68 protein-coding genes and 2 other annotated features are annotated in these 53,583 nt (G+C 49.2%); all 68 genes read left to right on the forward strand.

The annotated features are described in order from the left end of the window. The first annotated feature begins 197 nt into the window (after positions 1-197). The 68 genes from KNP67_RS13540 (at position 198) to KNP67_RS13875 (ending at position 53,191) form a co-directional block, all read left to right on the forward strand. Positions 198-665 carry a CtsR family transcriptional regulator gene (locus tag KNP67_RS13540; protein ID WP_021066575.1) on the forward strand — a complete coding sequence of 156 codons (468 nt, stop codon included), beginning with the start codon at positions 198-200 and terminating at the stop codon, positions 663-665. Between the two features lie 19 nt (positions 666-684). Beyond that, positions 685-1,119, forward strand: a complete 435-nt coding sequence (locus KNP67_RS13545; RefSeq protein ID WP_214756834.1) for a UvrB/UvrC motif-containing protein — start codon at positions 685-687, stop codon at positions 1,117-1,119. Beyond that, positions 1,119-2,162, forward strand: coding sequence for a protein arginine kinase (locus KNP67_RS13550; protein ID WP_021066577.1), 1,044 nt, complete (start codon positions 1,119-1,121; stop codon positions 2,160-2,162). Before KNP67_RS13545 ends, KNP67_RS13550 begins: the two co-directional genes overlap by 1 nt. A gap of 24 nt (positions 2,163-2,186) precedes the next feature. Next, complete coding sequence (gene clpC, locus KNP67_RS13555) at positions 2,187-4,622, forward strand: ATP-dependent protease ATP-binding subunit ClpC (RefSeq protein ID WP_029594418.1); 2,436 nt, start codon at positions 2,187-2,189, stop codon at positions 4,620-4,622. Positions 4,623-4,676: 54 nt separating this feature from the next. Further along, positions 4,677-6,053, forward strand: a complete 1,377-nt coding sequence (gene radA, locus KNP67_RS13560) for a DNA repair protein RadA (protein ID WP_021066579.1) — start codon at positions 4,677-4,679, stop codon at positions 6,051-6,053. A 115-nt stretch (positions 6,054-6,168) separates the two neighbouring features. Continuing rightward, positions 6,169-7,233, forward strand: a complete 1,065-nt coding sequence (locus KNP67_RS13565) for a PIN/TRAM domain-containing protein (protein ID WP_021066580.1) — start codon at positions 6,169-6,171, stop codon at positions 7,231-7,233. A gap of 58 nt (positions 7,234-7,291) precedes the next feature. Next, the gene (gene ispD / locus KNP67_RS13570) at positions 7,292-7,972 is read left to right on the forward strand and encodes a 2-C-methyl-D-erythritol 4-phosphate cytidylyltransferase (protein WP_214756835.1); all 681 of its coding nucleotides are present in this window, start codon (positions 7,292-7,294) and stop codon (positions 7,970-7,972) included. Then, entirely contained in the window at positions 7,969-8,442 is a 474-nt protein-coding gene (gene ispF, locus KNP67_RS13575) for a 2-C-methyl-D-erythritol 2,4-cyclodiphosphate synthase (RefSeq protein ID WP_021066582.1), read from the forward strand. Before ispD ends, ispF begins: the two co-directional genes overlap by 4 nt. 45 nt (positions 8,443-8,487) lie before the next feature. After that, complete coding sequence (gene gltX / locus KNP67_RS13580; RefSeq protein ID WP_198922703.1) at positions 8,488-9,945, forward strand: glutamate--tRNA ligase; 1,458 nt, start codon at positions 8,488-8,490, stop codon at positions 9,943-9,945. Beyond that, positions 9,942-10,145 (forward strand) — a binding site (T-box leader). (Overlaps the previous gene by 4 nt.) 49 nt (positions 10,146-10,194) lie before the next feature. Continuing rightward, a complete protein-coding gene (gene cysE, locus KNP67_RS13585) occupies positions 10,195-10,884 on the forward strand; it encodes a serine O-acetyltransferase (protein ID WP_021066584.1) in 690 nt (229 codons plus the stop codon). Further along, complete coding sequence (cysS, locus tag KNP67_RS13590; RefSeq protein WP_021066585.1) at positions 10,853-12,250, forward strand: cysteine--tRNA ligase; 1,398 nt, start codon at positions 10,853-10,855, stop codon at positions 12,248-12,250. Before cysE ends, cysS begins: the two co-directional genes overlap by 32 nt. Then, positions 12,247-12,654, forward strand: coding sequence for a Mini-ribonuclease 3 (locus tag KNP67_RS13595; protein ID WP_021066586.1), 408 nt, complete (start codon positions 12,247-12,249; stop codon positions 12,652-12,654). Before cysS ends, KNP67_RS13595 begins: the two co-directional genes overlap by 4 nt. Before the next feature lie 127 nt (positions 12,655-12,781). Continuing rightward, the gene (rlmB, locus tag KNP67_RS13600; protein WP_029594424.1) at positions 12,782-13,531 is read left to right on the forward strand and encodes a 23S rRNA (guanosine(2251)-2'-O)-methyltransferase RlmB; all 750 of its coding nucleotides are present in this window, start codon (positions 12,782-12,784) and stop codon (positions 13,529-13,531) included. Further along, a complete protein-coding gene (locus tag KNP67_RS13605; RefSeq protein WP_029594425.1) occupies positions 13,528-14,055 on the forward strand; it encodes an NYN domain-containing protein in 528 nt (175 codons plus the stop codon). The genes rlmB and KNP67_RS13605 overlap by 4 nt, the downstream gene beginning before the upstream one ends. A gap of 220 nt (positions 14,056-14,275) precedes the next feature. Further along, on the forward strand, positions 14,276-14,917 hold the full coding sequence (sigH, locus tag KNP67_RS13610) for an RNA polymerase sporulation sigma factor SigH (RefSeq protein WP_021066589.1): 642 nt from the start codon (positions 14,276-14,278) through the stop codon (positions 14,915-14,917). Between the two features lie 128 nt (positions 14,918-15,045). Then, complete coding sequence (rpmG, locus tag KNP67_RS13615) at positions 15,046-15,192, forward strand: 50S ribosomal protein L33 (protein ID WP_021066590.1); 147 nt, start codon at positions 15,046-15,048, stop codon at positions 15,190-15,192. 34 nt (positions 15,193-15,226) lie between these two features. Continuing rightward, positions 15,227-15,397, forward strand: a complete 171-nt coding sequence (secE, locus tag KNP67_RS13620; RefSeq protein WP_021066591.1) for a preprotein translocase subunit SecE — start codon at positions 15,227-15,229, stop codon at positions 15,395-15,397. Between the two features lie 17 nt (positions 15,398-15,414). After that, on the forward strand, positions 15,415-15,966 hold the full coding sequence (nusG, locus tag KNP67_RS13625) for a transcription termination/antitermination protein NusG (RefSeq protein WP_021066592.1): 552 nt from the start codon (positions 15,415-15,417) through the stop codon (positions 15,964-15,966). Between the two features lie 147 nt (positions 15,967-16,113). After that, positions 16,114-16,539: a 50S ribosomal protein L11 gene (gene rplK / locus KNP67_RS13630; protein ID WP_021066593.1), complete on the forward strand. Its 426-nt coding sequence runs from the start codon at positions 16,114-16,116 to the stop codon at positions 16,537-16,539. A gap of 98 nt (positions 16,540-16,637) precedes the next feature. Beyond that, positions 16,638-17,324 carry a 50S ribosomal protein L1 gene (gene rplA, locus KNP67_RS13635; protein WP_214756836.1) on the forward strand — a complete coding sequence of 229 codons (687 nt, stop codon included), beginning with the start codon at positions 16,638-16,640 and terminating at the stop codon, positions 17,322-17,324. A 59-nt stretch (positions 17,325-17,383) separates the two neighbouring features. Next, positions 17,384-17,537 (forward strand) — a sequence feature (ribosomal protein L10 leader region). A 45-nt stretch (positions 17,538-17,582) separates the two neighbouring features. Beyond that, the gene (gene rplJ, locus KNP67_RS13640) at positions 17,583-18,089 is read left to right on the forward strand and encodes a 50S ribosomal protein L10 (protein WP_021066595.1); all 507 of its coding nucleotides are present in this window, start codon (positions 17,583-17,585) and stop codon (positions 18,087-18,089) included. Positions 18,090-18,148: 59 nt separating this feature from the next. After that, the gene (gene rplL / locus KNP67_RS13645; RefSeq protein ID WP_021066596.1) at positions 18,149-18,514 is read left to right on the forward strand and encodes a 50S ribosomal protein L7/L12; all 366 of its coding nucleotides are present in this window, start codon (positions 18,149-18,151) and stop codon (positions 18,512-18,514) included. Positions 18,515-18,600: 86 nt separating this feature from the next. After that, entirely contained in the window at positions 18,601-19,197 is a 597-nt protein-coding gene (locus tag KNP67_RS13650) for a class I SAM-dependent methyltransferase (protein WP_029594426.1), read from the forward strand. Between the two features lie 193 nt (positions 19,198-19,390). Continuing rightward, positions 19,391-22,939 carry a DNA-directed RNA polymerase subunit beta gene (rpoB, locus tag KNP67_RS13655; RefSeq protein ID WP_029594427.1) on the forward strand — a complete coding sequence of 1,183 codons (3,549 nt, stop codon included), beginning with the start codon at positions 19,391-19,393 and terminating at the stop codon, positions 22,937-22,939. Positions 22,940-22,961: 22 nt separating this feature from the next. Next, on the forward strand, positions 22,962-26,561 hold the full coding sequence (gene rpoC, locus KNP67_RS13660) for a DNA-directed RNA polymerase subunit beta' (RefSeq protein ID WP_021066599.1): 3,600 nt from the start codon (positions 22,962-22,964) through the stop codon (positions 26,559-26,561). A gap of 288 nt (positions 26,562-26,849) precedes the next feature. Then, on the forward strand, positions 26,850-27,272 hold the full coding sequence (gene rpsL / locus KNP67_RS13665) for a 30S ribosomal protein S12 (RefSeq protein WP_012727683.1): 423 nt from the start codon (positions 26,850-26,852) through the stop codon (positions 27,270-27,272). Positions 27,273-27,320: 48 nt separating this feature from the next. Beyond that, positions 27,321-27,788 (forward strand): 30S ribosomal protein S7, encoded by a 468-nt coding sequence (gene rpsG / locus KNP67_RS13670; RefSeq protein ID WP_021066600.1) that lies wholly within the window; start codon positions 27,321-27,323, stop codon positions 27,786-27,788. Positions 27,789-27,904: 116 nt separating this feature from the next. Next, complete coding sequence (gene fusA / locus KNP67_RS13675; protein WP_029594429.1) at positions 27,905-29,983, forward strand: elongation factor G; 2,079 nt, start codon at positions 27,905-27,907, stop codon at positions 29,981-29,983. Positions 29,984-30,098: 115 nt separating this feature from the next. Continuing rightward, positions 30,099-31,286: an elongation factor Tu gene (gene tuf, locus KNP67_RS13680; protein ID WP_021066602.1), complete on the forward strand. Its 1,188-nt coding sequence runs from the start codon at positions 30,099-30,101 to the stop codon at positions 31,284-31,286. A 109-nt stretch (positions 31,287-31,395) separates the two neighbouring features. Then, positions 31,396-31,905: a hypothetical protein gene (locus tag KNP67_RS13685; RefSeq protein ID WP_029594430.1), complete on the forward strand. Its 510-nt coding sequence runs from the start codon at positions 31,396-31,398 to the stop codon at positions 31,903-31,905. 378 nt (positions 31,906-32,283) lie between these two features. Next, positions 32,284-32,592 (forward strand): 30S ribosomal protein S10, encoded by a 309-nt coding sequence (rpsJ, locus tag KNP67_RS13690; protein WP_021066604.1) that lies wholly within the window; start codon positions 32,284-32,286, stop codon positions 32,590-32,592. A 61-nt stretch (positions 32,593-32,653) separates the two neighbouring features. Further along, positions 32,654-33,280 (forward strand): 50S ribosomal protein L3, encoded by a 627-nt coding sequence (gene rplC / locus KNP67_RS13695; RefSeq protein WP_021066605.1) that lies wholly within the window; start codon positions 32,654-32,656, stop codon positions 33,278-33,280. Between the two features lie 28 nt (positions 33,281-33,308). Then, on the forward strand, positions 33,309-33,932 hold the full coding sequence (gene rplD, locus KNP67_RS13700) for a 50S ribosomal protein L4 (RefSeq protein ID WP_021066606.1): 624 nt from the start codon (positions 33,309-33,311) through the stop codon (positions 33,930-33,932). Then, entirely contained in the window at positions 33,932-34,213 is a 282-nt protein-coding gene (rplW, locus tag KNP67_RS13705; RefSeq protein ID WP_021066607.1) for a 50S ribosomal protein L23, read from the forward strand. Before rplD ends, rplW begins: the two co-directional genes overlap by 1 nt. A gap of 34 nt (positions 34,214-34,247) precedes the next feature. Beyond that, on the forward strand, positions 34,248-35,078 hold the full coding sequence (gene rplB, locus KNP67_RS13710; RefSeq protein ID WP_021066608.1) for a 50S ribosomal protein L2: 831 nt from the start codon (positions 34,248-34,250) through the stop codon (positions 35,076-35,078). A 66-nt stretch (positions 35,079-35,144) separates the two neighbouring features. After that, positions 35,145-35,420, forward strand: coding sequence for a 30S ribosomal protein S19 (gene rpsS, locus KNP67_RS13715; protein ID WP_012727673.1), 276 nt, complete (start codon positions 35,145-35,147; stop codon positions 35,418-35,420). Positions 35,421-35,440: 20 nt separating this feature from the next. After that, entirely contained in the window at positions 35,441-35,773 is a 333-nt protein-coding gene (gene rplV, locus KNP67_RS13720; protein ID WP_021066609.1) for a 50S ribosomal protein L22, read from the forward strand. Between the two features lie 13 nt (positions 35,774-35,786). Further along, a complete protein-coding gene (gene rpsC, locus KNP67_RS13725) occupies positions 35,787-36,446 on the forward strand; it encodes a 30S ribosomal protein S3 (RefSeq protein ID WP_021066610.1) in 660 nt (219 codons plus the stop codon). 32 nt (positions 36,447-36,478) lie between these two features. Continuing rightward, positions 36,479-36,916 (forward strand): 50S ribosomal protein L16, encoded by a 438-nt coding sequence (gene rplP, locus KNP67_RS13730; protein WP_016508922.1) that lies wholly within the window; start codon positions 36,479-36,481, stop codon positions 36,914-36,916. Continuing rightward, entirely contained in the window at positions 36,903-37,106 is a 204-nt protein-coding gene (gene rpmC / locus KNP67_RS13735; RefSeq protein WP_012727669.1) for a 50S ribosomal protein L29, read from the forward strand. The genes rplP and rpmC overlap by 14 nt, the downstream gene beginning before the upstream one ends. 33 nt (positions 37,107-37,139) lie before the next feature. After that, positions 37,140-37,400 (forward strand): 30S ribosomal protein S17, encoded by a 261-nt coding sequence (gene rpsQ / locus KNP67_RS13740; protein WP_021066611.1) that lies wholly within the window; start codon positions 37,140-37,142, stop codon positions 37,398-37,400. A 43-nt stretch (positions 37,401-37,443) separates the two neighbouring features. Continuing rightward, entirely contained in the window at positions 37,444-37,812 is a 369-nt protein-coding gene (rplN, locus tag KNP67_RS13745; protein WP_012727667.1) for a 50S ribosomal protein L14, read from the forward strand. A 37-nt stretch (positions 37,813-37,849) separates the two neighbouring features. Beyond that, positions 37,850-38,158, forward strand: a complete 309-nt coding sequence (rplX, locus tag KNP67_RS13750; protein WP_021066612.1) for a 50S ribosomal protein L24 — start codon at positions 37,850-37,852, stop codon at positions 38,156-38,158. 32 nt (positions 38,159-38,190) lie between these two features. Beyond that, positions 38,191-38,730 (forward strand): 50S ribosomal protein L5, encoded by a 540-nt coding sequence (gene rplE, locus KNP67_RS13755; protein WP_016508927.1) that lies wholly within the window; start codon positions 38,191-38,193, stop codon positions 38,728-38,730. A 20-nt stretch (positions 38,731-38,750) separates the two neighbouring features. Then, complete coding sequence (gene rpsN / locus KNP67_RS13760; protein ID WP_021066613.1) at positions 38,751-39,020, forward strand: 30S ribosomal protein S14; 270 nt, start codon at positions 38,751-38,753, stop codon at positions 39,018-39,020. A gap of 31 nt (positions 39,021-39,051) precedes the next feature. Beyond that, positions 39,052-39,450, forward strand: a complete 399-nt coding sequence (gene rpsH / locus KNP67_RS13765; protein ID WP_021066614.1) for a 30S ribosomal protein S8 — start codon at positions 39,052-39,054, stop codon at positions 39,448-39,450. Positions 39,451-39,483: 33 nt separating this feature from the next. Continuing rightward, positions 39,484-40,023 carry a 50S ribosomal protein L6 gene (rplF, locus tag KNP67_RS13770; protein WP_021066615.1) on the forward strand — a complete coding sequence of 180 codons (540 nt, stop codon included), beginning with the start codon at positions 39,484-39,486 and terminating at the stop codon, positions 40,021-40,023. A gap of 34 nt (positions 40,024-40,057) precedes the next feature. Beyond that, entirely contained in the window at positions 40,058-40,420 is a 363-nt protein-coding gene (gene rplR, locus KNP67_RS13775) for a 50S ribosomal protein L18 (RefSeq protein ID WP_012727661.1), read from the forward strand. A gap of 20 nt (positions 40,421-40,440) precedes the next feature. After that, positions 40,441-40,941 (forward strand): 30S ribosomal protein S5, encoded by a 501-nt coding sequence (rpsE, locus tag KNP67_RS13780; protein WP_021066616.1) that lies wholly within the window; start codon positions 40,441-40,443, stop codon positions 40,939-40,941. Positions 40,942-40,956: 15 nt separating this feature from the next. Beyond that, entirely contained in the window at positions 40,957-41,142 is a 186-nt protein-coding gene (rpmD, locus tag KNP67_RS13785; protein ID WP_021066617.1) for a 50S ribosomal protein L30, read from the forward strand. A gap of 31 nt (positions 41,143-41,173) precedes the next feature. Continuing rightward, positions 41,174-41,614, forward strand: a complete 441-nt coding sequence (gene rplO / locus KNP67_RS13790; RefSeq protein ID WP_021066618.1) for a 50S ribosomal protein L15 — start codon at positions 41,174-41,176, stop codon at positions 41,612-41,614. Next, the gene (gene secY / locus KNP67_RS13795) at positions 41,614-42,903 is read left to right on the forward strand and encodes a preprotein translocase subunit SecY (protein WP_021066619.1); all 1,290 of its coding nucleotides are present in this window, start codon (positions 41,614-41,616) and stop codon (positions 42,901-42,903) included. The genes rplO and secY overlap by 1 nt, the downstream gene beginning before the upstream one ends. 78 nt (positions 42,904-42,981) lie before the next feature. Continuing rightward, complete coding sequence (locus tag KNP67_RS13800; protein WP_029594431.1) at positions 42,982-43,632, forward strand: adenylate kinase; 651 nt, start codon at positions 42,982-42,984, stop codon at positions 43,630-43,632. Beyond that, positions 43,629-44,387, forward strand: coding sequence for a type I methionyl aminopeptidase (gene map / locus KNP67_RS13805; protein WP_021066621.1), 759 nt, complete (start codon positions 43,629-43,631; stop codon positions 44,385-44,387). Before KNP67_RS13800 ends, map begins: the two co-directional genes overlap by 4 nt. 105 nt (positions 44,388-44,492) lie before the next feature. Then, complete coding sequence (gene infA, locus KNP67_RS13810; protein WP_021066622.1) at positions 44,493-44,711, forward strand: translation initiation factor IF-1; 219 nt, start codon at positions 44,493-44,495, stop codon at positions 44,709-44,711. Between the two features lie 30 nt (positions 44,712-44,741). Beyond that, positions 44,742-44,855: a 50S ribosomal protein L36 gene (rpmJ, locus tag KNP67_RS13815; RefSeq protein ID WP_003156543.1), complete on the forward strand. Its 114-nt coding sequence runs from the start codon at positions 44,742-44,744 to the stop codon at positions 44,853-44,855. Between the two features lie 19 nt (positions 44,856-44,874). Next, positions 44,875-45,240 (forward strand): 30S ribosomal protein S13, encoded by a 366-nt coding sequence (rpsM, locus tag KNP67_RS13820; RefSeq protein WP_021066623.1) that lies wholly within the window; start codon positions 44,875-44,877, stop codon positions 45,238-45,240. Positions 45,241-45,256: 16 nt separating this feature from the next. Beyond that, the gene (gene rpsK, locus KNP67_RS13825) at positions 45,257-45,652 is read left to right on the forward strand and encodes a 30S ribosomal protein S11 (RefSeq protein ID WP_021066624.1); all 396 of its coding nucleotides are present in this window, start codon (positions 45,257-45,259) and stop codon (positions 45,650-45,652) included. 92 nt (positions 45,653-45,744) lie between these two features. Beyond that, entirely contained in the window at positions 45,745-46,689 is a 945-nt protein-coding gene (locus tag KNP67_RS13830) for a DNA-directed RNA polymerase subunit alpha (RefSeq protein WP_021066625.1), read from the forward strand. A gap of 24 nt (positions 46,690-46,713) precedes the next feature. Further along, a complete protein-coding gene (gene rplQ / locus KNP67_RS13835) occupies positions 46,714-47,067 on the forward strand; it encodes a 50S ribosomal protein L17 (RefSeq protein WP_012727650.1) in 354 nt (117 codons plus the stop codon). 69 nt (positions 47,068-47,136) lie between these two features. After that, a complete protein-coding gene (locus KNP67_RS13840; protein WP_021066626.1) occupies positions 47,137-47,973 on the forward strand; it encodes an energy-coupling factor transporter ATPase in 837 nt (278 codons plus the stop codon). Continuing rightward, positions 47,949-48,827, forward strand: a complete 879-nt coding sequence (locus tag KNP67_RS13845) for an energy-coupling factor transporter ATPase (protein ID WP_021066627.1) — start codon at positions 47,949-47,951, stop codon at positions 48,825-48,827. Before KNP67_RS13840 ends, KNP67_RS13845 begins: the two co-directional genes overlap by 25 nt. Next, positions 48,824-49,615 carry an energy-coupling factor transporter transmembrane component T family protein gene (locus KNP67_RS13850; protein WP_021066628.1) on the forward strand — a complete coding sequence of 264 codons (792 nt, stop codon included), beginning with the start codon at positions 48,824-48,826 and terminating at the stop codon, positions 49,613-49,615. Before KNP67_RS13845 ends, KNP67_RS13850 begins: the two co-directional genes overlap by 4 nt. After that, complete coding sequence (truA, locus tag KNP67_RS13855) at positions 49,612-50,352, forward strand: tRNA pseudouridine(38-40) synthase TruA (RefSeq protein WP_214756837.1); 741 nt, start codon at positions 49,612-49,614, stop codon at positions 50,350-50,352. The genes KNP67_RS13850 and truA overlap by 4 nt, the downstream gene beginning before the upstream one ends. Before the next feature lie 154 nt (positions 50,353-50,506). Next, positions 50,507-50,944 (forward strand): 50S ribosomal protein L13, encoded by a 438-nt coding sequence (rplM, locus tag KNP67_RS13860; RefSeq protein ID WP_021066630.1) that lies wholly within the window; start codon positions 50,507-50,509, stop codon positions 50,942-50,944. Between the two features lie 25 nt (positions 50,945-50,969). Next, on the forward strand, positions 50,970-51,362 hold the full coding sequence (rpsI, locus tag KNP67_RS13865) for a 30S ribosomal protein S9 (RefSeq protein WP_021066631.1): 393 nt from the start codon (positions 50,970-50,972) through the stop codon (positions 51,360-51,362). A gap of 142 nt (positions 51,363-51,504) precedes the next feature. Beyond that, positions 51,505-52,536 carry an Mrp/NBP35 family ATP-binding protein gene (locus KNP67_RS13870; protein ID WP_021066632.1) on the forward strand — a complete coding sequence of 344 codons (1,032 nt, stop codon included), beginning with the start codon at positions 51,505-51,507 and terminating at the stop codon, positions 52,534-52,536. Positions 52,537-52,570: 34 nt separating this feature from the next. After that, entirely contained in the window at positions 52,571-53,191 is a 621-nt protein-coding gene (locus KNP67_RS13875; RefSeq protein ID WP_251130882.1) for a KinB-signaling pathway activation protein, read from the forward strand. Positions 53,192-53,583: the final 392 nt, after the last annotated feature.

A 53,583-nucleotide genomic window follows, 5' to 3' on the forward strand; every position in this document is an offset into this window, starting at 1 on the left:
GCCGAAAGTAGTTGGGGGTCTCCCCCTGTGAGGATAGGACGTTGCCAGGCCAACGCGAAAGACGATCGAGCATCCGCTCGGTCGTCTTTTTTCTGTTTAAAGCGGTGTCGCAGTTGCGACATCGCTTTTCGTTTGCCTTTTTTTGAATCAATGATAGAATATAGTCAAAAGTCAAAGATGGTCAGAGGGTGGTGGAGATGAGAAACATATCGGATGTAATCGAACAGTATTTAAAACAAGTGCTGAAGGAGAGCCAGGCCGAAGCAATCGAGATTAAACGGCAAGATATTGCCAAGCGTTTCGAATGTGTTCCGTCTCAAATCAACTACGTCATCAATACGCGCTTTACGGTCGAGAAGGGCTATCTTGTCGAAAGTAAGCGTGGAGGCGGGGGATATATTCGCATTCGCCGCGTGATTTTACATGAAAAGCAAGACGTGTTGGTCAGCTTGATGGATATTTTACAAGACCATCCTCGTCTTTCCGAACAGCTTGTCGAGAACATCTTGATTCGCTTATTTGAAGAAGGGATGTTGAGTGAGCGGGAAGTGCGCTTGTTGTATCATTTATTGTCTGATGAAGCGCTTGGGTTACACGCTGACGATCGTCACTTGATTCGAAGACAACAGTTACTCGCATTAATGAAGTTACTTAGTTACCATTGACCGATGGAGGCATAAAGAGATGTTATGCGAACGATGCAAACGGCGACCTGCCATCAATGAGATCCAAGTAGTCGAGAACGGGATACCGGTGACGAGACGACTATGTCGTCAATGTACAGTCGAACTGATGGCAGGTTACGTACCAGCCGTGAAACGGTGCCCGGGCTGTCAATTGACACAAACTGAATTAGCTCATCTTCGAAAAGCGGGCTGTACCACTTGTTATACCGTCTTTCGCGAAGAATTGATTAAAATCACACGTCAGTATCAACAAGGCCATGATGAACATGTAGGTTCGATGCCAGATGCGTTACGGACTCCCGACAAGCGAATCGAAGAGCGACTTGCAAAGTTAGCAGGGGAGTTGGAACGAGCCGTCGAACAAGAAGATTATGAACGCGCAGCCAGGCTGAAAAAAGAAATCAATCAATTGAAAGGGCGAGGTGAGGCGTGATGGAGTCTTATCTTAAACATCCACTTGGTCCTAAAATGAGAGAGCGAGCCAAGTTAGATGATTTGGTCATCTCGACTCGCATTCGTCTAGCGCGCAATTTAAAAGACACCGTCTTTTCTCCTGTATTATCGGAGGAAGGACAGCAACAACTTTGTGAACGGATTGAAGCGTCACTTGGAGGATTGCAAGGTTTTGAGTATTTGCATATGGGTGCTTATGATCAGGTGACCCGACAAGCGCTCGTTGAAAAGCATTTGATTAGCCCTACGATTGCCGCGAAAGAACAAAGTGCCGTCTTTTTAAGTGATGATGAGACGATCAGCGTACTCATCAATGAAGAAGACCATTTACGAATTCAAACTCTACTCCCAGGTTATCAAGTAGAAGAGGCTTTCGAACTGGCAAGACGTGTCGATGCTCTCTGTGGGGAGTCCCTTCCTTACGCATTTGATGAACAGCTAGGTTATTTGACAACATGTCCGAGTAATATCGGGACGGGTCTACGAGCCTCGGTGATGCTTCATCTACCAGGACTGACGTTGACCGGACGGATAACTCCTATTCTAAAAGAACTTCGGAAGCTCGGATATACGATTCGGGGACGTTACGGGGAAGGCAGTGATGCGGCGGGGCGACTGTTCCAATTATCGAACCAACGCACGTTAGGGAGCCATGAAACCCAACTGTTAACCGACTTCATGGAGATTACGGAACAAGTCATTCAGGCAGAGCGACAAGCCCGCGAAGAGTTATTGGCTCGCAACCAGGACGAGTTAGAAGATCAGTTTTATCGCTCGTATGGGATTTTACGTTATGCAAAACTGCTATCGTCAACAGAAGCTGTCGAACGCCTATCCGATCTTCACTTGGCGAGTGACCTGGGTATTTTATCGGATTGGAGTCCACCTCAGTTTCACGAATTGATTGTAAAGCTTCAATCAGGTTTCCTACAAAAGCATTTCGGGAAAACATTATCTACGAAAGAACGAGATCGCGAACGTGCGACGCTCGTTCGTCGAACGTTAGATCATGGGTTAGTTTGATCCAACTTTAAGGAGGTTTTGTCAATGATGTTTGGTCGATTTACAGAACGAGCTCAGCGCGTATTAGCTTTAGCACAAGAGGAAGCAGTACGGCTTGGCCATCATAATATCGGTACGGAGCACATTTTACTCGGACTTGTTCGCGAGGGAGAAGGGATTGCCGCTAAGGCACTGTTCGCTCTCGGACTTACGTCTGAAAAGATTCAGCAAGAAGTGGAGGCACTCATCGGACGAGGTTCAGAAAACGGATCGACGATTCACTATACGCCACGTGCGAAAAAAGTGATTGAGCTATCGATGGATGAAGCACGGAAACTTGGTCACTCTTATGTCGGGACTGAACACATTCTCCTCGGCGTCATTCGCGAAGGAGAAGGGGTAGCAGCTCGAGTCTTGAACAACCTTGGGATCAGCTTGACGAAGGCGCGTCAGCAAGTGCTCCAGCTCTTAGGAAACACTGAGTCGTCAGCTAATGCATCACAACCAGGTACAAGTGCTGCTACACCGACGCTTGACGGCTTAGCTCGTGACTTGACACAGCAAGCGCGAGAATCCCGTCTTGATCCCGTCATCGGTCGCTCAGGCGAAATTCAACGTGTCATCGAAGTGTTATCACGCCGGACGAAAAACAACCCGGTCCTCATCGGGGAACCAGGGGTCGGGAAGACGGCAGTCGTCGAAGGGCTCGCCCAACAGATCATCAACAATGAAGTACCGGAAACACTTCGGAATAAGCGCGTCATGGTGCTCGATATGGGTACACTCGTCGCTGGAACGAAGTACCGCGGTGAATTTGAAGATCGTTTGAAAAAAGTGATGGATGAGATTCGCCAAGCTGGGAACGTCATTCTTTTCATTGACGAGTTGCATACGTTAATTGGTGCTGGGGGTGCAGAAGGCGCCATCGATGCATCGAATATCTTGAAACCGTCACTCGCACGTGGCGAACTTCAATGTATCGGTGCGACGACACTCGATGAGTATCGTAAATATATCGAGAAGGATGCCGCGCTCGAACGTCGCTTCCAACCAATTCAAGTCAATGAACCGACGACGGATGAGGCAGAACAAATTCTCTTCGGGTTACGTGACCGTTACGAAGCGCACCATCGCGTCACAATCACAGATGAAGCGATTCATGAGGCCGTTGTTCTCTCGGACCGCTACATCTCGGACCGCTTCCTTCCAGATAAAGCGATCGACCTCGTCGATGAGGCTGCTTCGAAAGTAAGACTTCGCTCATTCACGGCACCGCCGAACTTGAAAGAACTCGAGGCTCGTCTTGAGTCGATTCGCAAAGAAAAAGATTCGGCTGTACAGAGTCAAGAGTTCGAGAAGGCTGCCTCACTACGCGATACCGAACAGAAACTTCGAGATGAACTCGAACAGCTCAAATCGGAATGGCAGAATAAGCAAGGGAACGAAAAACTCGAAGTAACGAAAGAAGACATCGCGCAAGTCGTCGCCAACTGGACAGGAGTACCTGTGACGAAGATTGCTGAAGAAGAGACAGACCGTCTCCTCAAACTCGAATCAATTCTCCACGGCCGAGTCATCGGTCAAGATGAAGCCGTTAAATCGATTTCGCGGGCGATTCGCCGAGCACGTGCTGGATTGAAAGATCCGAAACGTCCGATTGGTTCGTTCGTCTTCCTCGGACCAACTGGTGTCGGGAAAACCGAGCTGGCTCGTGCTGTAGCTGAAGCGTTGTTCGGTGACGAAGACGCCATCATCCGAATCGACATGTCGGAGTACATGGAGAAACACGCGACGAGTCGTCTCGTTGGATCGCCTCCAGGTTACGTCGGTTATGAAGAGGGCGGTCAATTGACAGAGAAAGTTCGCCGCAAACCATATTCGGTCATCTTGCTTGATGAGATTGAAAAGGCTCACCCTGAAGTGTTCAACATCTTGCTCCAAGTGCTCGATGACGGTCGCTTGACCGACTCGAAAGGGCGTACGGTCGACTTCCGGAACACGGTCATCATCATGACGTCAAACGTCGGTGCGGCAGCGCTCAAACGGAACAAGTACGTCGGGTTCACCGTTGAAGATGACGTGAAGCGTGAATATACGGAAATGAAAGATAAAGTTATGGAAGAGTTGAAGAAGGCGTTCCGTCCTGAGTTCTTGAACCGGATTGACGAAATCACCGTCTTCCACTCGCTCCAAAAAGAACACATCCAAGAAATCGTCAAACTTATGGCCGAGACACTTACAAAACGTCTCGGGGAACAAGGGATTGATTTCAGCTTGACGGAATCGGCGCTCGAGAAAATCGCCGAAGTCGGGTACGATCCGGAATACGGGGCTCGTCCACTCCGCCGTGCGCTCCAGCGTGAGGTTGAGGACCGACTCTCAGAAGCGATGCTCAGTGGCAGCATCACAAAAGGCAGCAAAGTGGCGCTCGATGTACAAGATGGCGAATTCGTCGTCCGTAATGAAGGTGTCGTTCAGTAACTACAAGGCTCCCTCTCTCGTGTGAGGGGGCTTTTTTAGACGGAAAGGAACATCATGGCAAAAATTAAAACGAAGTACGTATGTCAGTCATGCGGATACGAATCCGCAAAATGGATGGGACGTTGCCCAGGTTGTAACGAGTGGAATACGCTCGTCGAAGAATTTGTCGAAGAGAAAAAGGCGAAGCGGGGGGCCGCATTCGTCCATAGCTCCTCGAGACAGTTGAAGCCAGAACGTCTGTCGGACGTCGTGTCGCAAGAAGAGACGCGCGTCCATACGAATAGTCAAGAGTTTGACCGTGTGCTTGGGGGCGGGATTGTCCCGGGCTCGCTCGTCCTCGTCGGTGGGGACCCGGGAATCGGGAAGTCGACGATTCTGCTTCAAGTGAGTGCCCATTTGGCACATAGTGGACGGAAAGTGCTCTATATTTCCGGGGAAGAATCGCTCAAACAGACGAAACTCCGAGCCGAACGGCTCGGTCTGCCGACTGAAGACTTATATGTCCTCGCAGAGACGGACATGTTGATGATTGAACGAGTCATCGATGAAGAAGAACCGGGGTTCGTCATCATCGACTCGATTCAAACCGTTTATATGGATGAAATTCAATCAGCGCCAGGTAGTGTCGCTCAAGTCCGAGAATGTACAGCGGCGCTCATGAAAATCGCTAAAACGCGAGGAGTGGCCGTCTTTATCGTCGGTCACGTGACGAAACAAGGTTCGATTGCCGGTCCTCGTCTGCTCGAGCACATGGTGGATGCGGTCCTTTACTTCGAAGGGGAGCGTCACCATACATTCCGAATTTTACGGGCCGTCAAAAATCGGTTCGGTTCGACGAACGAGATTGGCATCTTTGAAATGAAAGAAGGCGGGCTCGAAGAAGTGCTCAATCCGTCTGAAATCTTCCTGGAAGAACGAACTGCTGGCGTCTCGGGCTCCACCGTCGTCGCATCGATGGAAGGGACGCGGACCGTGCTCGTCGAGTTACAGGCGCTCATCTCGCCGACCTCGTTCGGGAACCCGCGCCGGATGGCGACCGGGATTGACCAGAACCGGGTCGCCCTTCTCATGGCTGTGCTCGAGAAGCGTTCGGGTCTCTTGCTCCAAACGCAAGACGCTTATTTGAAGGCGGCCGGGGGCGTTAAATTGGACGAACCGGCCATCGACTTGGCCATTTGTATTTCGATCGCATCAAGCTTCCGGGACCGTCCGACCCGTCCGACGGATGTATGTATCGGCGAAGTCGGATTGACCGGTGAGGTACGGCGGGTGTCACGGATTGAGCAACGTGTCGCTGAAGCGGCCAAGCTTGGATTCACCCGGGCCATCATTCCGAAAAACAACCTCGGGGGCTGGACAGCCCCGCCTGGTATCGATGTCGTCGGTGTCAGTACTGTCGATGAAGCGCTCCAACTCGCTATCCCGTTCTGACGGGGCGCTTCCGGCAGTTTTTAACGCTTTGTAACGAACGCTTTCAAAAGAACCGTGTTACAATGAAAGTGTTAATTTCTTGAAATTTTAATTCATAATGAAGGAGGTGGAATGAGTGAAGATTGCTGTACGAATCGGATTTATATTGATCGGACTCGTCGTCGGTTGGTTTGGAATTATCGAAGCGATGTTGCTATTAGGCGACCTTGGTGTGAGTGTACCGGCTTGGTTGACGATTCCTTACGTTGCTAGTTTGATTGGTGGACTTATCTTCTTCATTCTTAGTTTGTTCTTGACCGATGGGGTCGTTAAATTTATCCGTTTTATCGAAGAACGGCTTGTCCGTTTGCCGGTCGGCGATATTTTGTTTGGCTCAATCGGATTGATTATTGGTTTGTTGATCGCCTTTTTGATCAGCGTCTCGTTAGAAGTGACGAATATCTTCTTGCTCAGCAAGATTGTACCGATTTTTGTGACCGCTCTGTTCGGTTACTTCGGCTTTGCCGTCGGTTACCGGAAGCGGAATGAATGGATTAAACTGTTCGTCAAAAGTGAACGAGAGAAGCCGGCCGCGGAACCATTGCGCCGCTCTAACGATAAAATTTTGGATACGAGCGTCATCATCGATGGTCGAATCGCTGATATCTCGAAGACCGGTTTCATCGAAGGGACACTCATCGTGCCGCAGTTCGTCATCGGTGAGCTTCAATATATTGCGGACTCGTCGGATACGCTGAAGCGTAACCGGGGCCGTCGCGGTCTTGATATTTTAAAAGAGTTACAAGACAACGACCGGATCGAAGTGGAAATCTACGATGGGGACTTTGAAGACGTCGCCGAAGTAGATATCAAATTGATCAAGTTGGCCGAATTGAAAAAAGGCATCGTCGTCACGAACGACTACAACTTGAACAAAGTGTGTGAAGTTCGGAACGTCCCAGTATTGAACATTAACGATTTGGCCAACTCGGTCAAACAGATCGTCATTCCAGGAGAAGAGATGGTCGTGACGGTCATTAAAGAAGGAAAAGAACAAAATCAAGGTGTCGCCTATCTCGAAGATGGCACGATGGTCGTCGTTGAAGGTGGGCGCAAGCTGATCTCGAAGACGTTACCTGTTGTCGTCACGAGCGTGCTTCAGACGTCGGCTGGCCGCATGATTTTTGCTCGTCCTGAATAAATAAGTGGAAAAAGAGACGCATCGGCGCTCTCTTTTTTCGCGAAAAGGGGTGAATGGAATGGTACGCTATACGGTTGTCATTCCGGCCGCAGGAAAAGGAAAGCGGATGGGAGCCGATGAGAATAAGTTGATGCTGACGCTGCAAGGAAAACCGATTATCGTGTGGACCGTGGCAGCGTTCGCGAGAGATGCATGGTGCTCGCGCATCGTGCTCGCGGTGCGTCCTGAGGAGCAAGCGTGGTTCGAGCAGCAGTTGCGTCATGTCCAAACCCCGATTACATATGTGACGGGTGGGGAAGAACGACAACAGAGCGTTCGAGCCGGATTGCAAGTCGTCAATCCCGAAGATGTCGTCTTGATTCATGACGGGGCACGGCCATTTGTGCGCCTTGACCAACTTCATGCCATCGCCGAAGCGGCCAAGACGGCAGGGGCGATTCTCGCTGTTCCGGTCAAAGATACGGTGAAACAAGTGATGGACGGACACATCACGCAGACGGTGCCGCGTGAGGCACTATGGTTGGCGCAGACGCCCCAAGCGTTTCCGGCAGGCGCCATTCAAGCCGCCCATGAGCGGGCAGAAGCTGCTCGTTTTATCGGGACGGATGATGCCAGTCTATTCGAATGGACCGGGCAACGGGTGATGATTATCCCGGGGGATTACCACAACATTAAAATGACGACCCCGGAAGATTTATTATTTGGTGAAGCGATTTTAACGAAGGAGGACTATCGATGAGAATCGGACAAGGATTTGATGTACATGCGTTCGCCGAAGGGCGTCCGCTCATTTTAGGGGGAATCGAGATTCCACACGACCGCGGCCTGCTTGGCCACTCGGATGCGGACGTCTTGTTGCATACGATTGCCGATGCAGCGCTCGGAGCGATTGCGGCGGGGGATATCGGCAAGCATTTCCCGGATACGGACCCGGAATTTAAGGACGCGGACTCGAAAGTGTTGTTGCAGCACGTCTGGCAACTCGTCAAAGCGGAAGGCTATGTGCTCGGCAACGTCGATGCGACAGTGATGGCGGAGCGGCCAAAGCTTCGCACGTACATCGACGATATGCGAGCGGTCATCGCCGAGTTGCTCGAGGCAGACATCAGCCAAGTGAACGTCAAAGCGACGACGACTGAAAAGCTAGGCTTCACCGGACGTGAAGAAGGAATTGCCGCCCAGGCGGTCATCCTGCTCAACCGCGCTTGACAAAAGTGGTATACTATTTGGGCAGAAGAGAAGAAAGGTGGAAATATTATGAGTGAAGTGCGCGTACGCTATGCGCCGAGTCCGACGGGTCACCTTCATATTGGGAACGCCCGGACCGCGCTATTTAACTATTTGTATGCTCGCCATGCCGGCGGGAAGATGATTCTCCGAATCGAGGACACGGACCAAAAGCGGAACGTGGAAAACGGTGTCGAGAGTCAGATGAAGTATTTGGAATGGCTCGGAATCGATTGGGATGAAGGTCCAGGTCGCGGCGGCGATCATGGTCCTTACTTCCAAATGGAACGACTCGACCTTTACAATAAATACGTGAACGAGTTGATGGACAACGGACTCGCCTATAAATGCTATATGACGTCTGAAGAACTCGAGGCGGAGCGTGAGGCTCAAATCGCACGCGGCGAGGCACCGCGGTATTCGGGTGCACATCGTAACTTGAGCGACGAAGAGCAAGCTGCGTTCGAAGCCGAAGGACGTAAACCGTCGATTCGGATTCGTGTACCAGAGTCGGTCACATACAAGTGGACCGATGTCGTCAAAGGCGACGTCTCGTTCGAGTCGAAAGACTTCGGAGACTGGGTCATCGTCAAACAGGACGGCATCCCGACGTATAACTTCGCTGTCGTCGTCGACGATCACTTGATGAAAATCAGCCACGTGTTGCGCGGGGATGATCATATCGCTAACACACCGAAACAGATGATGGTCTATGACGCTCTCGGTTGGGACTATCCGGCGTTTGGTCATATGACATTGATTTATAACGAGAACCATAAGAAGTTATCGAAGCGTGATGAGTCGATTATTCAGTTTATCGAACAATACGCTGATCTCGGATACCTTCCAGGGGCACTCTTTAACTTCATCTCGCTCCTCGGTTGGTCGCCGGTCGGAGAAGAGGAGATCTTCACGAAAGAAGCGTTCATCGAGATGTTTGATGCGAGTCGTTTGTCGAAGAGCCCGGCCGTCTTTGACCAACAGAAGCTTGCTTGGATCAACAGCGTCTATATGAAACAGGCTTCGCTTGACGAAGTGGTGGCACTCAGTTTACCATTCTTACAAGAAGCAGGACGTTTACCGAACGCCTTGTCGATAGAACAAGCCGATTGGGCGACAGCGTTGATCGCCCTCTATAAAGAACAAATGACACACGGTGCTGAAATCGTGACGTTGACGGACCTGTTCTTTAAAGACGAGGTCGAATACGACGAAGAGGCCAATGCGGTCCTCGCTGGAGAAACGGTACCGGCTGTCCTCGCCGAATTCAAGGCTCAACTTGAAGCAATCGAAGACTTCACACCGGAAGCCGTCAAAGCAGCGACGAAAGCGACACAAAAGGCGACTGGCCAAAAAGGAAAGAACTTGTTCATGCCGATCCGGGTCGCGACGACCGGGCAGACGCACGGACCAGAGCTTCCGAACGCCATTTCACTAATTGGCAAAGAGCGTGTCTTGGCACGTCTCACAACATTATTAGCTTAAAGGCAACGATGAGGAAAGTAAGCGGTATGACACTTAACAGAGACTAGAACCTAGGCTGGAAGTTCTAGAAGCGTCCCCCGTCGAAGTGCACCTCGGAGCCGTTCCGGCGATACGTAGTCGGGACCGCGACTCGGCGTTAACGAGACATGAGAGGGGAACTTTCCCAAACAGAGTGGAACCGCGCTTACGGCGTCTCTGTGCCTTGGCACAGGGGCGTCTTTGTTTTTGATATGGAAAAGGAGAACAATTATGGGATTTTGGAAAAGTGTGAGCGCCGATATACGAAACGTGCTCGAACTCGACCCGGCCGCAAGATCAAAAATAGAGGTCGTCTTGACCTATCCAGGGTTACACGCCCTGTGGGCACATCGAATCGCGCACGGTCTATGGACGCGCAAAGTCAAGTTAATGGCGAAGTTAATCGCGCAGACGAGCCGTTGGTTGACGGGAATTGAGATTCATCCCGGTGCGGTCATCGGTGAACGTCTCTTTATCGATCACGGGTTTGGCATCGTCATTGGTGAGACGGCGATTATCGGTAACAATGTAACGATTTATCAGGGCGTGACGCTCGGCGGAACGGGAAAAGAGAAAGGGAAACGTCACCCGACGATCGGGAATGATGTCCTCATCTCTGCCGGGGCGAAAGTGCTCGGCAATATCACGATTGGCGATTGCGTCAAAATCGGGGCGAGTTCTGTCGTTTTAAAAGACGTCCCATCCGACTCGACGGTCGTCGGGATTCCAGGCCGGGTCGTCATCCGGAACGGCGAACGGGTTAAGCAGCATGATCTCGATCACCGCTTCCCCGACCCGGACCGCGAGTGCCAAGAGCGGCTGGAACGTGCCGTCGCTCAGCTAGAAGACAAACTTGCTTCATTAGAGAAACGGATGGAGGAGAATACACATGATTCAGTTTTACAACAGCCTCACGAATAAAAAAGAGCCGTTTGTACCAATCGTACCTGGGAAAGTGTCGATGTATGTATGTGGACCGACCGTTTACAATTACATTCACGTCGGCAATGCTCGTCCAGCGATTGCCTTTGATACGGTCCGCCGCTACTTGACGTATCGAGGCTATGACGTCAAATACGTCCTCAACTTTACAGATGTCGACGATAAAATCATTCGGACCGCCAATGAGCTCGGAGAAGACGTCGGTACGTTGACGAATCGGTATATCGACGCGTATTTGGCAGACACGGGTGCTTTGAACGTATTGCCGGCGGACGTCCATCCACGTGTCACGGACACGATGGAAGAGATTATCACATTCATCCGCGAACTCGAGACGCAGGACTTTGCGTATGAAGCAGGCGGGGACGTCTATTTCCGGACGCGTAAGTTTGAGACGTATGGCAAATTGAGCCAGCAGTCGATTGAAGACTTACGCGCGGGATCACGTGTCGACGTCGGGGAAAAGAAAGAAGACCCGCTCGATTTCGTCTTGTGGAAAGCCGCGAAACCAGGTGAGCCGGCATGGGAGAGTCCATGGGGACAAGGTCGTCCAGGCTGGCACATCGAGTGTTCAGCGATGGCGAAAAAACACCTTGGCACGACGATCGACATTCACGCCGGGGGCCATGACTTGAAGTTCCCGCACCACGAGAACGAGATTGCCCAATCGGAGGCGTGCAACCATACGAAGTTCGCCAACTATTGGCTGCATAACGGATTCATCAATATCGAGAACGAGAAGATGTCCAAATCGCTCGGCAACTTCCTACTCGTCCATGAGGCGTTGAAAGAAGTCGATGCGATGGTGCTCCGCTTCTTCATGTTGTCGGTCCATTATCGCCATCCGATCAACTACAGTCGTGAGTTGATTGAACAAGCGGCGAACGGATGGGATCGCATCAAGGAAGCATACCAAAACGTCGCGTACCGCCTGTCGGTCACAGCTGGTCTTGAAGAACCGAGTGAAGCGATGGAACGCAAGCTCGCGACAATTAAAACCACGTTCATCGAAGCGATGGATGATGATATCAATACGGCGAACGCGGTGACGGTCTTATTCGACTTGGCGCGTGAAGCCAATATCTACGCAAAGGCGGACCACGTCTCGAAAACGACGTTGGAACACGTGATCGCCCTGTTCGAAGAGTTGACGGGCGTGCTCGGTTTAACGATTGCGAACGAAGTGGAACTGCTTGACGCGGAAATCGATCAATTGATTCAAGAGCGGAACACGGCCCGGGCGGAGCGAAACTTCGCGCGTGCCGATGAGATTCGTGACCTCTTGAAAGACCAGAACATTCAACTCGAAGATACGGCCCAAGGGGTGCGGTGGAAGCGGTTATGAAGCAACAGGCTCCTCAACTGAACGCTCTCGCCCTCGCCTATATGGGGGACGCCGTCTATGAGATGGCGGTACGCAAACGACTGCTCGGACAAGGGATGACGAAGCCGAACGATCTCCACCGCGGCGCCATCCGCTACGTAAATGCGGCCGCCCAGGCTGGGGTCGTGACCCACTGGCTCGAGACAGGCATCTTGAGCGAAGATGAAACGGCCGTTGTCCGCCGCGGGAAGAACGCGAAATCTGGTTCAATCCCAAAGCGGACAGATGTTCATACGTATCGCTACTCGACCGCGTTCGAAGCATTGATTGGTTACACATATCTAATGGAAAGAAGGGATCGTCTTGAAGAACTCATCGAACAAGCGTTCGCATGGCTCGAAACCGAGTCATTCGAAACGACATGACGGAGCAAGGGAGCAACGCTCATTCGATCGTCCACGCGGCGAACGGAATGACCGCCCACGTGGTGAACGGAACGACCGTCCGCAACGTCAGAAACTAGAACGGCCGGACTACCAAGAAGTCGATGTGATGGAAGAAGGAATCGACTTTTTATACGGGCGCAACCCGGTCATGGAAGCACTCCGGAGCGGGCGTGACATGAACAAGGTCTTCATTATGGAAGGCCAACAGAAAGGACCACTCGCCCAAATCATCGGGATGGCCAACGAGGCGTCGGTCCAAATCTCATTCGTCCCGAAGACGAAACTCGAGAAGATGGCCGGCAGTGAACATCACCAAGGCGTTGTCGCTGCGGTCGCCGCTTACGAATATAAGTCGGTTGAAGACATGTTCGCACTCGCTGAGTCGAAAGGGGAAACGCCGCTCTTCATCTTGCTCGATGAGCTCGAAGACCCGCACAACCTCGGTTCGATTCTTCGGACGGCGGATGCGGTCGGAGCCCACGGAATCATCATTCCGAAGCGCCGCTCGGTTGGATTGACGCAGACGGTGGCGAAAGCCTCGACGGGTGCGATTGAGTATATCCCGGTCGCACGCGTCACGAACTTGACGCGGACGCTTGAAGAGTTGAAAGAGAAAGGACTATGGGTCGTCGGGACGGACGCGAGCGAGAGCCAAGATTATCGCCGCCTCGATGGGAACATGCCGCTCGTCGTTGTCATCGGTAGTGAGGGCAAAGGGATGAGCCGCCTCGTGCGGGAGTCGTGTGACTTCCTCGTCCATATGCCGATGGTTGGTCATGTCACATCGCTGAACGCCTCGGTCGCGGCCGCGCTTCTATTGTATGAAGTGCACCGCTCACGTAACCCATTGTCATGAGTATCAAGAAACGGGAACTGCTCCTCGTGGATGGGTATAACATCATTGGCGCTTGGCCACACCTTCGCAAACTGCGCGACATCGATTTTGAGAAGGCACGTACCGACTTGATTGAAGCGATGGCCGAGTATCAGGCGGTCACAGGTCGTGAAGTGACGATTGTCTTCGATGCGCATATGCGTTATGGACGAGAGTCGAAAGCGAAACAGAGTCGGATCGCGGTCATCTACACGAAAGAGAACGAGACCGCGGACGAATGGATTGAGCGGCGGGCCCATGAACTCGTCGATGATCGTCTCGTCACGTTATTCGTCGCGACGAACGATTTCACCGAGCAATGGGTCATCTTCGGTCAAGGCGCCCTCCGCGTGCCCGCGGCCGAACTGCTCAAAGATTGGAAACAAGCGCAGCAGTTAATCGCCCAAGAGCGGTCGGCGCTTGAGCAGGACCGATCCAACCGAAAAACAATCGACCTCACGCCAGATGTGCGGGCCCGATTGGAAGAAATTCGTCGTCGTAAATGAAGCGGTGACGAAACTCACGGACGAGTTCATGAAATGGACTCGTCTTTGTTTTTAATTTGACATTTTTTTGGAAAGAAATGTTGTATACTATTACATGTATGAGTTACACGAATTGTAATTGACGGAATTTTTAGAATTTTATTTGACGGTCGTTTTAAACGGCGCCTATAATGAGAGCACAAACTTACATAAGTTCATCAATCGCCGGGGGGTAGGAAACATGAACGGATGGCCATACGAGCAGTTTGAAAACATGTCCGACGAAGAGCTCGTCTTTCTTGCGCGTAACGAAGGGGATAGCGACGCTCTTGAGTTTTTGATTGAACGTTACCGATATTTCGTTCGGGCGAAGGCGCGGTCTTACTTTTTGATTGGTGCCGACCACGAGGATATCGTCCAAGAAGGGATGATCGGTCTGTATAAAGGGGTTCGGGACTATCGGGACGAACGGCTCGCTTCGTTCAAAAGTTTTGCTGAGATGTGCATCACGCGTCAAATGATCACCGCCATTAAAACGGCGACGCGTCAAAAACATATTCCGCTCAACTCTTACGTCTCGCTCGATAAGCCGATTTTTGACGACGAGTCGGATCGGACGCTTCTTGATGTGATTTTGCCGCCGCATCCGACAGACCCGCAAGATTTGCTCGTCACGCGTGAAGAGCAACTGTTCATGGAAGAAAAGATGGAAGAGCTCCTGAGTGACTTGGAACGAAAAGTGTTACGTCTTTATTTGGACGGCCGTTCGTATCAAGAAATCTCAGACGACCTCGACCGTCACGTGAAGTCGATTGATAACGCGTTACAGCGCGTGAAGAAAAAGTTTGAGCGGCATGTCGACGTCAAAACGCTGACGAGCTAACCGATATTGACCGCAAGCCTCCTATGTGATACTTTTAAGGCAGCGCCTTGTCCGTAGACGCCATTTACAGGAGGCGTTTTTTTTTCGCTCTTTTTTAGTGGGAGAGCTGTCGAAAGGGGCGCTTATGAATGGCAAAGAAAGTAAGTCTCGCGTGTTCGGATTGCGGGTCGAACGGTTATTCGACCGTTAAGCAAGACGACGTGACGACGCGGCTCGAACTGAAAAAGTTCTGTCGTCGTTGCAATGCACATACGACACATCGAGAATCAAAGTAACGTAGATTGGCATTCAACGTAGGAGGAAGCTATCATGAACTTTTTGCGCGATGTATGGAAAGAGTTAAAGAAAACGAGTTGGCCGACTCGTAAAGAGCTCACAAAATATACCATCACGGTCATCGCGACGGTCGTCGTGGTCGGCCTGTTCGTGTTCGGCGTAGATACTGGTGTCAGTTATCTCGTCAACCTATTGATTAACTAAGGAAAGAGGTGAAAGCCGTGGAGAAACAATGGTTTGTTGTCCAGACGTATTCTGGATTTGAAAACAACGTCAAAGAAAACCTAGAACGTCGAATCGGTTCGATGAACATGGAAGATAAAATTTTCCGCGTCCTCGTTCCGACTGAAACAACGCAAGAAGAAGTCACTCTCAAGAGTGGCGAGAAGAAGATTAAAGAAAAAGAAGTGAAAAGCTTCCCAGGTTACGTCTTCGTCGAAATGATCATGACGGATGATTCATGGTATGTCGTTCGGAACACACCGAACGTCACCGGCTTCCTCGGTTCGACGGGCGGCGGCGCTAAGCCGATTCCGCTTCAACCGGACGAAGTGACGAACGTATTGTCACAGATGGGTCTCATCGAGAAGAAAGATCGTTACAACTACGAACTCGGCGACCTCGTCCGTGTCAAAGAAGGCGCATTTGAGAACTTTGAAGGTACGATTGATGAAATCGAAACCGAGAAAGAGAAGCTCAAAGTTGTCGTTGACATGTTCGGCCGTGAAACAAAAATTGAACTTGATTTCGAACAAGTTCAGAAAATTAACTAAACCCACTTGCCATTCTCGGGAACGGATGGTACAATCGGAAATGTTTGATGTTGTGCTTTATTTCGGTACAAACTCGACCTAATAGATTGAGTGGGAGGGCGCACAACGTCCAAGAAACCACATTTTAGACTTAAGGAGGTGTGTCTCGTGGCGAAAAAAGTTACTAAACTCGTTAAACTTCAAATCCCAGCTGGTAAAGCTAACCCAGCACCACCAGTAGGACCAGCACTTGGTCAAGCAGGTGTTAACATCATGGGATTCTGTAAAGAGTTCAACGCTCGTACACAAGACCAAGCCGGATTGATTATTCCTGTAGTCATTACGGTATACGAAGATCGTTCGTTTACATTCATTACGAAAACTCCACCAGCTGCAGTTCTTTTGAAGAAAGCTGCTGGTATCGAGAGCGGTTCTGGTGAACCAAACCGTAAGAAGGTAGCAACGGTTAAGCGTGATAAAGTTCGCGAAATCGCTGAACTTAAAATGCCTGACCTTAACGCGTCGTCTGTTGAAACAGCGATGCTTATGGTTGAAGGTACTGCGCGTAGTATGGGTATTGTAATCGAAGACTAATTTATTAGTCTCTGGGATTGTCGGTGAATATTATGCTCACCTTCAATCCCTTCATTATGTGGGAGGAAATTCCGCTAACCACAAGGAGGAAAAGAATCATGGGTAAAAAACACCAAGAAGCAGCTAAGCTTGTTGATCGCATGAAGTCATACGAACTCACTGAGGCCGTTGAACTCGTTCAAAAAACAGCTACTGCTAAATTCGATGAAACAATCGAAGTTGCTGTCCGTCTCGGCGTAGATCCGAAGAAAGCGGACCAACAAATCCGCGGTGCCGTCGTACTTCCACACGGTACTGGTAAAACACAAAAAGTTCTCGTCTTCGCAAAAGGCGAAAAAGTTAAAGAAGCTGAAGCGGCTGGCGCTGACTATGTCGGTGACTCTGAGTTCATCACTAAAATCCAACAAGGATGGTTAGACTTCGATGTTATCGTTGCGACACCTGACATGATGGGCGAAGTTGGTAAACTTGGTCGCGTTCTCGGACCAAAAGGCCTCATGCCTAACCCGAAAACAGGCACAGTGACGTTCGACGTGACGAAAGCAATCGCGGACATCAAAGCTGGTAAAGTAGAGTACCGCGTTGACAAAGCCGGTAACATCCACGTACCAGTTGGTAAGAAATCGTTTGAAGCAACTAAACTTACTGAGAACATCGAGACAATCATCGAGACGCTCATGAAAGTGAAGCCTGCTACTGCAAAAGGAACTTACCTTAAAAACATCGCGCTTTCTTCGACAATGGGTCCTGGGATCCGTGTCGCGACTGCCGACTTCATCAAGTAATCTACTTGAAATAAACTGTTGACAACGTGTGATACCGCTGTTAAAGTAATACACGTTCAACCGAATATGTTGGATTACCGTAGACAGAAGGTGGACATCGGTCCGTAAACCCTTCCGAGGTGTCTTTGCTCGAACTTGAGCCTGTTGTCACAGGTTTACTTTCAAACAATTACGCCCTCGTATGTCTTCATACGAGGGATTTCTTTTTGAAGAGCAGCCTCTCGTCCGGTATAAGAATTGACTAGGAGGTGCAAACACATGGCAAGCGAAAAAATCGTATCTCAGAAATCGGCACTCGTCGATGAAATCGCTGAGAAAATGCAAGCAAGCGTTGGGACAATCGTTGTTGACTACCGTGGACTTACAGTTGAAGAAGTGACTACACTCCGTAAATCACTCCGTGACGCTGGAATCGAGTTCAAAGTATACAAAAACGGTCTTCTTCGCCGCGCAGCAGTTCAGTCGAACTTCGAAGGTCTTGACGAAGTCTTCACTGGCCCTACAGCAATCGCGTTCTCGAACGAAGACGTTGTAGCTCCAGCGAAGATCTTGAACGACTTCTCGAAAGAGCACAAAGCGCTCGAATTGAAAGGCGGAATCATCGAAGGCAAAGTTTCTTCACTTGAAGAAGTTAAAGCCCTTGCAGAACTTCCATCACGCGAAGGTCTTCTCTCGATGCTTCTCAGCGTACTTCAAGCTCCAATCCGTGGGCTCGCAGTCGCAACAAACGCAATCGCAGAACAAAAAGAAGAGCAAACTGCTTAATTTTTGTCTCGTAGCGTAACAAAAACCAATCTTTACAACATCAAAGGAGGAAAACCATAATGGCTTTCAACAAAGAGCAATTCATCGAAGACCTCAAATCAATGACGGTTCTCGAACTTAACGAACTCGTAAAAACAATCGAAGAAGAATTCGGCGTATCAGCAGCAGCTCCAGTAGCAGTTGCAGGTGCAGGCGCAGCAGTAGCTGAAGAGCAAACTGAATTCGACGTAATCCTCACAAACGCTGGCGCTGGTAAAATCAACGTCATCAAAGCGGTACGTGAACTTACAGGCCTCGGTCTTAAAGAAGCGAAAGCACTCGTTGACGGAACTCCAGCTCCAGTCAAAGAAGGCGTTTCTAAAGAAGATGCAGACGCAGTCAAAGCTAAGCTTGAAGAAGCTGGCGCAACTGTCGAAGTTAAGTAATCTAACTTTTACTTCTACAACCTATAGAAGCTCGCTATGGCGAGCTTCTTTTATTTCCTTGAAGAGTGGGTTAGGAGGTTCAATGCATGGGAGATCATTACTATACGAACGACCCTAGTTCGAAAAGTGCCCCTGAGACATGGACGTTTGAGTTGCGAGGGAAGACATATCGCTTCACCTCGGACCGCGGCGTGTTCTCGAAAGGATCGGTCGATTTTGGGTCACGTCTCTTAATCGAATCATTTGAAGTGCCTGATGTTGAAGGACGCATTTTAGATGTGGGCTGCGGCTACGGTCCGATGGGGATCTCGCTTGCCGACGCCTCTGGGCGTGAAGCACTCCTCGTCGACGTGAACGAGCGAGCGCTTGCCTTGTCAGAGCAAAACGCCGCCCAAAATGGGGTGACGATTGAGACGCGACTCAGCCACGCTTATGACGGAGTCGGTGATGAACAGTTCGCCGCAATCGTGACCAATCCGCCGATTCGGGCCGGGAAGCAAGTGGTCCACACGATTTTGCGCGATGCGTATACACACCTTGTCGTAGGTGGAGCGCTCTACGTCGTTATTCAAAAGAAACAAGGAGCGCCTTCTGCCAAGAAGTTGCTTGAAGATGTGTTCGGTCAAGTCGAGACGGTTGCGAAAGAAAAGGGCTATTTCATTTTCCGGGCAATTCGCTCTTGACAAACGGTGAAGTCTTGTTGACTCGCTATAACGTATATGCTAACATTATAAAATGCCATTGGAATGGAATTCGCTTTGAACTGCCGCGTTTGCCGCTTTTTAGACGCGGAAAAGAGGCGACATTCAATGACAATGTTCGATTATTACGCCCGAAAAATTCGATAGAGAATTGGGGGTCTGAGAGGTGAATCAGTTGACTGGTCAACTTGTTCAGTACGGTCGTCACCGTCAGAGAAGAAGCTTTGCCCGTATCAGTGAGGTATTAGAGCTTCCGAATTTGATTGAAATTCAAACTGCTTCTTACGAGTGGTTCTTGCGTGAAGGATTGAAAGAGATGTTTACGGACATTTCGCCAATCTCCGACTTCACCGGAAACCTCGTGCTCGAGTTCATCGACTATTCGCTCAGTGAGCCGAAGTATTCGATCGATGAGTCGAAGGAGCGAGACGTAACTTACTCTGCGCCATTGCGCGTAAAAGTACGTTTGCAAAACAAAGAGACAGGTGAGCTCAAAGAACAAGAAGTGTTCATGGGGGATTTCCCGCTCATGACAGAATCGGGAACGTTTATCATTAACGGTGCAGAACGCGTTATCGTTTCCCAGCTCGTTCGTTCACCAAGCGTTTATTACAACGCGAAACTCGATAAAAACGGTAAGCGTGGCTTCGGAGCGACTGTTATTCCGAACCGTGGTGCATGGCTCGAACTTGAGACAGATGCCAAAGATATCGTTTACGTTCGTATTGACCGTACCCGCAAAATCCCGGTAACGGTGTTGTTGCGTGCCCTCGGTTTCGGTACGGACCAAGAGATTATCGACCTTCTCGGGGATGACGAGTATCTTCGTAACACCCTTGAAAAAGATAATACAGAATCAACAGAAAAAGCGTTAATCGAAATTTACGAGCGTCTCCGCCCTGGTGAACCACCAACGGTTGAGAACGCGAAGTCACTTCTCGTTTCTCGTTTCTTCGACCCAAAACGTTACGACCTTGCAAACGTCGGTCGCTATAAGATGAACAAAAAACTTCATCTTAAAAACCGTCTCTTCGGTCAAAAATTGGCCGAGACGCTCGTTGACCCAGAAACAGGTGAAGTCATCGCCGAAGCTGGAACTGTCCTCGATCGTCGCAACCTTGACCGCGTTCTTCCACACTTGGAGAACGGCCTTGGTTATATGGATGCTGAGCCGACAGGCGGCGTCGCTGAAGGTGAACCGTTCGGTCTTCAATCGATCAAAGTAATCTCACCAGATGACCCAGATGGAGAGCGTATCTTGAACATTATCGGTAACGGCAATATCGACCGCAGCGTGAAACACATCACACCGGCTGATATCATCGCATCGATCAACTACTTCTTTAACTTATTACACGAAGTCGGAACAACAGATGACATTGACCACTTAGGAAACCGTCGTCTTCGTTCAGTCGGAGAACTTCTCCAAAACCAATTCCGGATCGGGCTTTCTCGTATGGAACGTGTCGTTAAAGAACGGATGTCGATTCAAGATCAAAACGCGATCACACCACAGGCGTTAATCAACATTCGCCCAGTTATTGCGTCGCTTAAAGAGTTCTTCGGTAGTTCGCAGTTGTCACAGTTCATGGACCAAACAAACCCGCTCGCAGAGCTCACGCACAAGCGTCGTCTCTCTGCACTTGGACCGGGTGGTTTGACACGTGAGCGTGCCGGCTTCGAAGTTCGAGACGTTCACTATTCGCACTACGGTCGGATGTGTCCAATCGAAACGCCGGAGGGACCAAACATCGGTCTCATCAACTCGCTTTCGTCTTATGCGAAAGTAAACGAGTACGGCTTCATTGAAGCTCCGTACCGTCGAGTCGACCCTGAAACAGGTCTCGTCACGAGCGAGATTCAATATATGACGGCGGATGAAGAAGATCTCTACGTCGTCGCTCAGGCGAACATGCCGCTCACAGAAGAAGGTGGATTCGCCAACGAACAAGTCCTTTGCCGTTTCCGCGGACAAAACTTGTCAGTTGAGCCGAACCGAGTCGATTACATGGACGTCTCGCCGAAACAGGTTGTTTCTGCTGCGACGGCATGTATCCCGTTCCTTGAGAACGATGACTCGAACCGTGCCCTCATGGGAGCGAACATGCAACGTCAAGCTGTACCACTTCTTCAACCAGATTCACCGATTATCGGTACTGGGATGGAGTACGTGTCAGCGAAAGACTCTGGGGCCGCGATTATCGCGAAATTCCCAGGTGTCGTCGAGCGTGTCACAGCACGCGAAATCTTAGTCCGCCGCACGTCTGACGTGAACGGTTCTGAGGTATCAGGTGACCTTGACCGCTACAAACTTCAAAAGTATGTCCGTTCGAACCAAGGGACATGCTACAACCAGAAGCCGATCATCGCTGCTGGTGACCGTGTCGAAAAAGGAGAAATCCTTGCTGACGGACCGTCGATGGATATGGGTGAGCTCGCGCTCGGTCGTAACGTCGTCGTCGCCTTCATGACATGGGACGGTTACAACTATGAGGATGCGATCATCATGAGTGAACGCCTCGTGAAAGATGATGTGTACACGTCGATTCATATCGAAGAGTACGAATCAGAGTCACGCGACACGAAACTCGGACCTGAGGAAATCACACGTGATATTCCAAACGTCGGTGATGACGCACTTCGCAACTTGGACGACCGTGGGATTATCCGCATCGGTGCGGAAGTCAAGGATGGCGATATCCTCGTCGGTAAAGTTACGCCTAAAGGTGTGACTGAATTGACGGCGGAAGAGCGTCTCTTGCACGCAATCTTCGGTGAGAAGGCACGTGAAGTCCGTGATACGTCACTCCGTGTACCAAACGGCGGCGACGGCATCATCTTGGACGTCAAAGTGTTCGATCGTGAAAACGGTGACGAACTCTCACCAGGCGTGAACCAAATGGTTCGTGTCTACATCGTTCAAAAACGTAAGATTCACGAAGGGGATAAGATGGCGGGACGTCACGGTAACAAAGGTGTTATCTCGCGCATTCTCCCTGAAGAAGACATGCCATACATGCCGGACGGCACACCGATTGACATCATGCTTAACCCACTAGGTGTACCATCACGGATGAACATCGGTCAGGTACTCGAACTCCACCTTGGAATGGCGGCTAAAAAGCTCGGCATCAAAGTGGCGACACCTGTATTCGATGGTGCGCGTGAGGAAGACGTATGGGCAACGATTGAAGAAGCTGGAATGGACAAAGACGCCAAGACTCGTCTCTATGACGGTCGTACTGGTGAAGCGTTCGATAACCGCGTCTCGGTCGGTGTCATGTATATGATCAAACTCGCGCACATGGTTGATGATAAACTTCACGCTCGTTCGACAGGACCATACTCGCTCGTCACGCAACAACCGCTCGGTGGTAAAGCACAGTTCGGTGGACAGCGTTTCGGTGAGATGGAAGTATGGGCACTTGAAGCGTACGGCGCAGCCTACACGCTCCAAGAGATCCTTACAATCAAGTCGGATGACACGGTTGGCCGTGTGAAAGCATACGAGGCCATCGTGAAAGGTGAGAGCGTTCCGAAAGCGGGCGTTCCTGAGTCGTTCCGCGTCTTGATCAAAGAGCTCCAAGCGCTCGGTATGGAAGTCAAGATGATGTCTGCGGACGATGAAGAAGTTGAAATGAAAGATGAAGATGACGACAACATCCCGAACGCAACATCGGCGTTAGAACAAGTCGTTCAACCGACTGTTACGGAAGAGGAATAAGGCGAAAAGGGAGGTCGGCCCCTTGGTAGATGTTAATCGATTTGAATATATGAAAATCGGCTTGGCTTCACCCGAGAAGATCCGTTCGTGGTCTTACGGGGAAGTCAAAAAGCCGGAAACGATCAACTATCGTACACTTAAACCAGAGAAGGACGGATTGTTCTGTGAACGAATCTTCGGTCCTACGAAAGACTGGGAATGTTACTGCGGGAAATACAAACGAATCCGTTATAAAGGAGTCATTTGTGACCGTTGTGGCGTTGAAGTGACGAAAGCGAAAGTGCGTCGCGAGCGTATGGGCCATATCGAGCTCGCGGCACCAGTTTCGCACATCTGGTACTTCAAAGGGATTCCAAGCCGAATGGGGCTTGTTCTCGATATGTCACCACGTGCGCTCGAAGAAGTAATCTACTTCGCGTCGTACGTTGTGACGGAGCCAGGTGACACTCCGCTTGAGAAGAAACAACTTCTCTCGGAAAAAGAATACCGTCTCTACCGTGAAAAATACGGCAGTGACTTCAGAGCAGACATGGGTGCAGAAGCCATCCGCACACTCCTTCAAGACGTTCAACTCGAGAAGGAAGTCGGAGAACTCCGCGAAGAATTGAAGACGGTTCAAGGCCAACGTCGTACACGTGCGATTAAACGTCTTGAAGTGCTCGATGCGTTCTTCACGTCAGGTAATGATCCAGATTGGATGATTCTTGAAGTACTTCCTGTCATTCCGCCAGAGCTTCGCCCGATGGTGCAGCTCGACGGTGGACGCTTTGCGACATCTGACTTGAACGATTTGTATCGTCGAGTCATCAACCGAAACAACCGTCTTAAACGTTTGCTCGATCTCGGCGCGCCGAACATCATCGTGCAAAACGAGAAGCGTATGCTTCAAGAAGCGGTTGACGCCCTCATCGACAACGGTCGTCGTGGTCGTCCGGTCACAGGACCAGGTAACCGTCCCCTTAAATCACTTTCACACATGTTGAAAGGGAAACAAGGTCGTTTCCGTCAAAACCTTCTTGGTAAACGGGTCGACTATTCAGGACGTTCGGTTATCGTCGTTGGTCCAAACTTGAAGATGTACCAATGTGGTCTCCCGAAAGAGATGGCCCTTGAACTCTTCAAACCGTTCGTGATGAAAGAACTTGTCGGTCGCGGCATCGCGTCGAACATCAAGAACGCCAAACGTAAGATTGAGAAGATGCAACCAGAAATCTGGGGCGTCCTCGAAGAAGTCATTCGTGAGCATCCGGTTCTCTTGAACCGTGCCCCAACGCTTCACCGCCTAGGGATTCAAGCTTTCGAACCGATTCTCGTCGAAGGTCGCGCGATTCGCCTTCACCCGCTCGTATGTACGGCTTATAACGCCGACTTTGATGGTGACCAAATGGCGGTTCACGTACCACTTTCTGCTGAAGCGCAAGCTGAAGCTCGTCTTCTCATGCTCGCAGCGCAAAACATCTTGAACCCGAAAGACGGAAAACCAGTTGTTACACCATCGCAGGATATGGTCCTCGGCAACTACTACATCTCGCTTGAACGCGACGATGCCGTCGGACAAGGGAAAATTTTGTCGAACGTGAACGAAGCGCTCATCGCGTATCAAAATGGCTATGTCCACTTGCATACACGTGTCGCTCTTCCAGCACGTACGCTCAACAACCCGACGTTCACAGATGAGCAAAACGAGAAAATGTTGATCACAACGGTCGGTAAGATGATCTTTAACGAGATCTTGCCGAACACGTTCCCATACTTGAACGAGCCGACGATGGAAAACTTACAGGAAGCAACGCCTGACAAGTACTTCATCGACAAAGGTGCCAACGTGGCAGAAGAAATCGCCTCACGTCCTTTGGTCGAGCCGTTCAAAAAAGGATTCCTTGGAAAAGTCATCGCGGAAGTGTTCCAGAAGTTCGAAACGACTGAAACAAGCCGCATGCTTGACCGGATGAAAGATCTTGGCTTCAAACACTCGACGAAAGCCGGTGTGACGGTTGGAATCGCTGATATCATCGTTCTTCCGGACAAACAAGAAATCCTTGATGAAGCGCAAACTCAAGTCGATCAAATCATGAAGTCATTCCGTCGCGGTCTCATCACTGAAGATGAGCGTTACGAGCGCGTTGTACGCTCTTGGAACGAAGCGAAGGATGAGATTCAATCACGATTGATGAAATCCCTCAATCGCTTGAATCCAATCTTCATGATGTCTGACTCAGGTGCCCGTGGTAACGCGTCCAACTTCACGCAGCTCGCAGGGATGCGTGGTTTGATGGCCGCTCCATCTGGCCGCATCATCGAACTTCCGATCAAATCTTCATTCCGTGAAGGTCTGACGGTACAAGAGTACTTCATCTCGACGCACGGTGCGCGTAAAGGTCTTGCCGATACAGCCCTTAAGACGGCTGACTCAGGTTACTTGACGCGTCGTCTTGTTGACGTAGCCCAAGATGTCATCATCCGTGAAGAAGATTGTGGAACGGACCGCGGAATCCGCGTTGCCGCTCTCCGCGAAGGCACGGAAGAAATCGAAAACTTGTATGACCGCCTCGTCGGCCGTACAGCGTTCGAGACAGTGGCACATCCGGAAACGGGTGAAGTCATGGTCGAGAAGAACCAATTGATTACCGAAGATCTCGCTCGCGACATCGTCGACGCTGGAATCGAACGAGTTGAAATCCGTACAGCCTTTACATGTAACACGTCACACGGCGTATGTAAGAAATGTTACGGCCGCAACTTGGCGACTGGCTCGAACGTTGAAGTCGGCGAAGCTGTCGGAATCATCGCCGCGCAATCAATCGGTGAGCCAGGAACGCAGCTTACAATGCGTACCTTCCACACAGGTGGGGTAGCCGGAGATGATATCACACAAGGTCTTCCACGTATCCAAGAGGTATTCGAGGCTCGTAACCCGAAAGGGCAAGCGGTCATCTCGGAAATCCCTGGTACGGTCATCGACTTCACAGAATCGCGTGACAAGCGTGAACTCACCGTCGAAGGACTCAGTGAGACACGTACGTACACGATTCCGTTCGGAGCACGTCTTCGTGTTCAAATCGGAGATACAGTAGAAGCCGGAGAAGTCTTCACGGAAGGTTCGATCGATCCGAAAGAATTGCTCGCCGTCCGTGGTGTATCTGGTGTTCAAAACTACTTGCTCCAAGAAGTACAAAAAGTTTACCGCATGCAAGGGGTAGAAATCGGCGACAAACACGTCGAAGTCATGGTTCGCCAAATGCTTCGCCGCGTCAAAGTCATCGAGTCTGGTGACACGCCACTTCTCCCTGGTTCGCTCGTCGATATCAGCGTCTTCAAAGAAGCGTGTAAAGATACGCTTCGCGAAGGCAAGAGCCCGGCAACAGCGAAACCGGTCCTTCTCGGAATCACAAAAGCGTCGCTTGAGACAGATTCGTTCCTCTCGGCCGCTTCGTTCCAAGAAACGACTCGTGTATTGACAGACGCTGCCATCAAAGGCAAGCGCGACTATCTCCTCGGACTCAAAGAGAACGTCATCATCGGGAAACTCGTTCCAGCTGGTACTGGGATGCCGGTTTACCGTGATGTTAAACTCAAAGAAGAAGAGACGAAAGCCGTTCTCGAAGACACGACGGTAGAATAAAAACGTCTTGACAGCATGGGTTGGCGGTGCTACTATGATTTAGTGCCGCCAATCGGTTGTTGTCGATGACAACGGTGTCCAGCAGTCGGCAAGCTACTTGGACGTCACCCGATCTTTCTCCGGAAAGGTTTGGCTGCTATTATTGCCACTTTCAAGGTATAACTCACGTTTTTGCGAGGTCATGGAATGCCTACGCCTCGTAAAAGCGTTTCGTTATGACCTTAAATGAACCACCCGGGTCGGTGGGTCTAGAAAATAGCATAATTCAGGAAGGGAGGATCTTCAAAGATGCCTACTATCAACCAGTTAGTCCGTAAAGGACGTAAATCGAAAGTCGTTAAATCTGACTCTCCAGCACTTAACAAAGGTTACAACAGTTTCATCAAGTCACAAACTAACGTGAGCTCGCCACAGAAACGTGGTGTTTGTACACGTGTTGGTACAATGACTCCGAAGAAACCGAACTCGGCATTACGTAAGTATGCTCGTGTTCGTTTGACTAACCAAATCGAAGTGACTGCGTACATTCCAGGTATTGGCCACAACCTTCAAGAGCACAGCGTTGTTCTTATCCGTGGAGGACGTGTAAAAGACTTACCAGGGGTACGTTACCACATCGTTCGTGGTGCGCTTGACACTGCAGGTGTTGACGGACGTATGCAAGGCCGTTCTAAATACGGTACGAAACGTCCGAAAGCTGCGAAGAAGTAATTCTCGCAAAACTAAAAACTACTGAAATTTTGAAAGGAGGGTACTCGGATGCGTAAAAACCGTGCAGAACGTCGTGACGTTATCGCAGATCCGATCTACAACTCGAAATTGGTAACTCGCCTCATTAACCGTGTCATGTTAGACGGTAAAAAAGGTACAGCTCAAACTATCATTTACAACGCATTTGGCCTCATCGCTGAACGCTCAGGCAAAGAGCCTATGGAAGTGTTCGAAGAAGCAATGAACAACATCATGCCTGTACTTGAAGTTAAAGCTCGCCGTGTTGGTGGAGCAAACTACCAAGTTCCTGTTGAAGTTCGTCCAGAGCGCCGTACGACACTTGGTCTTCGTTACCTCGTGAACTACGCTCGTCTCCGCAACGAGAAAACGATGGAGCAACGTATCGCGAATGAAATCATGGATGCAGCCAATAACACTGGTGCGTCTGTTAAGAAACGCGAAGACATGCATAAGATGGCAGAAGCGAACAAAGCGTTTGCTCACTATCGTTGGTAAGTTAAACGTAAAGACCACTCCACGTCACCAAGCGGTGGCTTAATGGAGTGGCTTTCGGGTATAATCATATCGTGTGCCAGCACACGAAAAACACATGCGGAAGGAGAATACCCAGTATGGCAAGAGAATTCTCCCTAAAGAATACTCGTAACATCGGGATCATGGCTCACATCGATGCCGGTAAGACGACAACAACTGAACGTATTCTTTATTACACAGGTCGTATCCACAAGATTGGTGAAACTCATGAAGGAGCTTCACAAATGGACTGGATGGAGCAGGAGCAAGAGCGTGGAATCACGATCACTTCTGCAGCGACAACTGCACAGTGGAATGGCCACCGTGTAAACATCATCGATACACCTGGACACGTAGACTTCACAGTTGAAGTTGAACGTTCACTCCGTGTACTTGATGGCGCTGTTGCGGTACTTGACGCTCAGTCAGGTGTTGAACCACAAACAGAAACTGTATGGCGTCAAGCGACGACTTACGGTGTTCCACGTGTCGTATTCGTCAACAAGATGGATAAAATCGGTGCGGACTTCTTGTACTCGGTGAAAACACTTCACGAACGTTTACACGCAAACGCACATCCAATCCAACTTCCAATCGGTGCGGAAGATGAATTCAAAGGAATCATCGACCTCGTTGAGAAGAAGACATACATGTACACGAACGACCTCGGTACTGACATCGAAGTAACGGATGGCTACCCAGCTGACATGGCTGACGAAGCTGAAGAACTTCGCGGTCAATTGATCGAAGCGGTTGCTGACTACAACGAAGAGTTGATGATGAAATACCTCGAAGGCGAAGAGATCTCAATCGAAGAACTCAAAGCTGGTATCCGTCAAGCAACACTCAGCGTAGAATTCTACCCTGTACTCGTTGGTTCTGCCTTCAAAAACAAAGGTGTTCAATTGATGTTGGACGCTGTTGTTGATTACCTCCCATCACCAGTTGATGTTGAGTCAATCAAAGGTGTTAACCTCGACACAGAAGAAGAAATCACGCGTGAGCCTTCTGACGAAGCTCCGTTCTCGGCACTTGCGTTCAAAGTCATGACGGATCCTTACGTCGGTAAATTGACGTTCTTCCGCGTGTACTCTGGTACAGCACAAGCTGGTTCGTATGTGAAGAACTCGACTAAAGGTAAGCGTGAGCGCCTCGGTCGTATCCTTCAAATGCACGCGAACAGCCGTGAAGAAATCCCAATGGTATTCGCTGGTGACATCGCCGCAGCCGTTGGTCTTAAAGATACTACGACTGGTGATACGCTTTGCTCAGAGAAAGACAACGTCGTTCTCGAGTCAATGACATTCCCAGAACCGGTTATCTCGGTCGCTATCGAGCCTAAATCGAAAGCTGACCAAGACAAGATGGGTCAAGCCCTCGCGAAACTCGCAGAAGAGGATCCAACTTTCCGCACTGAAACAAACCAAGAGACTGGTCAAACGATCATCTCTGGTATGGGTGAGCTTCACCTTGATATCCTCGTTGACCGTATGCGTCGCGAATTCAAAGTAGAAGCTAACGTTGGTGCACCACAAGTTGCTTACCGTGAGACAATCCGTGGCGCTGCGAAGATCGATTCGAAATTCGTACGTCAATCAGGTGGACGCGGTCAGTACGGTCACGTTGTCGTAGAATTCGAGCCGAACGAAGAAGGCGCTGGATTCGCGTTCGAGAACAAGATCGTCGGTGGTGTTGTACCACGTGAATACGTCCCAGCTGTTCAGAACGGGATTGAAGAAGCTCTCGAAAACGGTATCCTCGCTGGTTACCCAGTAGTGGACGTTAAAGCTGCCCTCGTCTTCGGATCGTACCACGATGTCGACTCGAACGAGATGGCGTTTAAAGTTGCTGCTTCGATGGCGGTTAAACAACTTAAGGAACAAGCGAAAGCTGTAATCCTTGAGCCAATGATGCGTGTCGAAGTTGTTATCCCAGAAGAATACTTGGGAGACATCATGGGTGACGTCACGTCACGCCGTGGACGCGTAGAAGGTATGGAAGCACGCGGTAACGCTCAAGTCGTTAAAGCAATGGTTCCACTTTCAGAAATGTTTGGATATGCGACATCGCTTCGTTCACGTACGCAAGGACGCGGAACGTACTCGATGCACTTCGATCACTACGAAGAAGTACCGAAGTCAATCGCAGAAGAAATCATCAAAAAAGCGAACGGCTAATAACGGTTGTAACGCTTAATTGATTGTTGTAAGCTAAGGAGGACGTATGTTAAAAGTAGCCTACGTCTTCCTAGTTAAATAAAAAACTAATTGTCTAATAGAGGAGGAATCTAGAATGGGTAAAGAAAAATTCGACCGTTCTAAACCGCACGTTAACGTTGGTACAATCGGCCACGTCGACCACGGTAAAACAACTTTGACTGCAGCGATCTCAGCTGTACTTTCAAAAGCACAAGGTAAAACAGCTACAAAGTTTGACGCAATCGATGGTGCTCCTGAAGAGCGTGAGCGCGGTATCACAATCGCAACAGCTCACATCGAGTACGAAACTGACAAACGCCACTATGCACACGTTGACTGCCCAGGTCACGCTGACTATGTTAAAAACATGATCACTGGTGCTGCACAAATGGACGGCGCGATCCTCGTTGTTTCGGCAACTGATGGCCCAATGCCACAAACACGTGAGCACATCCTTCTTTCACGTCAAGTAGGTGTTCCTTTCATCGTCGTATTCATGAACAAAGTTGACATGGTTGACGACGAAGAACTCCTTGAGCTCGTTGAAATGGAAATCCGTGAACTTCTTTCTGAGTACGACTTCCCAGGCGACGACCTCCCTGTAATCAAAGGTTCTGCACTTGGCGCGCTTAACGGCGAACCACAGTGGGAAGAAAAAATCATGGAACTCATGAACGCAGTTGATGAGTACATCCCTGAGCCAGTTCGTGACACGGACAAAGAATTCATGATGCCAGTTGAGGACGTATTCTCAATCACTGGTCGCGGTACTGTAGCGACTGGTCGTGTTGAGCGTGGTGTTCTCCGCGTCAACGACGAAGTTGAAATCGTTGGTCTTACAGAAGAAACTAAGAAAACTGTATGTACTGGTGTAGAGATGTTCCGTAAGCTTCTCGACTACGCTGAAGCTGGCGACAACATCGGTGCTCTTCTCCGTGGTGTATCACGTGAAGACATCGAGCGTGGACAAGTACTTGCTAAGCCAGGTTCAATCACGCCGCACTCAAAGTTCAAAGCTTCAATCTACGTTCTTTCTAAAGAAGAGGGTGGCCGTCACACGCCATTCTTCGCGAACTACCGTCCGCAGTTCTACTTCCGTACAACTGACGTAACAGGTATCGTTCACCTTCCAGAAGGTACTGAAATGGTAATGCCAGGAGACAACATCGAGTTGACGATCGAATTGATTTCTACAATCGCGATCGAAGACGGAACACGTTTCTCAATCCGTGAGGGTGGCCGTACAGTAGGCGCTGGTTCAGTAACTGAAATCATCGAGTAATCGATTGATACACTGACCTTTCAAGCAGTCCGCATTTTGCGGGCTGCTTTTTTGTTTTATGGCTAGACGTGGTAAGATGGGACATATGTTGCAGGAAGGGGTGACGAGGATGGAAAAACAAGTCGAGACGTTATGCCGCTTAAATGGGATTGCGTGTCGGTTCGGTGGGTCGACGTTATTGAAGCATCATGGACTCATCGAAACGACGAATGACTTGGATGTATTCGTGGAGCCGGATCAATTCGAACGATTGGATCAAGTGTTGAGCCGAGTCGGCGAGAAAGTCGAAACGAAACCGCATGCCGACTACATGACGACATACTTTAGTGAATATGTGTTTGAAGGGGGCGACATCGATGTGATGGCCAGTTTCCGGATGAAGTGTACCGATGGGATTTATACGCATCCTTACATTGAACCGGTCGGCAGCTGGATGCGGCTCGAAGAGTGGGTCGTGCTGTATACGGTCATCGGTCGGGAAGATCGGCTTAATCGACTGGCGGATTATTTTGAGACGCATGAGCTCAATGAAGGGATCGTCCAAGCATGTCTCAAACGAGCCCCCGCCTCGGTCATTGAAGCCGTCACCGAACGCTTCGGAACCTATATGAAACGCTAGGTCGAGTTGGCACGGCGGTTCTCGAAAGAAATAGTTCAACAAAAGAAGGAAAATAGCTTGCAAATGGGTTCGAATCTTGTTACATTAGTGAACGTTGAACAACTCATCAGACATCCGGCACAACTAAAAAATCAAATCTTGCATTTCATATGTAGATTCGATATAATGATTAAGTGTTTGTGCGAGTGGTGAGAGACTTTACAGCAGAAATCGGGTCCAATCGTTGATTTGCAATGATCGGATACCTCTGCTGACACAAGCACGCTGCGATGAAGCGGGAGGTTATGACACGCCAGGCAGCTTTGCCATGGCCGGTGTGGAAATTTCCGCGGAGAACTGTCTATTTTTAAAAATAGGCGACAAAGGAGGGAAACTTACATGGCAAATGAAAAAATCCGTATTCGTTTAAAAGCATACGACCATCGCGTACTCGATCAATCAGCTGAGAAAATCGTTGATACTGCGAAGCGTTCAGGTGCAAAGGTTTCGGGACCAATCCCGCTTCCGACTGACAAATCGATCTACACGATCCTTCGTGCCGTTCACAAGTACAAAGATGCTCGTGAACAGTTCGAAATGCGTACACACAAACGCTTGATCGACATCGTTAACCCAACACCAAAAACGGTTGATGCGCTTATGCGTCTCGAATTACCATCAGGTGTGGACATCGAAATCAAACTTTAATTCTTCATATAGTAGATACTAGCCAGAAGAGACAATAATTATTAAACAGGAGGTGTATCTCATGGCTAAAGGAATCTTAGGAACAAAACTCGGTATGACTCAAATCTTCAACGAAGCAGGCGAAGTCGTACCAGTAACAGTAGTTGCTGTCGAAGGAAACGTCGTTCTTCAACTTAAAACGGTTGAAACAGACGGTTACGAGGCACTTCAACTCGGTTTCGGAGACATCAAAGAATCACGTCAAAACAAACCAGCAAAAGGTCACGCTGCGAAAGCAAGTGCGACACCTAAGCGCTTCATCAAAGAGATTCGTACTTCAGTAGAAGGATACGAAATCGGTCAAGAGATCAAGGCGGACATTTTCGCTGCAGGTGAATTAGTAGACGTAACAGGTACATCGAAAGGTAAAGGATTCCAAGGTGCGATCAAGCGTCACGGACAATCACGTGGACCAATGGCTCACGGTTCGCGCTACCACCGTCGTCCTGGTTCGATGGGTCCTGTAGCTCCTAACCGCGTATTTAAAGGGAAGCTTCTTCCTGGTCAAATGGGTGGCGAGCGTAAAACGATTCAAAACCTTGAAGTTGTCAAAGTTGACGTGGAACGCGGCCTTGTACTCGTTAAAGGCGCAATCCCAGGCGCTCGCAAGTCGAACGTCATCATCAAAACAGCGGTAAAGGGTAACTAATTAACTGCACGGAAAGGAGGAATTACGAATGCCTAAAGTAGCTTTGCTTAACCAAACAGGTTCACAAGTTGGCGAAATCGAATTGGCAGAAGCCATCTTCGGTATCGAGCCAAATGACTCAGTACTTTATGACGCGATCGTTATGCAACAAGCATCACGCCGTCAAGGTACTCACGATACGAAAGGTCGCTCGGAAGTACGCGGTGGCGGCCGTAAACCATGGAAACAAAAGGGAACTGGTCGTGCGCGCCAAGGTTCTATCCGCTCACCACAATGGGTTGGTGGTGGTACAGTCTTCGGTCCAACACCACGTTCATACTCTTACAAGCTTCCTAAAAAAGTTCGTCGTCTTGCACTTCTCTCGGCTTTGTCGTCAAAAGTGAAAAACAACGAAATGATCGTCCTCGAAGGCCTTGCTTTCGATGCACCAAAAACAAAAGATATGGTCGCTGTACTTCTTGGCCTATCAGTAGAACGTAAGGCTCTCGTAGTCACAGCGGACTACAATGAGACTATCGCTCTCGCAGCTCGTAACATCCCAGGAGTGACTGTGATCGAAGCAGCCGGCGTTAACGTTCTTGACCTCGTTGCTAACGACAAAGTCATCTTCACTAAAGATGCGGTTGCGAAGGTAGAGGAGGTGCTTGCATAATGGCTCAAGCATACGATATCATCAAACGTCCTATCATCACTGAGCGTTCTGTTAGCCTCATGGAAGCTAACAAATACGTTTTCGAGATCGACGTTAAAGCGACTAAATCACAAGTGAAGCACGCTATCGAAACAATCTTCAACGTGAAAGTTGCTTCGGTAAACACAATGAACATGAAACCGAAAGCGAAACGTGTCGGTCGTCACTCTGGTTACACATCTCGTCGTAAAAAAGCGATCGTAACTCTTGCTGAAGGCAACACAATCGACTTCCTCGGTTAATTTACTACCTTAGAAGAAAAGGAGGGAATCCTCGATGGCAATTAAAAAGTTTAAGCCGACCACTAACGGTCGCCGTAACATGACATCTCTCGACTTTGCAGAGATCACAACGAATCGCCCTGAAAAATCGTTAACTGAAAAGCTTTCGAAAAAAGGCGGTCGTAACAACCAAGGTCGTTTGACAGTACGTCACCAAGGTGGCGGACACAAACGTAAATACCGTATCATCGATTTCAAACGTAACAAAGATGGCATCGTCGGACGCGTTGCTACGATCGAATACGATCCAAACCGTTCAGCAAACATCGCCCTCATCAACTATGCAGATGGTGAGAAACGTTACATCCTCGCTCCTAAGGGCATCAAAGTAGGCATGGAAATCATGGCTGGCCCAGAAGCGGATATCAAAGTGGGGAACGCTCTTCCACTTATGAACATCCCTGTCGGTACTACTATCCACAACATCGAGCTTAAGCCTGGTAAGGGCGGTCAGCTTGTTCGTGCGGCTGGTGCATCGGCACAAATCCAAGGACGTGACGGCAAGTACGTTATCGTTCGTCTTCAATCAGGTGAATCACGTTTGTTCCTCGGCACTTGCCGCGCGACAGTCGGTTCAGTTGGTAACGAAGAACACGAACTCGTAAACATCGGTAAAGCAGGACGTTCACGTTGGTTAGGCAAACGCCCAACAGTACGTGGTTCTGTAATGAACCCGGTTGATCACCCACACGGTGGTGGTGAAGGTCGTGCGCCAATCGGTCGTTCGGGCCCACTTACTCCTTGGGGTAAACCAGCTCTTGGTCTTAAAACACGTAAGAAAAACAAATCGAGCGACATGTACATCCTTCGTCGCCGTAAGAAATAATTACTACATGATTCTCGGGCGGTTCGAAAGGGCCGTTCCCGAATCATTCCAAAGGGAGGTTCTATCATGGGTCGCAGCTTGAAAAAAGGTCCATTCGCAGATCACCATTTGCTCGCTAAAGTTGACAAACTTAACGAATCTGGTGAGAAGCAAGTCATCAAAACTTGGTCACGTCGCTCGACAATCTTCCCAGAATTCATGGGTCACACGTTCGGTGTACACGATGGTCGTAAACACGTACCAGTATTCGTGACAGAAGACATGGTCGGTCACAAACTTGGTGAATTCGCTCCAACACGTACGTACAAAGGTCACGGATCAGACAAGAAAACGAAACGGTAATTTGAGGGGAGGTCAAATCCATGCAAGCTAAAGCATCAGCTAATATGGTCCGTCTTGCTCCTCGCAAAGCACGTCTCGTTGTAGACTTAATTCGCGGGAAACAAGTCGGCGAAGCGCTCTCTGTCCTTGCTCACACGAACAAGGCAGCGTCGCCAATCGTTGAAAAAGTATTGAAGTCAGCGATTGCAAACGCAGAGCACAACTACGATATGAATATTGAGAACCTTGTAGTGTCGGAAATCTTCGTCAACGAAGGTCCAACACTCAAACGCTTCCGCCCACGTGCGATGGGTCGCGCAAGCCGCATTAACAAACGCACAAGCCACATCCACATCGTGGTAACTGAGAAATAAGGAGGGATATGTAGTGGGTCAAAAGGTAAATCCGCACGGTCTTCGCGTTGGTATTATCAAAGACTGGGATTCGCGTTGGTACGCTGAGAAAGACTACGCAGATCTCCTTCATGAAGACTTCGTTATTCGTGAATACATCGAAAACAAAATGAAGGATGCTAGTGTTTCTAAAGTAGAAATCGAACGCGCTGCAAATCGCGTAAACATTTCACTTCACACTGCGAAACCAGGTATGGTTATCGGTAAAGGTGGTTCGGAAATCGAATCACTCCGTAAAAACATCATCAAGCTTGCTGAAGGCAAACGTGTTCACATCAACGTTGTTGAAGTGAAAAACGCGGACGCTGTCGCTAAACTTGTTGCTGAAAACATCGCTCGTCAATTGGAAGGCCGTGTGTCATTCCGTCGTGCAATGAAACAATCAATCCAACGTTCGATGCGCACTGGCATCAAAGGGATCAAAACAGAAGTTTCTGGTCGTCTTGGTGGCGCTGATATCGCTCGTTCAGAGAAGTACTCGGAAGGAACAGTTCCACTTCACACGCTCCGTGCCGACATCGACTACGGAACAGCTGAAGCTGACACAACTTATGGTAAAATCGGAATTAAAGTCTGGTTGTACCATGGTGAAGTTCTTCCAACAAAAAACAACACAGCTAAAAACGCTGAATAATAAACACTCTTTCAGGAAGGAGGCAACACACTATGTTGTTACCTAAACGCGTGAAATATCGTCGTGTACACCGTGGTAAAATGCGCGGAAATGCAAAACGCGGCACAACAGTTCATTTCGGTGAATTCGGTCTCCAATCGCTCGAAGCGAGCTGGATCACAAACCGTCAAATCGAATCAGCACGTATCGCAATGACACGTTATATGAAACGTGGTGGTAAAGTGTGGATCAAGATCTTCCCACACAAGCCATACACGAAAAAGCCTCTCGAAGTCCGAATGGGTTCGGGTAAAGGTGCTCCAGAAGGCTGGGTAGCTGTAGTTAAGCCTGGCAAAGTTATGTTTGAAATCGCGGGTGTATCTGAGGAAGTAGCACGTGAGGCGCTTCGTCTTGCTGCACACAAACTTCCAGTTAAATGTAAGTTCGTGAAACGTGAAGAAAATGGTGGTGATACGAATGAAAGCAACTGATCTCCGTCAATCAACAACTGAAGAGCTCAACGGTAAAGTAGGCGAGTGGAAAGAAGAACTCTTTAACCTTCGTTTCCAATTGGCTACAGGTCAGCTTGAGAATCCTGCTCGTATCCGTGAAGTACGCAAGTCGATTGCGCGTGCTAAAACGATTCTTCGTGAACGCGAACTCGGCATCAACAACGGCTAATCTAATCGGATTCTTTAAGAGGAGGTAACACTCATGGAACGCAATAAGCGTAAAGTACTCACTGGACGCGTCGTGTCTGACAAAATGGACAAAACGATCGTCGTTGCAGTTGAAACAAAAGTACGTCATAAGCTTTATGGCAAACGTGTAAACTACACGAAGAAATTTAAAGCACACGATGAGAACAATGTCGCTAAAATCGGCGATGTGGTACGCATCGCGGAAACACGTCCGCTTTCTAAAGACAAACGTTTCCGTCTCGTAACAGTAGTAGAAGAGTCAGTAATCATCTAATAACAGTTCGGATCTATAAACATCCGGAGGGAGGTACACTCGCATGATTCAACAAGAATCTCGCTTGAAAGTAGCAGACAACTCTGGCGCGCGTGAACTGTTGACAATTAAAGTCCTCGGTGGTTCAGGTCGTAAGACTGCCAACATCGGTGACATTATCGTCGCAACGGTAAAACAAGCAACACCAGGTGGCGTTGTTAAAAAAGGTGACGTTGTCAGAGCAGTTGTCGTTCGTACAAAACGCGGCGCTCGTCGTAAAGATGGTTCGTACATCCGTTTCGATGAGAACGCAGCAGTCATCATCAAAGATGACAAGAGCCCACGCGGCACTCGGATCTTCGGGCCAGTTGCACGTGAACTTCGTGAAAAAGAATTCATGAAGATCGTTTCGTTGGCACCGGAAGTACTTTAATTTCCAATTTCAATCCTATAAGGAGGTGCGCAAAACGATGCATGTTAAAAAAGGCGATACAGTCCAGGTAATGTCTGGTAAAGATAAAGGCAAGCAAGGGGTTATCCTCAAAGCTATGCCAAGCAAGAACCGCGTAGTCGTAGAAGGTATCAACGTGATTAAAAAACACTCGAAACCATCACAAGCGAATCCACAAGGCGGTATCCTTGAAATCGAAGCACCAATTCACGTCTCGAACGTCATGCCACTCGACCCTAAAACGGGCAAACCAACTCGCGTTGGTTTCAAAGTAGTCGATGGTAAAAAAGTTCGTGTCGCGAAATCGGGCGAAGTACTCGATAAATAAGAAGAACGTGACGAAAGGAGGTCCATTCGACTATGAACCGTTTGCAAGAGAAGTATAAAAGCGACATCGTGAAAGCGATGATGGATAAATTCAACTATGACTCAGTTATGCAAGTCCCACAGGTCGACAAGATCGTCATCAACATGGGTGTAGGTGACGCTGTTTCGAACTCGAAGGCTCTTGACATGGCAGTGGAAGAATTATCAATTCTTTCTGGTCAAAAACCACTCGTAACGAAGGCTAAGAAATCAATCGCTGGTTTCAAACTTCGTGAAGGCATGCCAATCGGTGCGAAGGTTACTCTTCGTGGCGAGCGTATGTACGATTTCCTCGACAAATTGGTAACTGTTTCACTTCCACGTGTACGCGACTTCCGCGGTGTATCGAAGAAAGCATTCGACGGACGCGGTAACTACACGCTTGGTGTGAAAGAGCAACTTATTTTCCCTGAGATCGATTACGATAAAGTAACAAAAGTACGCGGTATGGATATCGTTGTTGTTACAACAGCGAACACAGACGAAGAAGCTCGTGAATTGCTCACACTTCTCGGAATGCCATTCCAAAAATAATCTAAAGGGAGGTCGACAACATGGCTAAAAAGTCAATGGTGAATCGCGAACAAAAACGCGAGAAACTCGTTGCCCAGTACGCTGAGAAACGTGCACAATTGAAAGCTGAAGGCGACTACATCGGACTCAGCAAATTGCCACGTAACTCTTCACCTGTGCGTCTTCATAACCGTTGCCGCATCACAGGTCGTCCACATGGTTACATGGGTAAATTCGGGATCAGCCGTATCAAGTTCCGTGATCTTGCATACAAAGGTCAAATCCCTGGTGTTAAAAAAGCAAGTTGGTAATCCACTAACAGTGTGAAAGGAGGTACATCGCATGGTAATGACAGACCCAATTGCAGATATGCTTACACGTATCCGTAACGCTAACATGGTTCGCCATGAAAAATTAGAGCTTCCAGCTTCTAATATCAAACGTGAGGTTGCAGAGATCCTCAAGCGTGAAGGTTTCATTCGCGATGTTGAATATATCGAGGACGCTAAGCAAGGTACACTTCGTTTGTTCCTTAAGTACGGAGCAAGCAACGAACGTGTTATCACTGGTCTCAAACGCATTTCGAAACCAGGTCTTCGTGTATACGCAAAAGCAGATGAAGTACCAAAAGTACTCGGAGGACTCGGTATCGCAGTTCTTTCGACATCAAAAGGTCTTATGACTGATAAAGAAGCTCGCCAACAACAAGTCGGCGGCGAAGTGCTCGCCTACATCTGGTAAGTCACTTTTCTAACAAGAACGGAGGTGTAATCAATGTCACGTATTGGTAAAAAACCAGTTACGATTCCAGCTGGCGTTACTGTATCGGTTGCAGAAGACAACACGGTCACAGTAAAAGGTGCTAAAGGTGAACTTTCGCTTTCAGCTAACCCAGCCTTGGAAATCAAAGTTGAAGAAAACGAATTGACTGTTGTTCGTCCGGATGACTCGAAAGAGAACCGTACGATCCACGGTACGACACGTGCCCTTATCGCCAACATGGTGGAAGGTGTGTCTAACGGATTCCAGAAAACACTTGAGATCTCAGGGGTTGGTTACCGTGCAGCTAAGCAAGGTAACAAACTCGTCCTCAGCCTCGGTTACTCGCACCCAATCGAGTACGTTGCTGAAGAAGGTATCGAGATTGAAGTTCCTTCAAACACGCAAATCATCGTTAAAGGGATTAACAAAGAGCGCGTCGGTCACGTTGCAGCTCAAATCCGCTCGTACCGTGCTCCAGAACCTTACAAAGGTAAAGGTGTTCGTTACTCTGATGAACGTATTCGCCGTAAAGAAGGTAAGACTGGTAAGTAATTCGTCACGAAATGAACGGAAAGGAGTGGCATAAATGATCACAAAAGCAGACAAAAATGCAGTTCGTAAGAAACGTCATGCTCGTGTACGTCGTACGATTACGGGGACAGCAGCTCGTCCACGTTTGAACGTATTCCGCTCGAGCAAGCACATCTACGTTCAACTCATCGATGATGCAGCACAAACAACGCTTGTGTCAGCATCTTCGAAAGATAAAGCTCTCGATCTTACAAACGGCGGCAACGTTGAAGCAGCGAAAGCTGTTGGTAAACTTGCAGCTGAACGTGCACTCGAGAAAGGTATCGACACTGTTGTGTTCGACCGTGGTGGATACCTCTATCATGGCCGCGTCAAAGCTGTTGCTGAAGCAGCTCGTGAAGCAGGTCTTAAATTCTAACAAAAAGGAGGGGACACTCGATGCGCCAGTTAGACGTTAACATGGAACAACTTGAAGAACGCGTTGTTACCGTAAACCGCGTCGCGAAAGTCGTGAAAGGTGGCCGTCGCTTCCGTTTCGCCGCTCTCGTCGTCGTAGGTGACAAGAATGGTCACGTCGGTTTCGGTACAGGTAAGGCACAAGAGGTGCCAGAAGCGATCCGCAAGGCTATTGAAGCCGCTAAGAAAAACATGGTTCAAGTACCGATGGTTGGTACAACAATTCCACACGAAATCACAGGAGTATTCGGAGCAGGTCGTGTATTCATGAAACCAGCTTCTGAAGGTACTGGGGTTATCGCAGGTGGACCGGTTCGTGCAGTGCTCGAACTTGCAGGTGTAGGTGACATCCTTTCGAAATCGCTTGGATCTAACACACCAATCAACATCGTCCGTGCGACGGTTAAAGGCTTGACAGAGCTTAAAAAAGCAGAGGAAGTTGCTAAACTACGCGGTAAAAGCGTAGAAGAACTTCTTAAATAAGGGAGGGAATTAGACATGGCGAAACTCGCAATCACCCTCACACGCAGCACTATTGGTCGTCCTGAGGATCAGCGTGTAACAGTACGTACACTCGGTCTTCGTAAAATGCATCAGACTGTCGTTGTCCCTGACAACGTAGCGATGCGTGGTATGATCAAAAAGGTGTCGCACCTTGTGACTGTAAACGAAATCAACGAATAATAAAGATCTTACTAAATAAGGAGGTGCCACTATGAAACTCCATGAATTGAAGCCAACTCCAGGTTCGCGTCACGAACGCAACCGTGTCGGTCGCGGTATGGCGACTGGTAACGGTAAAACTTCTGGCCGTGGACATAAAGGTCAAAAAGCTCGTTCGGGCGGTGGCGTTCGTCCAGGATTTGAAGGTGGGCAAAACCCACTTTACCGTCGTCTTCCAAAACGCGGTTTCAACAACCCTACTCGTAAAGAGTATGCAGTTGTTTCCCTAGACACGCTTAACCGTTTCGAAGCAGGTACTGAAGTTACTCCAGAACTCTTAATCGAGACTGGTGTTGTCAGCTCTGCTAAAGACGGAATCAAAGTACTTGCTAACGGCAAGCTTGAAACAAAATTGACTGTAAAAGCCAACAAATTCTCGGGTGCAGCGAAAGAAGCGATCGAAGCAGCTGGCGGTTCAGTTGAGGTGATCTGATGTTTCAGACGATCTCCAATATGTGGCGCGTGAAAGATATTCGACAGCGTATTCTCTTCACACTCGCAATCATCATCATTTTCCGCATCGGGGCCCATATCCCGGTGCCGATGGTGAATACGGATGTGTTGCGTTTTGACTCAGGAGGTCTACTCGACTTCTTGAACTTGTTTGGAGGAAATGCTTTACAGAACTTCTCCCTGTTCGCAATGGGGATCATGCCGTATATTACGGCATCGATCGTTGTGCAGCTCTTACAAATGGACGTCGTTCCGAAGTTTGCCGAATGGGCAAAACAAGGCGAGTCTGGACGTAAAAAGCTAGCGACGGTCACGCGCTATGGGACGATCATCTTAGGGTTTATTCAAGCGACTTCATTGTCGTTTGGATTTAACCGCCTCTATCCAGGTCTCGTCAATGAGACGTGGGGCACGGCAACCTATTTCGTGATCGCGATCGTACTGACTGCCGGTACGGCGTTCTTGATGTTCCTTGGTGAGATGACGACGGAGAAAGGTGTTGGGAATGGTATTTCCATCATTATCTTCGCCGGTATCGTCGCTGGGTTCCCAAGAATCTTCACGCAGATTTATGAGACGAAGCTCCAAAATGCTGGAGATGCGTTATTCATTAACATCGTTTACTTGGTTGTACTATTGCTCGTTATCCTTGCGGTGACCATGGGGATCATTTATGTTCAACAGGCCGCTCGCAAAATTCCGATTCAATACGCAAAACGCACGGCGAACCGTACCCCTGTGGGCGGACAGTCGACGCACTTGCCAATCAAACTAAACGCTGCCGGTGTCATCCCGGTTATCTTCGCGATTTCCTTCATGGTGACACCACCAACTGTTGCAAGCTTCATTGCTTCTCCGGAAACGACGCAGAAGTTGCAGACCTACTTCGATACGACAGCTCCAATCGGAATGTCAATCTACGTAGCGCTCATCATCGCATTCGCTTACTTCTATACATTCATTCAGGTCAATCCTGAACAGATGGCAGAAAACCTGCAGAAGCAAGGTGGCTATATTCCTGGGATTCGTCCTGGGGCGCAAACAGAACAGTACATCACGAAGTTGCTCTATCGTTTGACATTCTTCGGAGCGATTTTCCTATCGCTCGTTGCGATCATGCCGACAATCTTCATTAAGCTTGCCGGTCTCCCAACTTCGGTGCAAATCGGAGGAACGAGCTTGTTGATCGTGATCGGGGTAGCCCTCGAAACGATGAAACAAATCGAAAGTCAACTTGTAAAACGACACTACAAAGGCTTTATCCGTTAAAGCGGAAGGAAGGGTACACCCTTCCTTCCTGTCGTGTTTACGACGTGTTGTGAAAATCAAAACTGGAGGCTAACTGAGATGAATCTAGTACTCATGGGCTTACCGGGTGCAGGGAAAGGGACTCAAGCGGCTAAAATCGTCGAAGAGTACCAAATCCCACACATTTCGACAGGCGACATGTTTCGTGCGGCAATCAAAGGCGGAACGCCACTCGGCAAAGAAGCAAAATCGTTCATGGATAAAGGCGAACTCGTACCGGATGAGGTAACAATCGGAATCGTACGTGAGCGTTTGAGTCAAGATGATACGAAAAACGGCTTCCTACTCGATGGATTCCCGCGTACTGTTGCTCAAGCAGAGGCACTCGAAAGTTTGCTTAAAGATTTGGGAAAACAGATTGACCATGTCGTGAATATCGATGTGGATGCGGAAATTCTCGTCCCGCGTTTGACAGGTCGTTGGATCTGCCCAACGTGCGGTGCGACATATCATGTGATCTTCAACCCACCTAAAGTGGAAGGCATCTGTGATGTGGATGGGTCGGCTCTCATGCAACGTGAAGACGATAAAGAGGAAACGGTCCGCCGTCGCCTTGACGTCAACATCGAGCAATCGAAACCACTCATTGACTTTTACGCTGAAAAAGGGTATCTTCGTACATTGGATGGAGATCGTCCAATCGATGTCGTATACGCCGATGTCAAAGCGTTACTCGGTGGTACTGAATGATCATCACGAAGACGCCTCGTGAAATAGCGATTATGCGTGAGGCTGGGCAAATTGTTGCTCGAACACACCAGGTGCTCAAAGAGCACATCAAACCAGGTATTACGACGCTTGAGCTCGACCGGATCGCGGAAGAATACATTCGCAGCCAAGGTGCGACACCGTCGTTCAAAGGCTACAACGGGTTTACCGGTAGCGTTTGTGCTTCAGTGAACGAAGAGCTTGTTCATGGGATTCCCGGAAAGCGGGTATTGAACGATGGAGATATCATCTCAATCGACATCGGTGCCTACTATAACGGATACCATGGAGATTCCGCTTGGACGTATCCAGTGGGAACAATCTCAGCAGAGACGCAGCAGTTACTTGACGTAACTGAAGAAAGTCTGTATAAAGGATTGGAGCACGCTAAGGCTGGGCAGCGTCTGACAGACATTTCGCATGCGATTCAAGCGTATGTGGAATCTCATGATTTCTCTGTCGTCCGCGAATACGTCGGTCATGGTGTCGGACAAAATTTGCATGAAGAACCGCAAATTCCGCACTATGGTCCACCGGGGAAAGGGCCGCGCCTGAAGACTGGAATGACGTTAGCCATTGAACCAATGGTCAATGCTGGTCAACGCTATGTTCGAACACTGGCTGACAACTGGACAGTTGTGACAGTGGACGGTAGCATGTGCGCCCACTTTGAGCACACCATCGCCATCACAGACGATGGATACGAGATTTTAACGAAACTCGATTCCGGTGAATGAGGCTCTATTGCTTCGTGCTGATCCGTAACGGATCCTTCTCTCACAGTACAATGCGATAGATCGTCTGTGCTCCTAAATATCTTCATATAGAAAGGGGAATAAATGATGGCGAAACAAGATGTCATTGAAGTGGAAGGCACTGTTGTCGAACCACTTCCAAACGCAATGTTTAAAGTGGAGTTAGAAAACGGCCACACGGTGCTCGCGCACGTCTCAGGGAAAATTCGGATGCACTATATTCGAATCCTTCCAGGTGACCGCGTAACTGTCGAGTTGTCTCCGTACGACTTGACTCGCGGGCGGATTACGTACCGTTACAAGTAACTCCGATTTTTCCAGGAGGAGGGTATAATCATGAAAGTAAGACCGTCGGTAAAACCGATCTGCGAAAAATGTAAAGTTATTCGTCGTAAGGGTAAAGTAATGGTAATTTGCGAAAACCCGAAACACAAACAAAAACAAGGTTAATCTAAGAGGAGGTGCACACATGGCACGTATTGCTGGTGTAGATATTCCACGCGAAAAACGTATCGTTATTTCGCTCACATACATCTTTGGTATTGGTAAAACAAGAGCACAAGAAATTTTGAAGACTGCAAACGTATCTGAAGATTCACGCACACGTGATTTGACAGAAGACGAAATCAACCGTATCCGTGAAGCAATTGACGGAATCAAAGTTGAAGGTGACCTTCGTCGTGAAGTTTCACTCAACATTAAACGTTTGATCGAGATCGGCGCTTATCGCGGTGTTCGTCACCGTCGTAGTCTCCCTGTTCGCGGACAAAACACGAAGAACAACTCGCGTACTCGTAAAGGCCCACGCCGTACAGTAGCGAACAAGAAGAAGTAAAGGAGGGAATTGAACAATGGCGAAACGTAAGCAAAATGTACGTTCAAAACGTAAAGTCAAAAAACATGTTGAAGTCGGTGTGGTACACATCCGTTCTACTTTCAACAACACAATCATTACAATCACTGACACGCAAGGTAACGCGATCTCATGGGCTACTTCTGGTAACCTTGGATTTAAAGGATCACGTAAATCGACTCCGTTCGCAGCACAATTGGCTGCTGAAACTGCAGCGAAAGTTGCAATGGACAACGGTATGCGTACAGTAGAAGTTAACGTTAAAGGTCCTGGTGCTGGACGTGAAGCGGCTATCCGTGCCCTCCAAGCTACTGGTCTTGAAGTAACTGCAATCCGTGACGTAACACCAGTTCCGCACAACGGTTGCCGCCCTCCAAAACGTCGCCGCGTATAATCGCTTGTGCGTGTGAAGGGCTTACCTAGCACAAACAGCATATACAATGCAGCTCGCGCTGCATGGCAGGATACACTCAAGGAGGGGTTCAGATGATCGAGATTGAAAAACCAAAGATCGAAACGGTCGAAATCAGCGAGGATGCTACGTTTGGTAAATTCGTGGTGGAACCGCTTGAACGTGGATATGGCACTACTCTCGGCAACTCACTACGTCGAATTCTTTTGTCATCGCTCCCTGGTGCAGCGGTAACAGCGGTTCAAATCGATGGCGTACTTCATGAGTTCTCTACGATTGACGGAGTCGTCGAAGACGTCACGCAAATCGTACTTAACCTCAAGAAGTTAGCACTCAAAGTGTACTCGGACGAAGAGAAAACGCTTGAGATTAACGTTTCAAGTGCCGGTGCTGTCACTGCGGCAGACATTACCCATGATAGCGACGTTGAAATCTTGAATCCTGAGCTCCACATCGCGACTCTCGCTGACAACGCGACGCTTCGCATGCGTTTGACTGCTCGCCGTGGTCGTGGTTACGTCCAGGCAGAAGATAACAAACGTGATGATATGCCGATTGGCGTAATTCCAATCGATTCGATCTACACACCGATTCAACGCGTGAACTACGAAGTAGATAAAACACGTGTCGGTCAAGATGCTAGCTTCGATAAGCTTCTATTAGACGTGTGGACAGATGGTTCAATCCGTCCGGAAGAAGCGGTATCGCTCGGGGCGAAAATTTTGACAGAACACTTGAACATCTTTGTTGGCTTGACTGACGAAGCTCTCAATGCAGAAATTATGGTCGAGAAAGAAGAAGACCAAAAAGAAAAAGTACTCGAAATGACGATTGAAGAACTCGATCTCTCAGTTCGTTCGTACAACTGCTTGAAGCGCGCTGGCATCAACACGGTTCAAGAACTCGCAAACAAATCAGAGGAAGAGATGATGAAAGTTCGTAACCTCGGACGTAAATCACTCGAAGAAGTTCAACTCAAGTTGGACGAACTCGGTTTGGGCTTGCGTAAAGAAGACTAAGTTCAAAAGAAGGAGGGAAATGTAATGGCTTATTCGAAACTCGGCCGTACAAGCTCGCAACGTAAGGCACTTTTACGTGATCTTGCAACTGACCTTATTATCAACGAGCGCATTCAAACAACTGAACAAAAAGCGAAAGAACTTCGCCCAGTCGTTGAAAAATTGATCACTCTTGGGAAACGTGGCGATCTTCATGCCCGTCGTCAAGTAGCTTCATTCGTTCGCAAAGAGAACGCTGGAGAAAAAGACGCAATCCAAAAATTGTTCGAAGACGTGGCACCACGCTACGCTGAACGTCAAGGTGGATACACACGCATCATGAAAGTCGGCCCACGCCGCGGTGACGGTGCGGAAGTCGTAATCATCGAACTCGTCTAATTCATTAGGCAGTCAACAGGGCATGCGGTGACGTATTGCCCTGTTTCCACATCGGAAAGGAGTCGGCAGATGGAATCTCAAATTATGGTACGCGATATCGTGTTTCGTTACCCGGGACAGACCGAGCCAGCCCTCAATGGGTTGTCACTCGACGTATACAAAGGGGAATGGCTCGCAATCGTTGGCCATAACGGTTCTGGCAAGTCGACTTTGACGAAGTTGTGGAATGGGCTTTTGCTTCCTCAAGAAGGAGAAGTCCGGGTTGAGACACTCGATCCAACGGACGCCACAGACGTGTGGGACGTTCGGAAACGGATTGGTGTCGTCTTCCAAAATCCTGACAACCAGTTTGTCGGGGCGACCGTGCGCGATGATGTGGCATTCTCTCTCGAAAACATGGGACTTCCACGTCAAGAAATGGTTCGTCGAATTGATGACAGTCTAGCGCGCGTTGGATTATCGGAACTAGCGGACCGTGAACCGCATCAGTTATCCGGTGGACAAAAGCAGCGTGTTGCGATTGCTTCGGCTCTCGCAATGCGCCCGCATGTCCTCGTGCTCGATGAAGCTACCTCGATGCTCGACCCGATTGGGCGCAAAGAGGTGATTGAAACGGTGCAACAGCTCGTCTCAGAAGGGATGACCGTTGTCGCCATTACCCACGAGCTCGACGAAGTGTTGTTTGCCGACCGTATCATTGCGTTGTCGAAAGGCAAGATTGCGATGACCGGCACACCCGAAGACGTGTTTCAAAATCCGGAGGCGTTACGAGCCATTCAGCTCGACGTACCGTTTATTGTCCGGATGCAACTCGAACTGAAGGAACGGGGCATACCACTCGATCGTCTGATGCTACAACATTCGGAGTTGGTGAACCATCTATGCCGATTAGCATTGAAGAAGTGACTTACCAATATCAATTGAATACTCCGTTTGAACGAACCGCGCTGCGCGATGTGAATGTGATGATTCCGTCGGGGGCGCTTGTTGCGTTTCTTGGCCATACCGGCTCTGGAAAATCAACGCTCGTTCAACATATGAACGGCCTGTTGCGGCCGACAAAAGGTCGTGTCGTCGTCGATGACATCGAAGTCCGTGCAATCACGAAGCGTCGCGATAAAAAGCAAAGCTTACTCCCGCTTCGGCGCCGCGTTGGGCTCGTCTTTCAATATCCGGAACATCAATTATTTGAAGAGACGGTCGAACGCGACGTCATGTTCGGTCCACGTAACTTCGGGGCGTCTGAAGACGAAGCGAAAGAACGGGCTCATGTCGCCTTACGCCTTGTCGGGCTCGATGAAGCGCTTTGGAGCCGTTCGCCGTTCGATCTCTCCGGCGGACAGATGCGCCGTGTCGCCATCGCCGGAGTACTCGCGAGCCGTCCGGACGTTCTCGTTGTGGATGAACCGACGGCAGGGCTCGACCCGCTCGGCCGTCGCGAGATGCTGGCGTTATTCAAACGATTAAAACAAGAACTCGATTTGACACTCATCCTCGTCTCGCACGATATGGATGATGTGTTGGCTTATGCGGAACGTGTCGTCGTCATGGAACGCGGACAGGTCGCCTTTGACGGAGATCCATTCAATTTATTCAAAGACGAGGCGCTCGTCGAGGCGCTCCAGCTCGAGATTCCACACGTGCTCCGTTTCGCTAATGAACTCGCCCCTGTGTTTGGGGTCGCCACACCGTCTCTCCGAACAGAGACTGAATTGGCGGACTGGATTGCGCTCGAGCTAGGAAGGGGGGGAGCGACTTGATTATCGGACAGTACATTCCCGGACACTCGTGGCTCCACACACTCGACGCGCGAGCCAAGACGTTGTTTATCCTCGCCTTCATTCCCATCGTCTTTTTGGCGGATAACTTGTGGACGAACGTATTCTTGCTGGCCTTCACGTTGTTCGCCGTGCGATTGTCTCAACTGTCGTGGCGGTATTTATGGAACGGACTGAAGATGATTCTATTCCTGATCCTATTTACGCTGTTGTTGCAGTTGTTCTTTAATCGCGAGGGAACCGAGTTGATTTCATTCGGACCGTTCGCCATTTATTCGGAAGGTGTCCGCATGGGCTTAATCGTCTCGCTCCGTTTCTTCTATCTCGTCATGTTGACGACGCTCGTGACGCTGACGACGACGCCGATGGAACTGACCGACTCGATTGAGGCCGGGCTCCGTCCGTTAGAGCGGTTCCGGGTACCAGCCCATGAGATCGCCCTCATGTTGTCCATCTCGCTCCGGTTCTTGCCGACGTTGGCCGACGAGACGGATCGGATCATGAAGGCCCAACAGGCAAGAGGGGTCGATTTGAAGAGCGGTCCAATCATGGATCGCCTCAAGGCGGTCGTCCCGCTCATGATCCCTTTATTCGTATCTGCGTTTAAACGTGCTGAGGACCTCGCTACGGCGATGGAAGCTCGAGGGTACCGTGGGGGTGAAGGGCGGACGCGGTTGCGTGAGATGACGTGGCATCGTCGTGATACGGCGTTACTCCTCATCTTTGTCATCGTGACACTCATTCTAATCGGATTGCGAGGGATTGGATGAAACGAATCAAACTGACGGTAGCGTATGACGGGACGCACTATGCAGGCTATCAGGTACAACCGAACGGAAACACGATTCAAGCCGAAGTGGAGGCCGTCTTGGCGCGGATGCATAGCCGAGCCGTGAAAGTCGTGGCCTCGGGCCGTACGGATGCTCGGGTCCACGCGAGAGGGCAAGTCTTGCACTTTGATACGCACCTCTCGATGCCGGTCGACCGGTTCGTCAAAGCGTTGAATGCGATGTTACCGGATGATATCCTCGTCCAAGCGGCTGAAGAAGTCGATGCTTCGTTTCACGCACGGTACGGGGCGAAACGGAAAGAGTATCGCTATTTCTTCCGAGGCGACGCCGATCCGTTCCGACGCCACCATGCCGTGACGGTCACGTATACGCTCGATCATGAGCGGATGCGCCAGGCGCTTCGTCTATTAGTCGGGACCCACGACTTCACGTCCTTCTCGGTGACGAAGGCGGAAGTGGAGGACCGCGTCAGAACAATTTATGAAGCGGAGCTCGTTGAAGCAGGCGATGAGATGTACTTCCGATTCGTCGGCTCGGGCTTTCTCTATAACCAAGTTCGGATTATGGTTGGTACGTTGCTTGAGGTCGGGCGAGGGAAATATGAACCGGCAGATGTGAGTCGAATGCTCGCTTCTAAAGACCGGCGTAGCGCTGGGATTACAGCCCCACCGCACGGTCTATATTTGTGGAATGTGAATTATGAAAAAGTAGATTGACATTCCCCCTATAAAATCGTATTATATTCATTGGCATTTCATTTTCACATTGAGAGATGAACCACAATCTTAGCCCCGTAAACTAGGATTATGATAAAGCATCAAACAAGCACTAAAAAAATTAAGTAAACAGACATTTTAGGAGGTATTCCACATGCGCACGACATTCATGGCAAAAGCATCTGAAGTAGAACGCAAATGGCTCCTTATCGACGCAGAAGGCAAAACACTTGGTCGTTTGACTAGTGAAGTAGCATCACTTCTTCGCGGTAAGCACAAGCCGACTTTCACACCACACGTTGATTGCGGAGACCACGTCATCATCATCAACGCTGAGAAAATCCACTTGACTGGTAACAAATTGAACGACAAGATTTACTACCGTCATTCAGGTCATCCAGGCGGTTTGAAATCACAAACTGCAAAAGAGCTTCTCGCAAAACGTCCAGAGCGTATGCTTGAACTCGCAATCAAAGGGATGCTTCCAAAAGGATCACTTGGACGTCAATCATTCAACAAACTCCACGTTTACGCTGGAGCTGAGCACAACCACGCAGCACAAAAACCAGAAGTTTACGAACTTCGCGGTTAATCGGGACACAGGGAGGAACTAAACGATGGCAGATGTACGTTACTACGGAACAGGCCGCCGCAAACACTCGGTGGCTCGCGTTCACCTCGTTGCAGGTGACGGCAAAGTTGTTGTAAATGGCCGTGATATTTCAGAATACTTCGGTCATGAGACTTTGATCATGATGGCAAAATCACCACTCGTATTGACTGAAACAGAAGGTAAATACGATGTAATCGTTAACGTTAACGGTGGTGGATTCACAGGACAAGCTGGAGCGATTCGCCACGGCGTATCACGTGCGCTTCTTCAAGCGGACCCAGAATTCCGTCCAAGCCTCAAAGAAAAAGGCTTCTTGACTCGTGACGCTCGCATGAAAGAACGTAAAAAATACGGTCTTAAAGCTGCACGTCGCGCACCACAATTCTCGAAGCGTTAATCTTCGAACAATTTGGTTCAAACTCTCTGTCCATTGGGGCGGAGAGTTTTTTTGTTGCTCATGAAATTGTTGCATTCCGTTCCCTCAAGAAAACGCTTTTTTTGATATACTGTTAGCGAGACAGAAATTAGGGGGAAACCACATGCTTACAGTAGAACAAGTTCGTGAAGAATTGGCGGGGTTGATCGATCCAACAATCAACCGTACGCTTGGAGATACAGCTGGCGTGAAGGATATTCGCATTAAAGAAGATTATGTCAGTGTTAAAGTCGCGCTCGGTCAAACCGGGAGCGGGGAACAGCTCCAACTTCAACAAGAGATTGTCACGTTGCTCAAAGGAAAAGGTTTCAAAACGGTCGGCCTCCGCTTCGAGGCGCTCAATGACGAGAGCTTGAAAGAAGCGACAAAGCCGGCAATTCTTCGTGAGAACGCCGGCACGACGTTCATCGCAATCGCATCAGGGAAAGGCGGCGTCGGGAAATCGACGGTCTCCGTCAACTTAGCCGTCGCGCTCGCGCGGGCCGGAAAAAAAGTCGGATTGATTGATGCCGACATTTATGGCTTTAGTGTGCCGGATATGCTCGGAATCGAAGAACGACCAGTCGTACGTGGAGAAAAAATCATCCCGGTCGAGCGGTTCGGTGTGAAAGTCATTTCAATGGGCTTCTTTGTCGAAGATAACGCGCCGGTCATCTGGCGTGGACCGATGCTCGGGAAGATGCTCAATAATTTCTTTAACGACGTCGAATGGGGCGACCTAGATTACTTGCTCCTCGATTTACCCCCAGGAACGGGTGATGTCGCGCTCGATATTCATTCGATGCTCCCGGCATGCCAAGAGTTGATTGTCACGACACCGCATGCGACGGCTGCGTTCGTCGCTGCACGGGCTGGGGCGATGGCGATTAAGACGAACCACAAAGTACTCGGCATCATCGAGAACATGGCGTACTTCGAAAGCAAAGTGACTGGAGAGAAAGAGTATGTCTTCGGTTACGGGGGAGGCGAAAAGTTGTCCGAGGCATTGAAGAGCAAGTTGCTCGCTCAAATTCCGCTCGGTCAGCCGTACGAAAACGAAGAAGACTTTGCCCCATCGGTTTATCGGGACGGGCATCCGTTTGAGAAAACATACGATGGATTGGCACAAGCGGTCATTCAACAGATAGAAGGGTAATGGTTCACAAATGAAGGTACAAGGATTTTTAAGGTTGTTTTGGACGACGCTCGTCTTCGGGACGTTGTTTGGGTTTGTGATGAACTTACTGGCCAATCCAGGTTATTTAGTGAGTCAATCTTGGGAAGCGATCGTCACGGCGCTTAGCTACTCGAGCACGTGGACGGGAATTAGCATGATGGGATTCTTTGCTTATTTGATTGTCCACCGGGTTGGGTTGGACTTGTTCCGAGGACCAAGGTTATGGAATCGCGTGCAAGTGCTATTGATCGCCTTTGCGTTATTTGATGCGGTATATCTTCGCATGCTCGCGTTCGGCAACGATCATATGTGGCGCTATATCGGTGAAATGGTCGTGTTGGTGATGGTATCATGGATTATCGCGACGAGTAAGGCGAAGCAGACGAACGCGAGTGCGTTCATCCCGACGCTCTTCTTGATGATCGTCATCACGTTGATCGAATGGATTCCAGCCCTACAGGCGACGGATGAAATCGCCATCTTGTGGCCGGCGTTAGCGACGCTCGTGTTTGCCAATGCGTATCAAGTCTTGATGCTGCATCGCTTCCAAGCACCTGCTCAGGAAGAGAGCGTCAAACCGTCGACAGCGGGAAAGGCCAAAACGAAGAAACGTGTGTCATCAAAATCATCGTGACAGCGTACTAGTACAAGCTCAGACATTCGTCTGGGCTTGTTTGTTTGAAACGTTCTTTCGTTCAGTTACAGAGCGTAAAACAAAAAATAAAGTTTTTTTAGAAAAACAGTTGACGAAAATAGGGGGCGCTGATATATTAATAAACGTCGCTGCTGTTCACACACGGACAACAGAATGCGAATTAAAAAAATAATAAAAAACGGTTGACTTTAAAAGGTCAAATCGCTATTATTAAAAAGTCGCTAACACGACAACATTTGGTCTTTGAAAACTGAACGATGAGGCAAAAAAAGTTTTACAATGTTTGAATGAAGCGCAAGCTTCGTCATTTTTAAAGAGCTATATCAAATTCTTTGGAGAGTTTGATCCTGGCTCAGGACGAACGCTGGCGG

It is taken from the genome of Exiguobacterium sp. s157 (genome assembly GCF_018618205.1).
Classification (GTDB): domain Bacteria; phylum Bacillota; class Bacilli; order Exiguobacteriales; family Exiguobacteriaceae; genus Exiguobacterium; species Exiguobacterium chiriqhucha.

Coding starts and splice junctions, on each gene's coding strand:
- KNP67_RS13540 (WP_021066575.1), top strand. CDS start 198: ATGAGAAACATATCGGATGTAATCGAACAGTATTTAAAACAAGTGCTG.
- KNP67_RS13545 (WP_214756834.1), top strand. CDS start 685: ATGTTATGCGAACGATGCAAACGGCGACCTGCCATCAATGAGATCCAA.
- KNP67_RS13550 (WP_021066577.1), top strand. CDS start 1,119: ATGGAGTCTTATCTTAAACATCCACTTGGTCCTAAAATGAGAGAGCGA.
- clpC (WP_029594418.1), top strand. CDS start 2,187: ATGATGTTTGGTCGATTTACAGAACGAGCTCAGCGCGTATTAGCTTTA.
- radA (WP_021066579.1), top strand. CDS start 4,677: ATGGCAAAAATTAAAACGAAGTACGTATGTCAGTCATGCGGATACGAA.
- ispD (WP_214756835.1), top strand. CDS start 7,292: ATGGTACGCTATACGGTTGTCATTCCGGCCGCAGGAAAAGGAAAGCGG.
- ispF (WP_021066582.1), top strand. CDS start 7,969: ATGAGAATCGGACAAGGATTTGATGTACATGCGTTCGCCGAAGGGCGT.
- cysE (WP_021066584.1), top strand. CDS start 10,195: ATGGGATTTTGGAAAAGTGTGAGCGCCGATATACGAAACGTGCTCGAA.
- cysS (WP_021066585.1), top strand. CDS start 10,853: ATGATTCAGTTTTACAACAGCCTCACGAATAAAAAAGAGCCGTTTGTA.
- KNP67_RS13595 (WP_021066586.1), top strand. CDS start 12,247: ATGAAGCAACAGGCTCCTCAACTGAACGCTCTCGCCCTCGCCTATATG.
- rlmB (WP_029594424.1), top strand. CDS start 12,782: ATGGAAGAAGGAATCGACTTTTTATACGGGCGCAACCCGGTCATGGAA.
- KNP67_RS13605 (WP_029594425.1), top strand. CDS start 13,528: ATGAGTATCAAGAAACGGGAACTGCTCCTCGTGGATGGGTATAACATC.
- sigH (WP_021066589.1), top strand. CDS start 14,276: ATGAACGGATGGCCATACGAGCAGTTTGAAAACATGTCCGACGAAGAG.
- rpmG (WP_021066590.1), top strand. CDS start 15,046: ATGGCAAAGAAAGTAAGTCTCGCGTGTTCGGATTGCGGGTCGAACGGT.
- secE (WP_021066591.1), top strand. CDS start 15,227: ATGAACTTTTTGCGCGATGTATGGAAAGAGTTAAAGAAAACGAGTTGG.
- rplA (WP_214756836.1), top strand. CDS start 16,638: ATGGGTAAAAAACACCAAGAAGCAGCTAAGCTTGTTGATCGCATGAAG.
- rplJ (WP_021066595.1), top strand. CDS start 17,583: ATGGCAAGCGAAAAAATCGTATCTCAGAAATCGGCACTCGTCGATGAA.
- rplL (WP_021066596.1), top strand. CDS start 18,149: ATGGCTTTCAACAAAGAGCAATTCATCGAAGACCTCAAATCAATGACG.
- KNP67_RS13650 (WP_029594426.1), top strand. CDS start 18,601: ATGGGAGATCATTACTATACGAACGACCCTAGTTCGAAAAGTGCCCCT.
- rpsL (WP_012727683.1), top strand. CDS start 26,850: ATGCCTACTATCAACCAGTTAGTCCGTAAAGGACGTAAATCGAAAGTC.
- rpsG (WP_021066600.1), top strand. CDS start 27,321: ATGCGTAAAAACCGTGCAGAACGTCGTGACGTTATCGCAGATCCGATC.
- fusA (WP_029594429.1), top strand. CDS start 27,905: ATGGCAAGAGAATTCTCCCTAAAGAATACTCGTAACATCGGGATCATG.
- tuf (WP_021066602.1), top strand. CDS start 30,099: ATGGGTAAAGAAAAATTCGACCGTTCTAAACCGCACGTTAACGTTGGT.
- KNP67_RS13685 (WP_029594430.1), top strand. CDS start 31,396: ATGGAAAAACAAGTCGAGACGTTATGCCGCTTAAATGGGATTGCGTGT.
- rpsJ (WP_021066604.1), top strand. CDS start 32,284: ATGGCAAATGAAAAAATCCGTATTCGTTTAAAAGCATACGACCATCGC.
- rplC (WP_021066605.1), top strand. CDS start 32,654: ATGGCTAAAGGAATCTTAGGAACAAAACTCGGTATGACTCAAATCTTC.
- rplD (WP_021066606.1), top strand. CDS start 33,309: ATGCCTAAAGTAGCTTTGCTTAACCAAACAGGTTCACAAGTTGGCGAA.
- rplW (WP_021066607.1), top strand. CDS start 33,932: ATGGCTCAAGCATACGATATCATCAAACGTCCTATCATCACTGAGCGT.
- rplB (WP_021066608.1), top strand. CDS start 34,248: ATGGCAATTAAAAAGTTTAAGCCGACCACTAACGGTCGCCGTAACATG.
- rpsS (WP_012727673.1), top strand. CDS start 35,145: ATGGGTCGCAGCTTGAAAAAAGGTCCATTCGCAGATCACCATTTGCTC.
- rplV (WP_021066609.1), top strand. CDS start 35,441: ATGCAAGCTAAAGCATCAGCTAATATGGTCCGTCTTGCTCCTCGCAAA.
- rplP (WP_016508922.1), top strand. CDS start 36,479: ATGTTGTTACCTAAACGCGTGAAATATCGTCGTGTACACCGTGGTAAA.
- rpmC (WP_012727669.1), top strand. CDS start 36,903: ATGAAAGCAACTGATCTCCGTCAATCAACAACTGAAGAGCTCAACGGT.
- rpsQ (WP_021066611.1), top strand. CDS start 37,140: ATGGAACGCAATAAGCGTAAAGTACTCACTGGACGCGTCGTGTCTGAC.
- rplN (WP_012727667.1), top strand. CDS start 37,444: ATGATTCAACAAGAATCTCGCTTGAAAGTAGCAGACAACTCTGGCGCG.
- rplX (WP_021066612.1), top strand. CDS start 37,850: ATGCATGTTAAAAAAGGCGATACAGTCCAGGTAATGTCTGGTAAAGAT.
- rplE (WP_016508927.1), top strand. CDS start 38,191: ATGAACCGTTTGCAAGAGAAGTATAAAAGCGACATCGTGAAAGCGATG.
- rpsN (WP_021066613.1), top strand. CDS start 38,751: ATGGCTAAAAAGTCAATGGTGAATCGCGAACAAAAACGCGAGAAACTC.
- rpsH (WP_021066614.1), top strand. CDS start 39,052: ATGGTAATGACAGACCCAATTGCAGATATGCTTACACGTATCCGTAAC.
- rplF (WP_021066615.1), top strand. CDS start 39,484: ATGTCACGTATTGGTAAAAAACCAGTTACGATTCCAGCTGGCGTTACT.
- rplR (WP_012727661.1), top strand. CDS start 40,058: ATGATCACAAAAGCAGACAAAAATGCAGTTCGTAAGAAACGTCATGCT.
- rpsE (WP_021066616.1), top strand. CDS start 40,441: ATGCGCCAGTTAGACGTTAACATGGAACAACTTGAAGAACGCGTTGTT.
- rpmD (WP_021066617.1), top strand. CDS start 40,957: ATGGCGAAACTCGCAATCACCCTCACACGCAGCACTATTGGTCGTCCT.
- rplO (WP_021066618.1), top strand. CDS start 41,174: ATGAAACTCCATGAATTGAAGCCAACTCCAGGTTCGCGTCACGAACGC.
- secY (WP_021066619.1), top strand. CDS start 41,614: ATGTTTCAGACGATCTCCAATATGTGGCGCGTGAAAGATATTCGACAG.
- KNP67_RS13800 (WP_029594431.1), top strand. CDS start 42,982: ATGAATCTAGTACTCATGGGCTTACCGGGTGCAGGGAAAGGGACTCAA.
- map (WP_021066621.1), top strand. CDS start 43,629: ATGATCATCACGAAGACGCCTCGTGAAATAGCGATTATGCGTGAGGCT.
- infA (WP_021066622.1), top strand. CDS start 44,493: ATGGCGAAACAAGATGTCATTGAAGTGGAAGGCACTGTTGTCGAACCA.
- rpmJ (WP_003156543.1), top strand. CDS start 44,742: ATGAAAGTAAGACCGTCGGTAAAACCGATCTGCGAAAAATGTAAAGTT.
- rpsM (WP_021066623.1), top strand. CDS start 44,875: ATGGCACGTATTGCTGGTGTAGATATTCCACGCGAAAAACGTATCGTT.
- rpsK (WP_021066624.1), top strand. CDS start 45,257: ATGGCGAAACGTAAGCAAAATGTACGTTCAAAACGTAAAGTCAAAAAA.
- KNP67_RS13830 (WP_021066625.1), top strand. CDS start 45,745: ATGATCGAGATTGAAAAACCAAAGATCGAAACGGTCGAAATCAGCGAG.
- rplQ (WP_012727650.1), top strand. CDS start 46,714: ATGGCTTATTCGAAACTCGGCCGTACAAGCTCGCAACGTAAGGCACTT.
- KNP67_RS13840 (WP_021066626.1), top strand. CDS start 47,137: ATGGAATCTCAAATTATGGTACGCGATATCGTGTTTCGTTACCCGGGA.
- KNP67_RS13845 (WP_021066627.1), top strand. CDS start 47,949: ATGCCGATTAGCATTGAAGAAGTGACTTACCAATATCAATTGAATACT.
- truA (WP_214756837.1), top strand. CDS start 49,612: ATGAAACGAATCAAACTGACGGTAGCGTATGACGGGACGCACTATGCA.
- rplM (WP_021066630.1), top strand. CDS start 50,507: ATGCGCACGACATTCATGGCAAAAGCATCTGAAGTAGAACGCAAATGG.
- rpsI (WP_021066631.1), top strand. CDS start 50,970: ATGGCAGATGTACGTTACTACGGAACAGGCCGCCGCAAACACTCGGTG.
- KNP67_RS13870 (WP_021066632.1), top strand. CDS start 51,505: ATGCTTACAGTAGAACAAGTTCGTGAAGAATTGGCGGGGTTGATCGAT.